Origin of the sequence: Streptomyces sp. OZ13 (assembly GCF_052068155.1) — a bacterium.
Lineage (GTDB): Bacteria > Actinomycetota > Actinomycetes > Streptomycetales > Streptomycetaceae > Streptomyces.
The window spans coordinates 1-57,671 of sequence record NZ_JBQHCZ010000025.1 but is presented as its reverse complement, the minus strand read 5'-3'; the positions used below and the strand labels follow the sequence as shown (position 1 = coordinate 57,671).

The following is a 57,671-nucleotide window of genomic DNA, read 5'->3' as shown; positions in this document are numbered from 1 at the left end:
TCTTCGTGGTTAGCCCGCCGCGGGATCTGCCGACGGCGTGGTCGTCCGGCTCGCCGGCCCGGGCCCCCTTTTTTTACGGGCTCCGGCCGCGTGCTGATGGGTTGGCACGATCGTGGAGTCCACGGAGACGACCCAGTTCAGGTCGTCATCAGCATCGGCCTGGGCGACCAGGGCAGTGAACACCCTGCCCCAGGCGCCGTCGACGGACCACATCCGTAGCCGGTTGTCGACACCTCGCCAGTTGCCGTACTTCTCCGGCAGGTGCACCCACTGTGATCCGGTCTGGAACTTCCATGCAGTCGCATCGATTACGTCTCGGTGGTCCCGCCACCGGCCGCCCCGCTTCGGCATCCGATCTGGGAGTAAGGGTTCGATCCGCGCCCACTGCGCGTCAGTCAACGGCACACCTTGACCAACGATCAGGCGGTCTGGAGGGAGCGGCTACGCGCTGCCGGTGCCATCGGCCTTGCCGGCAGCGGTCCACCAGGCGATCACTCGGGTAGCCATCGCTTCGGGTCGCAGGCCGAGAGGATCGAGTCCGAAATGATCCTCCAGCTCATGTCGTAGGAACTCTCCGATCTCGGTCTGGTTGGCGCCGCCACGCATCCGCTGGAGCAAGGGGGCGAGCATGCAGTCGTACTCGTCCTGCACGTCGTCCGCGACGCCGATCGGATCCCACTCATTGAGCAGATGCCGAAGGTCGTTCTCGACGGATGTGGGCCATGGCTGCATCGCCCAAGAGTGCCACCCGGAAGCGCCCGCCGGCAGTAGGTGTTTTGAACGCTGGCCGTGAGGTGCGTACGGCTGGCGTACAGGGCGCCGTTCTTCAGCGACGTCGGCTGGTTGTCGGGGCTCTTGGGCATGGTCGTTCTCCTGGATCAGCGACGCGTACTGCTGCCGCAGGCGGGTCGGAGGAAAGCATGTTCAGTACGGCGGGGAAGGCGATGCCGATCATGACGATCGCGGCCGGGAGAGCGCCGGGCGCCGGACCTCACGTACGTCCCGTCCTCGCCGATGTGCTCGACGAGGTCGAATGAACCGGCCCACCGGTGAGGCGTACAACCTTTGACGAGCTCCGGATGTCTTCTCGGTGAGTGCAATACGGGCATTACCCTCACCGCACCGTCCAACGGGGGAGGCCGCTCATGATTTCACGCCGTTCCGGCGGGCTCGGCGGCGTTGCCTGGCGCTCCCGGGCACCTGCACCGGTCCGTGCTTCGGCGTCTCGCCGGGGAACCGACCGCGCACTTCAGCCCACCCACCGCACGCACAATCCACCGCGGCTGATCAGGACTCCGTAGGCAGCCTCGGAGACCCAAGGAGGTTCTCCTGTGCGTCACATCAGAAGCGCGGCCCTCACGGCCGCGGCACTCCTCACCCTCGGTGGCGGCGCCGTGTTTGCGGCCCCCGCCGCACAGGCCGCAGTGCCCTTTCCGTCCATCGGCTGGCAGCAGCGCAATGCCGACTACGACGGCAACGGTTTCGACGACGTGCTGATCGGCGCACCGGGCGCCACGGTGAGCGGTGCCACGGGCGCCGGCTACGTCACCGTGCAGTACAGCTCGTCAAGCGGTCTCAGCACCACCAAGAAGAGCGTCCTCCACCAGAACACCTCGGGCGTCCCGGGCGGTGCCGAAGCCGGCGACGGCTTCGGTCGGGCCGTGGCCTCCGGCGACCTGGACAACGACGGCTACGACGACGTCATCGTCGGCATCCCCGGAGAGGACCTGGCCGGGCTGTCCGACGCGGGCGCCGCCACCGTCTTCTGGGGCTCGCCGACCGGGCTGCACGGTGCCGACAGCACCTGGCTGGAGAACTCCGACGAGCTGCGGGTCGGCGCGAACTTCGGCCGGGCGATCGAAGCGGCGCGGTACTTCGCCCCGGACCCGGCGGACCCGAACGCCGATCCGCGTGACTCGATCGCCGTCCTGGAGGACAACGCCCTGCTGTTCTTCACCGCCCCGCCCGGCGCGACGGCGCAGCAGCTGAAGATGTCGGACCGCAGCATGCGGGCGCGGGACTTCTCGCCGCTGGACACCGGCTTCGAGTTTCGCAACCTCAGCCACGGCAACTACAACGAGGACTCCTGGGCCGACCTGGCCATCTCCGGGGTCACCATCGGCGATCGGCCGGGCGTCGGCTCGGTGCACGTGCTGCACGGCGCGCCTGACGTCGGCGGCCTCGGCGACGGCGGCACGTTCCCGGGCGGCCCGGCCATCGTCTCCGGCGACTGGGACGGCACTGGGCAGGACGACCTCGTCATCGGTGAAACGGGCATGGGCTCGCCGCCGGGCGGCGGGATCACCCTCTACGTGGGCCGCGGCGACCTGTCCGGCCTCGAGCCGGAGCCGGTGCAGTACTGGACCCAGGACTCCGACGGCATCCCGGGTGTCGCGGAGGCGGGCGACCAGTGGGGTGCCGAGCTGTCGGCCGGCGACACCGACGGCGACGGACACCCGGACCTCGCCATCGGCGCACCCGGCGAGGACATCGGCAGCGTGTCCGACGCGGGCGCGGTGTGGGTGCTGCGCGGTGATCCGACCGGCTTCACCAACGTCGGGGCGAAGAGCTTCGATCAGCAGCTCGCCGACATCCCCGGCGTGGCGGAGTCCTCGGACCGCTGGGGTGGTCAGGTCCGGCTGATCGACGCCAACAAGGACGGCCTCTTCGGCCTGTTGGCGGCGGCACCGGGCGAGAACACCAATGACGGCTTCGTTTGGGTCGTCCCCGCGTCGTCGTCGGGGCTGGTGGCCAAGGGCACGTGGACCTACGACGGGGCATCCCTCGGGGCACCGGTGGCCAATGCGCAGTTCGGGGCGGCGATCGACGAGTAGCGGAAGCGTCGAGGAGGTCTGAGAATCCACGGGAATCAAAAGCCAGTGCTGTGACCGGCAACGTTCGCCGGGTTGTCCGATCGCCGAAGGCAGTTTGAAAGCCCGGTGCAATTACCGGTCACAGCACTACTCTGCCGACGTGACCGAAACCCAGGAGCCCCGCGCCGTCGTCGCTCTGACGGATGTTGCTGTCCACCGCCGTACTACCGGACAAGAGATCGTCCTCGACGGGATCAACTGGACCGTGCGGCCCGGCGAGCACTGGGCGCTGCTGGGCGCCAACGGAGCTGGCAAGACCACCCTGCTCCGGCTCGTCGGGGCGGTTATGTTCCCCACCGTCGGCACTGTCGAGGTCCTCGGTGATCGACTCGGCAGGGTCGACATGCGCGAGCTACGAGCGCGCGTCGGCCTGGTATCCGCCGCCCAAAAGGTCCCGCTGGACGCCACCGCCCACACCGTCGTGCTCACGGGGGCGACCGGCACGGTGCAGCCACTGTGGCGGGTGTACGACACCGCGACCCGCGAGCGCGCCCACGTCCTGCTCGCCGAGCTTGGGTGCAAGGAGCTCGCCGACCGCCGTTTCGGCGACTGCTCGGGAGGCCAGCGCGCCCGGATCCTCATCTGCCGTGCCCTGATGGCCGATCCGTCGCTGCTCCTGCTCGACGAGCCGTTCAACGCCCTCGACCTCCCGTCCCGCGAGGACCTCGTGGACGCACTGCATCGGCTGGCGGCCGACCGGGCCGGCCTCGCCACCGTCACGGTCACCCACCACTTGGAGGAACTCCCGCCCAGCACCACTCATGCCTTCCTGCTCAAGGAAGGCCGCGAGCTGGCATCCGGCCAGGTCGACGGCGTGCTCACCCCGGACAACATGACGCTCTGCTTCGGACGTCCCATTCATGTAGGCCGCCACGACGGCCGGTGGTACGCACGCTCGGGCCGCTAAGGCTGTGACCTCATAGGCTGGCCGGGCCGGTCAGGTTGCGAGGGTGAAGGGGGCGTCCGCCCCAGCGGAGGCCTTTCTCGCTGCGGATGCGGGCGCGTTCCTTGCGCTGGGCGGCGAGTACGTCCGGATGGCGGGCGTGGGCGTTGCGCCAGCGGAGTACGGCGGTAGGTCGCCGGGAGCCGGTCGGGCTTGCCCCGCTTCGCCCAGCAGGAGCCGGCGGTGGGGCGGATCCCAAGGGGCCGAACTCGTCGAAGGCGAAGACCCGGTCCGGGAAACGCTCCAGCACGTGCTCGATGCGGTCGAGCTTGGACTGCGCGGGCGCCGGAGGAGCCGGCACGCTGGAGGACTGCCGGAAAGTCCATGCGGCCTTCCCGCCAGATGACGGCCTCGCCGTCCAGGACGGTGCCGACGGGCAGCGCCTGCGCAGCCTGGGCGAGTTCGGGCCAATTGGAGGTGACGATGTTGTTGCGGCGTGTCCGCAGGACTACACCGTCGTCCAGACGGAAGAGCAGCATCCTGATTCCGTCCGGCTTCGGCTCGCAGGCGAGGCCCGGTCCGCGCGGCAGGGAGCGGACGATCGACGCGAGCGCGACGGGCAGGGGCGGCCGCAGAGGCTGGGGCGTGTTCACCGCCCGAGCATCACCAACGCTGGCCATCGGGCGGAGGGCCCGTCCCCGGCGCGTTGCTGCTAGTGGCCCGTTCTTTACGTCGTAAAGACCCCCAAGGAGAGCATGATGCAGAAGTTCGACACCCCCGCCCCGGTCTCCGCCGTCCTCGACATCCCCGCCGGGCGGATCCGGTTCATCGCCGCCGACCGCGCCGACACCGTCGTCGAGGTCCTGCCCGCCAACCCCTCCAAGGGTCGCGACGTGAAGGCGGCGGAGCAGACCACGGTCGCCTACGCCGACGGTGTCCTGCGGATCCACACCCCCGAGCCCAAGAACGAGCTCTTCGGCCCCTCCGGATCCTTGGAGGTGACCGTCCAACTGCCCGCCGGCTCCCGCGTGGAGGCCAAGACCGCCGGCGCCGAGCTCCGCGGCGTCGGCCGGCTCGGCGACGTCGCCTTCGAGGGCGCGTACCGCCGGATCAAGATCGATGAGACCGCGAGCATCCGCCTCACCGCAATCGACGGCGACGTCGAGGTCGGCCGGCTGGGCGGCCCCGCGGAGATCAGCACTGCGAGGGGCGACATCCGGATCGCGGAGGCGACGCGCGGCGTGGTCGTACTGAGCACCCAGTCCGGTGACATTTCGGTGACCGCCGCCGCCGGTGTCTCGGCCGCCCTGGACGCCGGCACCTCCTACGGCCGGATCAGCAACGCCCTCAAGAACGACGGCACCGCCGATCTCGACATCCGAGCCACCACCTCCCAGGGCGACATCGTCGCCCGCAGCCTCTGAACGCCCGCAGTCTCTGAAGGAGCACGCATCATGACCAGCTTGGCCATCGCGGCGAACGGGCTGCGCAAGTCCCACGGCGACAAGGTCGTCCTCGACGGTGTCGACCTGACCGTCCCCGAAGGAACGGTCCCGAACTGACCGGCTACGGCATCTACTGGTGCGACGACGCTGGAGAGCGCCTCGCCGACGAATCGGCCTGAACCGGACACATGTACGCAGTCAGCAGTCCGCGTCCGCCGCGGCATCGCAGGCGCTGCCATGGGCGGTGCGGACACGGGCCAGGAGTGAGTGCAGGGTGTCGCGCTCCTGGGAGGTGAGATCGGCGAAGAGCTCGTCCTCGACGTGGCCGATGGCGGCGTCGAGTTTGGTAACGGCGGCCGCGCCCGCGTCGGTGATCTCAACGATGTGACGGCGGCGATCGGCTGGATCCCGGCGCCGTCGTACCAGATCACGGTCCTCCAGCGCGTTGAGGAGAGCGACCAGGACGCTGGGGTCCACACCCAGCCGGGCGCCGAGGTCGCGCTGGCCGAGCTGGCCGCCGTCGAGGTGCATCAGCACGATGGCGTGGCGGGGGGTGACCCCGGAGGCGGTGAGCGCCTCGCGGATGCAGGCCTCGGTGGCACCACCGTGCCGCGCCAGGAGCAGAGAGAGGCGGGACTCCGGGCCGGTGGATGCGGGGGCCTCGTCGCAGCCGGGGAAGCTGGCGGAAGTGCTGGTGGCGGGCGCACTGGCGCCGGATCGTTGGGCCATGGCTCGACCATAGCAAGCCAGGAATGGTCGGTTGCCATTAATCGTTGAAGGACATAGATTATTCGCTGCTACCAATCACTTGCCGCGCTGTATTCCTGGGCCGATCGGCGGCCCCCTCCCCGTTACCGCCCTGGAGTTCTCCGTGTTCATTGCCTATGTCGTCCTCGCTGTCCTGCTGGCTCTGCTGCTGCTCGTGTCTGCCCGTGGCGACATCACCCGCGACCCGAAGATCACGGAGGGACTCAAGGCGGTCGGGGTGCCCGACAGCTGGTTCGTGCCCCTCGGCCTCGTAAAGATCGCGGGCGCGCTGGGGCTGCTCGCCGGCATCGCCTACCGCCCGCTGGGCATTGCGGCGGCGATAGGTGTCGTCCTGTACTTCCTGGGCGCCGTGATCACGCACGTCCGTGCGGGCGACAAGAAGGGCGTCGGCACGCCGGCCGTGATCATGCTCGTTTCCGCAGCACCGCTGGTGCTGGGCCTCGCGACGGTCTGAAGCGCCAAGCGGTCGTTGAACGCAACGAGGTGCACAGCGGGCCCGCCGGGTGATTGCTCCCATCCAGCGGGCCCGTCCATTGGCGCAACATTGTGGCGGATGCTCTTCGAGACCACCGCGCCGAGGAGATCCTGGGCGTCAACATCGAGGAGCTGGATCTCGCTGGGCGCCGGTGAAGGCCAAGGGTGCTCCTCCACGTACGCGTCGCCGCGGCGCCGCTCGCGAGGACTTCGTCCTGGAGACGGTCTACTGGACGCGGGCACCGCCGGCTGCTGCCCCGTCTGCTCAAGGGGCGTACGCGCGGACGGGTGTTCGTCACCCGCCGCAAGCCAGGCCCGGGCAAGGTCCTCGCATCGCGCGACGTCTGCCCGGATATCGGGCTCGCCCGCCTCTCCTACGGGCAGGCCCGGATGCTGCTGGACGCGCACACGGCCCTCGGCAGCGAGCCGGGCATCGGCTGGGATCTGCATGAGTGGCGGCACTCCGGCCTGACCCACCTCGGCGAGGGCGGGGCGAGTCTGCTCATGCTGATGGCGAAGTCTCGGCACAAGAGGGCGGAGAACGTACGGAGGTAATTCCACACCCTCTGCGGAGGCGATCGCGGAGGTCACCGGCATGCTCGCGCCGGGCGATCGGCGCCGCTGAGCACGGGTTGGTTGCCGGGTGGGTCAGCGGTGGGCGGCGCGGTTCATCTCGACGACATCGTCCAGCGTGAAGTCGGCCGGGAGGGCGGCGAAGCGCTCCGCCGGCTGTCCTCCTCACCGCGGCACAAAGCGGCCACCGTCACCTCCTCTGCCCTCGGTAGAACTGCCTCATGAGTTCGAACGAGGACCGGATCGTGCAGGTCGAGCACCACTGCGGAGTCCGGTTTCCCCAGGACTCCGGGACTTCCTGGGGGGGACTACCGGAGTCTGAGGCAGTTCGTTCCTCCCGCTGACGACTTCATGACGGGCGGCCGCCGCACGACCATCACACCGTCGGCATGCGGATGAGCGACGTGCCGAGTGGTCAGCTGTTGAGTTTGGCGGCCTGCATGGCGGTCAGCCGATGGACGTAGAGTGCTGCGGCGGCGGATGCCGGTACAACGAGGACGTGCAGGATGAGGTTGATCCAGGTTTCCGGCAGGAATTCGTACCCGTAGAGGGTGCGCAGGTTCCCGTCATCCGAGAATTCGATCCGCTCCCGGAGCAGAGCCATCCAAGGGGTCCAGAAGAGGGGCCAGGTCAGGAAGGTGGGCAGCCACAGCGCCCACCAAGCGTTCAGCGCATGGGCCGGGGCGGATCCGTAGCCGTGGCCGGGCGGGCTGGAGGCATGCCAGACGTCGTTGGCGATCTGCTTGGGGAGGAAGAGGTTCGCGATGGGGATGAACCAGCCGATCACCGCCATGGAGGGGCGGTACCGCAGGCGGCCCGGCGCGAACTTCTCGGCGGTGACCCGTACGCGGGCGAACCAGATGAGCCAGCACACCAACAGGGCTACGCCCAAAAGGAGCTGGGCGATCCACAGGAGGTGGTAGGCGGGGCTGCCCCAATTATCCACGAAGAACATTTCCTCCCAAAGCTCGCCTGCTTTCGGGAGAGGGTCGTCGTACAGGCGGCCCATGTCGGAGGCAACGACGAGCTGGTGGATGACCGTGAGTACGGAGGTCAGGGCGACGAGGGCGAGGAGCCCGTAGACAGCGGCCCGGCACCCGTCGGCCGGGGTCTCGCGGCCGCGTGCGCGGCGGCGTTCGTCGGCGAGCCGCAGCTTGGGCGCCCCCGCCTGACCGTTGCCGTTGCCGTTGCCATTGGCGTCGCGGGCCGCGGCGTCGCCGGCGGGCACGGTCAGCGGCGCGGTGGACGGTTCGGGCAGGGCGGCCGCGGCCATCGCCTCAGCATCCGCCTGTGCGCCGGGGGCCATCCGAGTGCGAGGGTCCTCCTGATCGAGGAGCTGCACCGCTTCTTGCCCCAGCCGGGCCAGGACCTCCGGCGGCAGCCACGGCACCAGCGAGCGGTACTGCGTCTCTTCCCGGTCCCGCAACTCGGCCAGGGTCGGCCGGTCGGCCGGGTTCTTGGCCAGACAGTCCTTGATCAGCCCCAGCAGCGGCTCCGGCACGCCGACGAGATCCGGCGGCTCGTGCACCACCCGGTACATCAGGGCATGCAACTGGCCCTCGGTAGCGTTGAACGGCAGCCGTCCGGAGGCGGCGAAAGCCAGCACCGTTCCCAGCGAGAAGATGTCGCTCGCCTCGGTCAGTCTCTCGCCCCGGATCTGCTCGGGTGACATGAAGCCGGGTGAGCCGACCACCACTCCGGTGGAGGTCAGGCCCCCTGTGGTGGAGTCCAGGGCGCGGGCGATACCGAAGTCGATCACCTTGAGCCCGTCGATGGTGACCATGACGTTCGACGGCTTCAGGTCGCGATGGACGAGACCTGCGGCGTGGATGTCACCGAGGGCCTGGCACAGGCCGGAAGCCAGACCGCGCACCGAGCGCTCCGGCAAAGGCCCGTGCTGCTCGGCCACCACCTGGTGCAGAGTCGGCCCGGCGACGTACGCGGTGGCGACCCAGGGGAGTTCCGCCTCGGGGTCGGCGTCCAGCACGGCTGCCGTCCACGCCCCGCCGACCTGCCGGGCGAGGTCGGTCTCCTTGGCGAACCGGAGCCGGAAGTCCGGGGTTGCCGCCAGTTCCGTGCGGATCGTCTTCACCGCCACCATCCGGCCACGCGGGGAGCGGGCCAAATAGACCACGCCCATGCCGCCTTCCCCGAGCCTGCCGATGAGCCGGTAGTCCGCGATCCGATCAGGGTCCTGTCCCTGCAGAGGCTGCACCGCTGATGACTCCCTCCCCGTGAACATCACTACGGCGCACCAAGGCTAGCCTTTACTCTTCATAGGAATTGGATGATCGGCTAGCCCGGGGGCACGACCGGCCGGGCGCAGGACGCCGCGTTCCCTGCACGGCGGCAACGCGAAGTCGGTGCAGGGCGGACGTCAGAGGCGGCTGGGCCGGTGATGGTCCCCCGGCACCAGACTGGACGCGGGATCATCACCGGATGGGGTCAGGCTGTGGTGGGACGGCAAACCGTTGCCCGGCGGGTTCCGGCTCGGAGTCAGCCCCGGCATGGTCAAACACGAAGGCACCCAGACCATCCTGTGGGCCGAGGGCGTCCGCGAAGAGCACGGACACGACCTCAACATCGCCCGCTACATCAAGGAGGCAACGTCGCCACCACCAGGGGCACGGGGGAGTAGCCAATGGGCAAGCTCGGCGACAGCCTCGACAAAGCCGTCCAAGGCGCCTTCACCCGCCCCATCCCGAAAACCGCACGCGCGCTGATGCGCTACCCGGTCAAGCAGTTCAAATGCACCAGAGCGGCAGCCGCAGCGCTGGGCATCAGCCGGCGCACGGTGGAACGCTACGTCACGGGACAGTTCAAACGCCACGCAGAGACCTCGCCCAGCGTCTTGAGCGCGAGGTAAAGAAGAGGTGGCAGCCGTCAGATCCGCGCGAAGGCCAAGCAGCAGGCCGCCACCACCGACGGCATCATCATCGACACCGGCGCCCCGATTCGGCTACACCGCCGCGCCCGGCACCACCGACGACGCCCGACTACGCCACCTCACCCAAGCCCTGCCCCCGCAATACGCGGCACGCCTCTTCGAAGCCCAGGACCAAGGCGCCAGCGAGCAGCAGCTCCGCAACATCGCCGCCGAAGGCCTCCAGGAGATCTACTTCAAGGACCACGGCCGCCGCGCCCAGGACCTCCAGGTCGAGTTCACCGACGTCGACTACATCGACTTCGAGCTTTGACGGATTTGGGCACGAGCGACTCTGTGACCCGGCTGTTGAGCTGAAGCACGGTAGGCGTCACAAAGGCAGCCGTATCGTCACCGGGCTCCTCGTGCCGTGTGGAGCGTGTGAGGCACCCTGCGAGGGCGCTTCATGCTCAGTTGACGGCTCTGGCACGGGCGTACAGGCCGGGGGTGATGCCTACGACGCGCTTGAAGTGCCGCGTGAGGTGGGACTGGTCATAGAAACCGGTAGCGGTCGCGACCTCACCCGGTGGCCGTCCGTCGAGTAGCAAACGGCGGGCCACGTCGACGCGGCGTGAGACCACGTACTGGTGCGGGGCGATACCAAAAGCGCCGCTGAAGGCACGTATGAGATGGGTGGGGTGAGCATGGACCATGCGCGCGGCCTCGTCCAGGGGGATGCCTTCAAGCAGTCGCTCGTCGAGGAGGTCACGCAAGCGGTGGGCAACGCCGCGGTCGGGTCGTGCTCTCCCCAAGAGCCTGGGGCGCAGGTGCTCGCGCAGCCGTTCGCTGATCATGGCCAGACGGCTCTCTGCCTCGAACTCGTCGCCCCGGTTCGCGAGGGCCGTATGCAGTTGTCCGATGCGCCTGCGCAGGACGGGGTCGGTGAGGTCCGGGCCGTCCACCGCCGGCCCGATGAAGCTCTCGTCCAGTTGCGTCATGTCGAGGTAGAGCACGCGCTTGCGAAAGCCCTGAGATGTAGCGGGTGAGCCGTTGTGCGGAACCTGCGGCGGGAGCAGGCTCACGGTGTCGCTCGGAGTGGCCCGCTCATGGCGGTCCAGGTCATAGCGGACCGCGCCGTCGTCGACGATCAGTAGGGTCCACACGTCGTGGACGTGCATGGGGTACGCGTGCTCAGCGAAATGGGCGTGGAAGACCTCGACGACACCCGCGACCTGCGGGCGCCAGGCGGAGATCTCCTGCCGGGGCACCATGCAAGGAATGTACAAGACGCAGAAGGCGTGTCCCCCGCAGTCTCGAAGCATGAGAACAAACGACGAGACCAACGAGGAGACCGGGGCGGGGGCCGGGAGCCGGACCGGCCTGGGTGCGGAGAGCGCGCCTGTCCGCTTCGATACGAAGATCGCCGTCGTGTTGCGCGACGACCTTGAGCTGTGGCAGCGACTGAATGTGACCGCGTTCCTGATCAGCGGGCTCGGCACGGCCTCACCCGAGGTGATCGGCGAGCCGTACGCAGATGCCGACGGCACCGCATACCTGCCGATGCTCCGCCAGCCCGTGCTGGTTTTCGAGGGGACGAAGGAAACTCTGACTGCCGCACACGGCCGTGCGCTGTCCCGTTCGCTGCCGAGGGCCGTGTTCACGTCCGATCTGTTCAGCACGGGCAACGACCGGGACAACCGGGCGGCTGTACGGGCCGTGGGCAAGGACCAGCTCGATCTGGTGGGGATCGCTGTATATGGGCCGCGCAACGCGGTGGACAAGGTCCTCAAGGGCACGCGAATGCACCCCTGAGAACACGGCCCCACCGCGGAGACCTTGCGACTGCACTGGCCGATGTCGGTCGGCCCGACGGAACCATCACCGGAGCTGACCGGACCACGAAGACGGTGGAACATTCCCCACGCGGCCACACAGGCAGCAGCGGGGGATCACCGATGGGTGCCATCGAGGGCCGGAGCTCTGCTGGCAGCCGCAGGCGGTGACGACAAGCCTGTGAATCGGGAGTAGGGGACAACAGGACCGCCTCGTTGGTGACAGCTTTCCTGCTTCGTGTGGCGCTCAGCCCGAGGTCGTCCGGCAGCGACGGCGACACCTATCGTGCTTAGGCTCAGCTACCCGACCACATCCGCGAGGAGCGTCTGCAGGATGAGCACGCCGTGGCGTGGCCTGAGCCGGCCTCGGTAATCATGAGCGTCCAGCACAACCGCTGGAGTGGACGGCATACAGGCTCCCATGTCATAGGCAGCCCGTAGCCTCTCGCCATGCTGACAACTCTGATGATCTACGACGGCACCGCACCGGCCGACTCCGACGTCCCGCGTACCGGGGGCGTGCCGCTGGCTCCTGCAGGATTCACCTGGCCCATGTGCGGCTCCTTCTGCGGAGGGCCGCTGCAGTTCTTCGCCCATCTCCCCGTCGAGGACGGCGTCCTGTCGGTATTCGTGTGCCAGAACGACTCCGGCGCATGTGAATCCTGGGACGCAACTTCCGGCGCGAACCGGGTCTACCTGTTTCCCCGGGAGGAACTGCAGCCGGTAGCCGTGCCCGAGACGGGAGTGACGCTACTGCCCGCCACCTCAGCCATCCGCACCCACGTCGTGACGCTCGACCCCGACGAGAACGACGAACTCGCGCCTGACGCATACGACCTTGCCCGCTCGGGATGGAAGCGGGAACCCGAAGAACGATTCGGGAAGCAACGCGAAGTGCTCGGGTCACTCGGAGGCAGCCCCTCCTACCTTGAGGACGACCGACTGCCCGCATGCCCCTCCTGCACCGGCACGACGGAATTCGCGGCACATCTGGAGGAAGGGATCTCCGCAAAGACCGCGATGAACCTCGGCGGCCAGCTGGGCTATGTCTTCGTCTGCCGCGCTTGCCGCGAAGGTGCCTTCCTCACAGACTGAGCACACTCCACCGCAGTCGACGCTCCGTCAGCCTGGCAGCAAGCCGACCCAGCCGGATCACCGACTCAAGAATCACAGTTCCGATGTTCCTCAACTCCCGTGAGCCCCGTGGGTTCAGGGAAACTGAAGCTTGTTCGGCGGGGACTCGCGGGTCGGTCCGTGTGCATCAGCTGGGCGGGTCCGTGGGTTCGGGAACCGTCGGGTGGACTGCGAGGCGGCGGGCTTCGGCCGTGACCTCGGCATCGACCTGTGCTGCCGTTCTGTCGCCGTATTCGAGGACGTCGTATTCGTCGTCGAGTTCGGCGAGCCGCTCAGTCAGGGGCAGCTCATGTCCGTAGCGCCGGTGGATCCGGAAGGTGAACTCCCCAGGTGTCAGCTCGCCAGCGAGCATGCGGCGTGCGAGCGCTCGGGCGGCGGCTTCTTGCCCGGCATCGCTGGCCATCGAATAGAAGGTGGGGCCGAGTTCGTCGAGTGCTGCGTGAAGCAGATCGTGGACGTGGCCCGCTTTCATGATCATCTGCTGCTGCTGTTCACCCGCCATCTGCGCACGTCAGCCCACGGTGGAATCCCGGCCGGCGCCGCCGACCTGCCCGAGCTGGTGGAGGCCGCCGTGCGGGCCGCGCCCGGGCGCGGCGTCGTGACCGAGCGGGATCCCGCCGATGTCCGGGACCGGGTGCGGTTCCCCGTGGCCGAAGACCATTCGGAGGCCCCGGCGTGCCTTCCCGTGGTTACGGATGGTGCACGCGCTGCCCGGCACAACGTGCGACGCAGCGCCGGGTCACGCTCCTGGGGGAGGCCGAAGTCCTCGAACCCGCAAACCTCCACCGCCTGGGCCTCGAGTCCGTCACCCCAGTACGAGGCGTCTCGTGAGGGAATCCAGCTTCAGCCGGCGAGCCCAGGCCGCTGGAACCTGCTCCCTGTGCATGCGGGGATGACCCCGCCCTCGCCGATCGGGCCCGGGATGGTGGTAGGCCCCTTGACCCGCAGGAGCCCCAGCCGCTCGCGGTCGCGCTGGGCGAACTTTGCGACGGCGACCTTACTGCTGCGCTCCAGGGCCTGCCGCAGGAGGGCGTACGGCTTCGTGGCGACGGTCTCGGTCGCCGCGAGGTAAGCGAACCTCGATCGGGCCGGCCTCGCCACGGACCTGGCCCACATATCCTGCTTCGGCCGTCGTCCCCCAAGATCCGCCGGACAGCAGCCCGCCCGTAGTCGTCACCAACTGCCCGCGTTCGAACCTTGACGGCCGTCAGGGGCTGATGATCAGCCCCACCGTCGCCAAGGCGCCGCCCGTGAGGGCCAGGAGCGCCATTCGCTGGGCGTTGCGTACGTAGCCCTGGCGGCGCTTGCGCTCCCTGCGGACCGCGACCTTCGTCCCCAGGTGCACCCGCCTGGTGTTCTGCGGGTCGAAGACCAGGGGGTAGCTCTGTCCGACGACGTGGGCGTGGCCCACGCTCGCACCCGTTTGGTGCCGGCCGGAGCCTTCCGGGGACTGCCACTCGTAGACAGCGCTCGCGTAACCGTTGGTGCCGAACGGCACTAGGCTCACCAGCTCCGCTCGCACCTCGACGCCGGATTCGTACAGTTCCGTCATCTTCTTGAGCTCCGCTCCTTCGCCTTTGATCAGCATCAGGCCGAAGAAGCAGAAGGCCGCGGATGCGAGGACGGCAAGGAGGAGCACGGTCATCACCAGGTTCACAGACGGACGGTACGGCACCACAGGTTCAATTCGAAAGCCCCGCAGACTCTTCACCGGCAGGGACTTCGCCACCTACGATCACGCGCATGTCGATCTCTTCGCCCGTCCCCGTCCTCCTGGCGACAGGGGCATCGAACTCCGCTCCACCGGTGAGGAGCTGCTGCTGCGGCGTCCGGACGCCGAGCTGCGCATACCGTTCGCCGCGATCGCCCGGGTCCACGCCGAACGGCGCGACATCCTCCTGGAGCTGACCGCTCCGGCGGGAGTCGATCCGACGGTGTACCGCGTCAGCGACGTCAGCGCGGCCGCCGCAGGCGTCTTCGCCGACGCGGTGAACGCCGCTCTGCCGGAACAGACCGCGGACGACGAGACAGTCGACGGCTCCACGCTTGTCGTGATCCGGAGCCTGGTCATCGGCGACGAAGGCGAAGACGAAGCGGACGAGAACCTGGTCCAAGTCGGATTGCCCTCCCACGGCATCCGGCTGATGTACACCGGCTGCGCGGCCATCGCAGCCCTGGCCGTCGTCGTCGGTGTGCTGGGCGGGGACTGGAGTCGGGCCATCGCGACGCTGCTGCTCGGGGCGACGGGCGTGGCCTGCTCCTACTTCGTTGTGATGCTGTTCGCGATGGTGTGGCGGGACTGGTACCTGCCCCGCTACGGCATCACTGTGGAGGGGCGGCAGGTGTTCCGGGAGGACGACGGCGACACCGTCCACGCGTTCTCGGCCACCGACGGCGTGACCCGCTACATCCTCGGCCACAACAAGGGGAAGACTGTCCGGATCGCCTACCACCCGAAAAACCCCGCGTACGCCGCCGTCTGCCCTGCGACGGGCGACAGGGTGCTCATGCTCGTCGTTTCAATGGTCGCCGCCGTCATCGCGGGGTTCATGAACTACGGGACGTACCAGCTCGTGCTCCCCGCCTTCACAGGCTGATTCTGGTCCTGCGCGTCGGGTCGTGCCGCAGCGGCACGGACGGTCGAGGCGTCGAGGAGGGAGGAACAACCGGGTGCTGGACATCGAGAAGCACTCCTTACACGCCACGGCCTGCAGCCGCTGGCAGCACAGCGCGGCGACCGAGGTCCGGCGGCGGGAGCGGCCGCGCACGCGGATGACGGGAGTGTCCGCGTCGGCCCCAGGTGCGGGCACGGGGCGGCGTCATTGAGAAGCCGGCTTCGTCCTCGAAGACAATCCAGGCCCCGGATGCCGCCGCGAGCCTTTTACCCGGGGCCACACCTCCTTCTTCCACAGCTCCACCGCGTGCTCGTCCCGCTCGAGGGCTCTGCGGGCAGGTGCTTGCCAGGACCGGCCGTGCCGTTTCAGCAGTCGCCACACCGTGGCCACAGACAGCTTCACCCGCAGACGCCGGCTGATCACCTTCTGAACCCGGGCCAGAGTCCAGCGTTCGTCCTCGAAGCCGTGCGCCGACGGTCCCTTGCCAAGTTCCTCCTCGAGCACGGCGAACTGGGCATCGGTGACGGTCGGGGAGTTCGCCGGGCCCGTCGAGCGCAAGGCCTCCATGCCGCCCTCGCGCCAGGCACGGCGCCAGCGTTCCACCGACCGCACGCACTCGCAGCTCTTTCGTGATCACCCCGGTCTTCCCACCCGCCGCGAACCTCTCGCCGGCCTGAAGCCGGATTCCCTCACGAAGCGCCCGACGCTCAGCGGTCAGGCCCCCACCCTCCGGATACCTCACCTCACCGGCATCCCGCAGGGATCACCAACCGTCACTATCCGACGACAACCCGAATACCTCAGTAAGAAAGCCGGTGTACGACGATCGGGGCGTCGTCATCCATGCCTCTCAGCGTGCGCCTGCCGCGCGTCCAGCGCACCCGTCGGGCGAGGTTCAGCGCGTCGGGGACGTTCGGCCAGTGGGGGTCGGCCGAAGCGCTCGGGCGACATCTTCGAGCGCGCTCGCGGAATGCCTCGCATAGGGCGGTAGTCCATCGACCGGCAAGAGGAGCTCGGCACGGCAGCCCGCCAAAGCAATGCCGCGCAGAGGCTCCCTACGTCATGCCGAAGCCCTCAACAGGCGCCGGGATGTCACGCTCTGCTGTCCTGTCGGTGACTGCGCCACTCAGTGGCCCGACCGGAAGGTTTGGATCCGCTTGCACGGCGCAGTAGATGATTACTCAGCCATACATCCCGGGAGAGGATCATCATGGGCATCATCGCCTGGATACTCATCGGCTTGCTCGCCGGAATGATCGCGAAGCTTCTGATGCCGGGCAAGGACCCCGGCGGCCTCATCATCACCATGCTCATCGGCATCGTCGGCGGCCTTCTCGGAGGCTGGCTCGGCAAGGTCATCTTCGGCGTCGACTCGATCGACGGCTTCTTCGACCTCTCCACGTGGATCGCGGCGATCGTCGGCTCCCTGATCCTGCTCGCCCTCTACCGGCTCTTCACCGGAGGCAGGCGCTCCCATCGGCACGTCTGACGAGCGCTGCCACCCCTACAGACGAAAGGTGAACCCGTACGAGGCAGGTCGCCTCGGCGCGGTCGGTTGGCCCGAAGCATTCGCCGCGCCGGGCGCCTACGCGCTCGGCAGGGAGCTGTTGAGGCCCTCTCAAGGGTCGCCCCATGTTCTGCGAGAGGTCGCCGCGAGGGTGACATCGCGGGTCGCCCTCTGGGAGGGAGGTGGCGGTTCCGCGTAACGTGCGATCGACAGCGGAACCGCCCGGCCGCGTGTCCTGTCAAAGACGGGCCTCTCGCTCGCACGCTACAACGCCGCCGCCCGGCACGCGGGGCCCGGGTCGCGGGACGATTCGGCTGAGTTGAGCCCCGGGCGACCGCCCGCGCGACGGTCATGCAGCAGGGACGAGAGGGAGCCTCCGCATGATCTCCTCGACCAGTAGCGCCGGTTCCGCGGTACGCGATCCTGGCCGGCGCCCCGGCCGGGTGGACAACGTGCCGGTGAGGTGGGGGAGGGGATGGCGTGGGGCTGTTCACACGAAGCGCAGCGCACGGCGACAACGACGAGGGCGGTGCAGGTGAGGGGCGGTGGCTGCAGCAGGCGTCGGGCGACGCCGTGTTCGACGGAGCGGAGTTCGTCGACCGGTTCGCGGTGCTGCGCCGGGAGAGTCCGCGGGGCGGGATCGCCTTGGTGCACGCGATGAACGACGGCAGCGCGGCTGTGAAGACGGCTGTGCGCGCCCTGCGCGAGCGTCACGGGGCACGGCCGGCCGGCCGGTATGCGTGCGTGGTCGCGGCGCAGACCCGGGTCCAGGTGACACAGCCGGAGGTACCTCAGCTCGTGGCCTGCGACCTCGACGGGGCCGGCGAGGTGTACGACACGACCTGGGCCCAATTGGCGGCCGCCCTCGGGCAGCCGGCACCGTACTGGTTCCACGCGCTGCGCGACCGCGACGCGATCGCCGCCCGGCGCCCGGGCGCACCGCCGGCGATGGTGCCCGCGCACGACATCGTCGTCCCGGTCACAGCGCTGACCGAGCTCGCCGCGGACGAGCCGGACGGATCTCCGGCGGCCGAGGTGTGCTGGTACCTCGCCCGCGAAGTCCGCCGCCGCGGCCACGCCGAGACCACCCGCAGCATCGACGAGCTCCGCAAGAACCAGGCGGAGGGCGGGGACGGAACCCACCTCGTCCTCGGCGCGGTGCCGGCCCCGCTGCTGCGCCCCGCCCCCGCAGAGCCGACGGAGATGGTCCGCCGGGCCGGCTGGCTGAGCATCACCGAACGCCGCGACGTCCTCGGGCATCGGGTCGCCGCGTTCGCCGAGCGGTGGGGCGCCGTCGAGGACTGGCACACCGGGGCCATGACCAGCTCGTCGGTGCGGACCAGGTCCAGCGGCTGCCTGCCGGGAAGGGCAGGGTGCCCCCTCAGTCCGGTACGGCCGTCTGAAGGAGGGGAGCGCCGTCCTTCTTCCTTCGTCTTCGATGTGTTCGATCACCGTTGCCACGAGCCGCGCCACAGTGGTGTGAAAAGGCGTCCTCGCCAGGTCATGGCGGCGGGCCGGATGACGCAGTCCCTGCGGAGCGGCTACAGGCGTCGGTGCGGGGATCGGACGGGCTCAGCACCCGCCGACCGAGCGAAGTTCCGTACCGAAGTAGTAGAGCGGGGAACAGTGCCTGACGTGACGAACCATTTGCAGCAGCCTGATGCTGAGCATCAGCGACCCAAAGGTGTGTCCGACTCGACGGTGGAAGCGTTGGGAGCGCTGTCCAAGGCGCTGGAGACGACGGAGCGGGCCCGCGGCGCATTGTACGAGTTCCATCAACTGACGGGCACCGCTGACCTGATTTTGGACGATGCGGTTCGTCTGCTGCGTGAGGCCGGTCATGCGGAGCAGGCGAAGCGGGTGGAGGAGGAGATCCTCGGCCGCAATGTCATCCCCGGCCACTGGACATTTCAGATTATCGAGGCCTACAACAGCACGTACTACCGGCCGTTTCAAACGCTCGAGGAGGACCTCCGTAACCAGCTCGTCGACGGAAAAGATCATTTGTATGAGTCGGAGATGAAGGAAGCCCGCCGCACCAGAAACCACCCCGACCACGTCGCTCGCCTGCAACCGTGATCACACAGGCACTTCCGCCGACGAAAAGCGGGCGGCATCTGAGGCGTGAAGCGCGCCGTCCACTCGATCTCCTCCAGCCGCAGCCACCGCTCCCCGCCGTCCTGATCGGGCAGGCAGAACCGCGCGTCCCCGGCCGCGTCCGCCTCGTACGGGGCGTCCCCGACCGCCCGCAGCAGCGTCCGCAACCTTGGATACGGGGCCTGCGTCGCCCGGCCGCGCACGCCTATCCGCATGAGCGGGCGAGCGCGTGTGCGCATGCCTCGTCGAGCAGGTTCCGCAGTCGTGAGGTCGTGGGTGCGATGGCGGTAGCGAGCAGTGCCGGGCCGCCTGCCAGTGGTGCGAGGACGGCGCACCCGTCCTTGGTGCCTTGCCGAGCAGCACGGGGTCTCGTCGGTGGTCGAGGCGCGGGTCCACGATGAGGAGCTGGCCGACGGCGCGGTGTCCGTTCAGTACGGCCGGGCCGTCCCAGCCGGGTTCTGGTGCCCCGTATGCCGTGTGCTGGTCGAGCAGCGGGCGTCCGGCGCGGTGGACCAGGATCCGGCTGACGAGGTGGCCGGGTTCCTCGTCGGCCCGGCCCAGCAGTTGCTCTTCTCGCAGTGTCAGCCGTGAGGTGGCGGCGAGTTCGACGTTGTACGTCTGGTGCAGGTTGCTGCCGGCGGCGCTGATCAGCGGCTGTGGAAGCCAGCGCAGGCTGGCGTGCTCCCCGACGGTGAGGCGCACAGCGTAGGTGGCCGCGTCGCTGGTGGGGCCGCGGAGGGCGAGTGTGGCGGCGGCTGTGGTGACCTCCAGCTCGGCCCGGTCCTCGGCGGTGATGTCGAGGGTGAGACGGTCGCCGCCGAGGGGTCCGCTCATCGCGCCGATGATCCCCACCGTGGCGGCGTTGCGGTGGGTGCGCAGGCGCCGCAGGTGGAAGGGGCCGTCGCTGCGCAGCTGCGGGAGGGTGGTGACGCGTCCGTTGTGTGCGGCCCGGATCCAGGCCGTGGCAGTTACGCCGTCCGGGTGTCCGGCGGGCTCCGGGGCAGCGGGTGAGGAGATGCCGGGGCCGGAGGTGGTTCGGGTGGCGGCGAGTCGGAGTGAGCGGCTCATGCGGTTGCCCCGGCGCGCCACTGGGTGAGGTGGCCGGTGATCCAGTCGGCGACGTCGCGGATGCCGTCGTCGGTGGTGAGGCTGGTGAAGATGACGGGCAGGTCGCCGCGCTGTCGTTTCGCGTCGATGGCCATGGTGTCCAGGTCGGCGCCGACGTGCGGGGCGAGGTCGGTCTTGTTGATGACGAGGAGGTCGGCAGTGGTGATGCCGGGGCCGCCCTTGCGGGGGATGTCGTCTCCGCCGGCCACGTCGATGACGAAGATCTGCACGTCGACGAGGCCCTTGGAGAAGGTGGCGGTCAGGTTGTCGCCACCGGACTCGATGAGCACGAGGTCGAGCGGGTGGAGGGTTGCCTCGAGGTGTTCGACGGCTTCCAGGTTGGCGGAGATGTCGTCGCGGATCGCGGTGTGCGGGCAGGCACCGGTTTCGACGGCGGTGATGCGCTCGGGCGGCAGGACGGCTTCGCGCCGCAGGTACTCGGCGTCCTCGCGGGTGTAGATGTCGTTGGTGACGACGGCGATGGGCCAGCGGTCGCGCAGGGTGCGGCAGAGCGCGGCGACGGTCGCGGTCTTGCCGGAGCCGACGGGGCCGCCCAGACCGACGCGCAGCGCGCGGCGGCTGCCGTCGGAGCGGAGCGGCTCGGCACTGTGGGTGTGGCGCTGCGACATGGTCCCGGGGTGGTCGAGGTGCACGAAGAACTCCAGGTGGGAAAGGAAGGGAAGGTTTCAGGAGGCGAAGAGCCGGACGGTCCAGGCGGCGTGCTGTTCGCCGGTGATGTCCAGCAGCGGCGAGGACGCCGACGGCAGGACGTCGATGCCCTCGGCCGTGACGCGGTCCGCGGCCTGGGCGGCAGCGGTGGCGACGGCGTCAGTGTCGGAGCCGAGGCGGGCCAGCAGCCCTGAGGCGTCGAGCGGATCGAGGCTCAGCAGGCGCACCGCTGCCGTAGCCGGGCCGCCGACGTTCTCGTACGCCGCGGCGTAGGCGGCGTCCAGTGGGGTGAGCCCGGCGGCCCGGGCTGCCAGGCCCAGCACGATGGGCTGGTGGGCGCCCTGGGGACGTTCGGCGGCCAGCAGTTCCAGGTCTTCTGACGGGAAGGTGGCACGGGCGGCGCGCATCATCTGCCGGCCAAGCCTGCGGGCGACGGCACGCAGTGCGGGGACGGGGGTGCGTGCGTCGGCGGCGTCGTCCAGCAGCAGCGGGTCGATTCCGGCGGCGGCCGCGGCGGCCAGCCCGGCCGTCGTCAGGCCGGTGGTGTGCAGACGTCCGCGGCAGAACGTCTCCAGGCTGTGGGTGTCGTGTACGGCTCCGTGGGCGACGGCGGCTTCGACGCCGCCGGAATGGGCGTGCCCGCCGGCGGGGAAGCGGCCGTCGGCCAGGAGGAGCAGGGCTGCGCGGCTCATGGGTGAGCGGCTGACCTTTCGCAGGGGCGGATGGTGACGCGGTGGCCCGGGCGGGCACACCCGGCCCGCCAGGACCCTCGGGGCGGCCGGGCAGGTGGCCGTTCAGAAGAGGAAGTACCGCTGTGCCAGGGGGACTTCGGTGACGTAGGAGCGCGGTACGGTCGCCCCATTGAGTTCGGTGCGGGCGTCACTCGTCGTCGCACCGCCGATGGTGACCTCGAAGCTGTTGTGGTCGACTTCGAGGCTGTCGGGAACCGTGTCGTTCAGTTTCATGTCGGCCTTCGTGACCTGCCGGGTGCTGGTGATGTCCACGAAGTCCTTGTCGAGGCCGAGACCCGGATTACTGCTGGTGCCGTCTCCGTTGAGGCTGCCGGCCACCCCGGGAGCCACGAAGTTCACCGAGTTCCTCCCTGGGGAGCGGCCGGTGGAGCCCCAGACCGGGCGCGGCAGGTAGGGCTGCGGCGTTGTGATCGACGCGTTGGCGTCGCCGACCTGCGCGTAGGCGAGCTGGCCGCTCTTGAGGAGCATGTGCGGTTTGACGCCGAAGAACTTCGGCTCCCACAGCACCAGGTCGGCGACCTTCCCGGTCTCCACGGAGCCGACGTATTTGGCGATGCCGTGGGTGATCGCCGGGTTCACCGTGTACTTGGCAACGTACCGGCGCGCGCGGAAGTTGTCGTTCGGCTGGAGTTGCTGGTCGTTGAAGGAGTGGTCCGTGTCGTCGGTGATCGTGCGGACCTTCGCGGCTTCGAGGTCCTCCTTCAACGCCCCGTACCGGCACTTCATGACGTGCGCGGTCTGCCAGGTCCGCATGATCATTTCGCCGATGCGGCCCATCGCCTGGGCATCGGAGGACATCATGGAGATGGCGCCCATGTCGTGGAGGAGGTCCTCCGCGGCCATGGTGGACGGCCGGATCCGGGAGTCGGCGAAGGCCATGTCCGCCGGAATCTCCGGGTTGAGGTGATGGCACACGATCATCATGTCGACGTGCTCCTTGACGGTGTTGACCGTCAGGGGACGCGTCGGGTTGGTCGAGGCTGGCAGGACGTTCGGGTCCTTGACCAGCTCGATCATGTCGGGTGCGTGACCGCCGCCGGCGCCCTCGACATGGAAGATGTGGATGGAGCGTGCCTCCTTCGCCGTGAACTTCCCATCTGCGTCCCGGGCGTCGCCCGTGAAGGCTGCGTGCGTGCTCTCCAGGAACCCCGATTCGTTCAGTGAGTCGGCGTGCAGCGCGAGCTGGACACCGCGCTCTTCGCAGACGTCCAGGGCCCGGTCGATCACCGCGGGCGTGGCGCCCCAGTCCTCGTGGACCTTGAAGCCGCAGGCACCGGCGTCCACCTGCGCGTTGAGTTCGTGCTTGTTCATCGTGCTGCCCTTGCCGAGCAGGCCGATGTTGACGGGGAACCCGTCCAGCGCCTCGAAGAGCCGCCTGATGTGCCACGCGCCCGGTGTCACGGTGGTGGCCGTACTGCCCTCGGCCGGCCCCGTGCCGCCGCCGATCAGGGTGGTCACGCCCGAGGCCAGAGCCTCGTGGATCTCCTCGGGGCAGATGAAGTGGACATGGGTGTCCACGCCGCCCGCGGTGAGGATCCGCCCGTTGCCGGAGATGACCTCGGTGCTCGGCCCGACCACGAAACTCTCCGGCGTCACCGGAACCGGCACCGCATTGCCGACCGTCGTACGGTTCGGCATCTCGAACCTGTTGCTCGGGATCGGATCCATCGTCTCGGGGTTGTACGCCTTGCCGATGGCCGCGATCCTGCCGTCGCGGATGCCGATGTCGGCCTTGACCACGCCCCACCAGTCGAGGATCAGCGCGCCGGTGATGACGGTGTCCACCGGCCTGTGGTCGGTGGCGTGGCCTTTGCTGTTCCGCCCGTCCCTGGCGAGGTGCGACATCCCCATCGACTCGCGGATCACCTTGCCGCCGCCGAAGATCATCTCATTGCCGCTGTACGAAGGGCCGCCGCTCCAGTCGGCCTCGATCTCCAACGTGAGGTCCGTGTCGGCGAGCCGGACCCTGTCCCGCGTGGTCGGCCCGTACAGCGCGGTCTAATCCGCCCGCGTCAGCTCATTGCTCGGCTTCGACCGGGCCTTTTCAGGCTTCGCCTGGCCGCGGCCTCGTCCCTGCGGATTGCTCATCGGACGATCCCTTCGCGCAGTCCCTGGATCTTGGTGAGATCGCTGGTGTCGCTGCCGTCCGCCGTGACTTCACCCTGGATCTGCACCAGTTCCACGCAGCACTCGTCGCCCGGTTCGAACCGCACGGACGTGCCCGCGGCGATGTTGAGCCGTCGGCCCCTTGCCGCGTCGCAGTTCCAGAGACTGCGGTTCTGGGGGACGGTCTGACCGGCGGGGACCTCGATGCTGACGACCTTCAGCCCTGGGTTGACCTCGGCGAAGTGATAGTGGGAGCCGACCTGGATGGGACGGTCCGACTCGTTCTTCACCTTGATCTTCGTCTTGCCCGGCCCCGGCAAGGTGGTGGCGTCCGTCTGCAGGCTGACGCCCTGCGGGTCCCCGTCGAGATGTACGTTGAAGCAGATCGCGTCGTACCGGGAGACTGTGTCGTCCTCCTCGTCGCAGCTTGCGGAGGAGTTACCGCTGTCGTCGCAGTCGACCGGGGAGCCTGGCTTGCGGGGTGGCTGGGGGTGCTCGACCTTGCCCGGGTAGACCTCGGGCTCCTCCGTGGCCTCCGGGATGGGGTCGTGGATGGTGACCAGCTTGGTGCCGTCCGGGAAGGTCGCCTCCACCTGGACGTTCTTGATCATCTCCGGGACGCCGTCCATCACGTCGTCACGGGTGAGCACCCGCCGGCCAGAGTCCATGATGTCGCTGACCGTCCTACCGTCGCGTGCCGCCTCGAAGACGTGCACGGTCAAAAGGGCCATCGTCTCGGGGTAGTTCAAAGGCAGCCCCCGGTCGCGGCGCTTGCCGGCCACGTCGGCCGCGACATGGATCAGCAGGCGTTCCTGCTCATGCGGAGTCAAGTGCACGGTGACTCGTCTCTGTTGTTCGGATGGTGCGTGCGGCTGGGCATGCCCAGGTCACGGACAACGCTCCCCGGATGGCGACGGGCGCTCTCCGAGCATCAGCGCAGAAGAACGGCGAGACTGCCAGATAACGGTTGATCTACACCATCTGGTGAATCTATGTGTATGCCGACATACAGCAGGGCAGAGGGCTGATGCCTCGGCAATCGGCTCACACGGCCAAGGTCACGTCAGAACTGCCGACAGGTTCCTGACGATCACGGAAGGGATGGCACAGTGATCTGCCCAACTTGCCCATCGTGCCCGGGAGTTCACCTGGTGAAGGCCACCCCCGCCGCCGATGCCCACGGAGCCGAAACAGCAGGGGAACGTATCGGCGGCTGCCTGTGTGGCCGCATCCGTTTCACCACCCGAGGTCCGGCCGTCTTCCCCCACACCTGTGTCTGCCGCACTGTCAGAAGATCGGCGGCGCACCCGTGATGTGGTGGGTGGGATTCGAGACGGTCACCTGGGCCGATGAGGGCGGCGAGCCAACCTGGTACGAGACCTTCGAAGGCGAGGCGAAACGCGGCTTTTGCCCGACCTGCGGCAGCCGCCTCGCGGCTATCGACAGCGACATCCCAGAGTTGGGATCGAGTGGAGCGCGTCAGCGAAGCCCGCTTTGACTCCCGATAACGTCATCCCGCTTCGCCCGTCGACGGGTCGGGCACGGGCGCTGGTGCTGCTGGCGCTGGGGGTGGTGAAGGTCGCCACGGCCGAGCAGTTGCGGCAGCTGGTGCTGCCGGGGACGGCGGATGTGCAGACGGTCCGCAACGCGTGCAAGGACCTGCGCCATGCCGGGCCGGCGGAGTCGGTCGGCCGGGCGGTTCGCCCGGGCCCGTCGGGCAGGCCGGTGCGGCACGATCTGTGGAACTTGACGACGGCCGGTCTGGCGGCGGCGGCGAGCGAGCTCGGGCGCGAGGTACGAGAGATGGGCGGCACGGCGCGGGATGCGGCGAAGGCCGGTGCCGCGCACGCCCTGGCGGTCACCGACACGATCGACGCGTTCCGCCAGTCGCCGCCGTTGCCGACGAAGCCGGTCGCCGCCGCACCGCCAGGCCGCCAGCGGGTGCTGCCGGTGCGGCCGCAGGGGCTTGGGCATCTGCGGGGCGGGAGACGGAGGTGTCGCTGCCGGTGGCGGGGACGTTCACCGCCCCGGCGAAGGGCTCCTTGCGTTCGGACGCGGTGCTCATCGCGCCGGAGGACGAGATGCCGGTGCTGGTCGTGGAGGTCGACAACCACACCGAGCCGGCCGAGGTCGTCGCCCAGAAGATCGTCGGCGACCGCGCGTTCTTCCGCCGGCAGGTCAAGGACCACCGCGGCCGCGACATCCCGCTGTGGACGACGCTGTGGGACGAATCCGGCCGCGGCGGCTACCCCCCGGTCGCCTTGGTGTTCACCAAGGACGTCGGTCCGGAGGCGCGGATGCGCCGCATGAAGAAGATCAAGGAAGCCTCCCGTGCCTGCTGGGAAGGCCACTGGCACACCGACACCGGCTGGCAGCCGCCCGTCGACGGCGAGCAGCAGGGCGGCTGGTGGGACTACACCGACACCGTCCCCGTCATCGCCACCCACCTTGAGCACCTGCGCGCCAAGGGCCCGCACGGGCCGATCTGGTGGCGCTTCGGCCGCTCCAACTGGCAGCCCCTGACCGACGCACTGACCAACACCCGCACCAAGGCGGAGTACGACGCCCGCGAGGCGGTCGAGTCCCGCGGCTGGCACGACGAGGTGTGGAGCGATCCGCCGGACGCCGAGTTGGCCAACGTCCCGTTCCCGGAGTTCATCAGGAACCAGACGCTTCGACAGATCAGCACCCGCACCCTGCCCCGACGGGCCACCCGCCCGCTACGACCACGGCGGCGGAGAACTCCGCGTTCGCGGTGCGGGACCAGCATCACCGCCCGGCCGGCCTCCTGCTCAGGCACAGGCCGGGCTGAGGCGCGTTCCTCGGCGATCTGCCCCGTCATTCGTTCAAGGACACGTTCGGCGACGGCGAGTTGGTCCCGCTCGGCCCGCACTTCCGTGAGCTGTTCGGCCAGCCGTTCTTCGAGTTCGTCCAGTTCCGCGCGCCGCGCAGGTGTCTCCCGGCGTCTTGGTCGCGGGCTCCTCGGCCGGCCTCGCATCGTAGGCGCACCGCGGCGGCACCACAACGGTGCCGGTGGTCTGCGGCCCAGTGCGGCGGGGTGAGGTTCCCACCTGCGCAACTGCGCGTTGTGGACTTCGGTTTCTCTTGCCGCGCGGCGTCCGGGGCCGCGAAAGTGCAGGCCCAGTACCGCTTTTACCCGCGGTCTTGTATCCCTACCGCAGCCCCGCCGGAACGACGGCCACTCGGCCGCGGTCCGCCGGGCCGTCGCCTCCGGAGGCGCCATGAGGTTTCCCCCTTCCCGAAGACCGGCCGTCGCGTCGGCCGCCGCTCTCGCCGTCGTCCTCGCCACCCTGGCGGCTCCCTCCGCCGCCCATGACACGGCGCCGCCGTCCCGGCCGGCGCCGGCAGCGGCCGATGGACGGTCCGCGCCGCCCGTCACCGTCACGCTGATCACCGGCGACAAGGTGACGGTCACCCCGGGGACCGGCGGAGCCCCGCCCGGGGTGAGCGTGCGGCGGGCGCCGGGGGCCACGGGGTCGGTACGCGTCAGCCACGAGGACGGCGGCGTCCACGTGTATCCCGACGAGGCGGTGCCCTACATCGCCGACGGGCGGCTCGACAAGGAACTGTTCGACGTCACCGGGCTGGTGGCCCAGGGGTACGACGACGCGCACACGGCCTCGTTGCCGCTGATCGTCACGCACGGGAAGGACCCGGAGCCGGCCCCGGCTCTCCCGGGGGCCGAGACCACGCTGAACCTGCCCGTGATCCATGGCAAGGCCGTGCGCGCCCGGCGGTCGAAGGCCGCCGCGTTCTGGTCGGCCCTCACGGACAAGAACAGGGAGAAGCGGGAGCCCGCGTTCGCCGCCGGCGTGGAACGGGTGTGGCTCGACGGGAGGGCGCGGGGGACACTCGCGCGGAGCACCGCGCAGATCGGCGCACCGGCGGCCTGGGCCGGTGGCGGCACCGGGGAGGGCGTGCGGGTCGCCGTCCTGGACACCGGAGTGGACGCCGCCCACCCGGACCTGAAGGACCGTATCGTCGCGGCGAAGAGCTTCGTGCCCGGCGAGGAGGTCACCGACCGCTACGGGCACGGAACGCACACCGCCTCGACCGCCGTCGGGACGGGCGCCGCATCCGGGGGTACGGAGAAGGGGGTCGCGCCCGGGGCCGACCTGCTGGTCGGCAAGGTTCTCAACGACCGCAACGTCGGCCAGGACTCCTGGATCATCAAGGGCATGGAGTGGGCCGCGCGGACCGAGCACGCCAAGGTGATCAGCATGAGCCTCGGCAACTCGGCCCACCGGGGCCAGGACAATCCGCTGAGCCAGGCACTGAACCGGCTGAGCGAGGAGACCGGCGCGCTGTTCGTGGTCGCCGCCGGGAACGACGGGGAGCAGGGCGCGTACACGCTGGGCGCGCCGGGCACCGCCGAGGCGGCGCTCACGGTCGGGTCCGTGGACGGCTCGGACGAGCTCGCCGCCACCTCCAGCCTCGGCCCGCGTCAGGACGACGACGGCCTGAAGCCGGACCTGACCGCCCCCGGGGTGGACGTCCTCGCGGCGCGCTCGCAGTTCACGGAGTACGGCGAGGGCTACTACACGACGCAGAGCGGTACGTCGATGGCGACGCCGCACGTCGCCGGCGCCGCCGTGCTGCTGGCCCAGAAGCACCCGGAGTGGACGGCGCGGCAGCTCAAGGACGCGCTGATGAGCACCACCGTGCCGACGCCCCGGTACACCCCGTACCAGGCGGGCACCGGCCGGCTGAGCGTGCCGAACGCGTACTACGGGGAGGTCTTCGCCACCGGCTCGGTGGACGCGGGGCTCGTCCGGCACGGCGCCGAACGAACGTCGTTGGAGCGGCAGATCACGTACACCAACGCGTCGGACGCCCCGGTCACGCTGGACCTGGCGGTCGAGCCCGGCGACCACTTCTCCCTGGGCGCCGGGCAGATCACCGTGCCCGCGCACGGCACTGCGCGGGTCGCGCTGGTGGCCGATCCGCGCGGGCTCGCGCCGGGGCAGTACAGCGCCCGGGTCACGGCCCGCCACAACGGCACACCGGTGTACACGGCCGCCGGTTTCTCGGTCGAGGCGGAGCGGCACACGCTCGCCGTCGGTCTGAAGGACCGGTCCGGTCGGCCGCTGGACGGTTACGTCTACATCCGGGGCGCCGCCGGGGGCTCGTGGATCCTCCAGGCCATCGACGGCAAGGTCGCGCGACGGCTGCCGCCGGGCTCGTACACCGTCTTCTGCCTCACCGAGGTGGAGGGCGTGAACGGCCCGCACTCGCTCGGGCAGGTGGCGTTCGTGGAGCCCGAGGTCGAGCTGACCGGGGACCGGACCGTGGAGTTCGACGCGTCGCGGGCGCGGCGGATCGAGGTCCGTACTCCCGGGAAGAACACGATCGCGCAGAGCCGGATCGACATCTTCCGGAACTGGACGTCCCCCGAGCCCGTGCCGGACTGGAGCGCCCTGTACGACGTGACGTTCCCGTCACCCGTGTACGACAGCCTGTGGGCGGTGCCGACCGGCGGCAAACCGGAGAAGGGCAGTTTCGCCTTCGGCACCCGGATCCGCGCCGTGCAGCCGCCACTGACCCTGGCGTACGAGGGCCGCAAGGTGGACGACGCGCTCGTCCAGCCCGGCTCTGGGACGCTGCCCGCCGGTACGTCGAAGCTGGACGCCGTGTTCGCCGGCACCGGTACGCCGGAGGAGTACGCCGGTGTATCCGCCGGCGGGAAGGCCGTGGTCGTCCGGGGCAGCGACACCGTGAGCCCCGCGGAGCGGGCCGCGGCGGCCGGTGCGGCGGGTGCGGCAATGCTGCTGGTGGTCCACGAGGGCCGCGGGCGCGCCCTGGACGTGTACGGCGAGGGCACGATCCCGGTCGTCTCGCTGACCCGGGACAACGGTGAGGCGCTGATCGGGAGGATCGCGGACAGGAACGGCGTACGGCTCACCCTCGAGGCCCACCCGTCTCCGGAGTATCTGTACGACCTGGCGGACTACCACTCCGGCGGCGTCCCCGAGGACCCCTCGCCCGGCACCGGCCCAGGCGACCTCGCCCGGCTCGACCTCGAGTTCGCCCCGCCCGCCGGGGCGCGGACCACTGAGCGGCGGCTGGACTACCCGCCGTACATATCGCCCGGAACGGCGGCCCCCTGGCCGGCGGCCGCACCGGTCGCCCCGGGCCCGCGCACCGACTGGGTCTCCGCCGGCGACGGGGTGTCGTGGAAGCAGGAGGGCGTACTGCCGGAGATCGGCACCATGAGGACCGACCAGATCGCCCACGAGCCGGGCAGCGTACGGGAGGACCGCTGGTTCGGTCCCGTGTACCGGCCCCGGCTGCTCGAGAGCAACAGGCTGCACCGCGGTACGGACTGGATGGACGCCGCCATCGATACGCTGGGCGACGGGGGAACGGCCCACGCCGGCCGGTCGGGCGGGGGGACCATCTCGCTCTACCGGGGTGACACGCTGCTGAGGCAGTTCACCGACCACCCCATCCTCATCGCCGGTGAACTGCCGCCGGAGGAGCTGCCGTACCGGCTGGTGATCGACACGCGGGGGCGGACGGACATCACCCCGTACTCGAGCGAGACCCACACGGAGTGGGCCTTCACCTCCGGCTCCCGCGCGGAGCCCGAGGCCGTGCCGCTCGTGCAGCTGGACTACGGGGTGGACCTCGACGCGGAGGGCCGGGCCGGCCGCGGGTCGCTGCTCTCCGTCGCGCCCTCCGTGGTGGGCGGTGCCGCCGAGAGTGCCGTCGGCACGATCGAGATCAGCTACGACGACGGAAGGACCTGGACGCGCGCCGCCGCGAAGGAGAAGAAGGGCGTCTGGCGGACGGGCCTGGACGCTCCCGCCGGGGCGGAGTTCGTGTCCCTGCGGGTGACCGCGGGACAACCCGGCGACGGTGGCGTCACCCAGACGGTGATCCGCGCGTTCGGCCTGAGGTGAATCCCTGGCGCCGCGCTCACGAGGCGCGGCGCCGGGACAGGGGCCGGCACCGCGCTCCTCCGCGCGGCGCCGGCCCTGCGCATCTGCGCAACTGCGCTCATTCCCCCATGTGTTGGCTTGCCCCGTCGCTTCCCCAGGAGCAAGGCTGCTTGCGGCCGCACGTGTCCTGACCAGCAGGTACGGGGACTTGCGGCGGTTATGTCGAAGAGAGAGATCCCGGACGTGAATTCCTCCAGAGAACCCCGCCGCCGTTTCGCCGCCACCGTGGCGATCACGGCCGCCGCGGTCGCGCTGACGGCCCTGCCCGTCTCCGCCGACGACACCTCCACGGGCGCCGCCGGCACGAAAGCGCTCCCGCAGGTCAAGGCGGCGCCCCGACCGGGCGCCGCGATCGTCCCGCTGTCTCCCGGCGAGCGGCGCCAGTTGCTCGACCGGGCCACCGAGAGCGGCCCGCAGACGGCCCGCGCGCTGAAGCTCGGCGCCCGGGAGAAGCTGATCGCCCGCGATGTGATCAAGGACGCCGACGGCTCGGTGCACACCCGTTACGAGCGCACGTACGCGGATCTGCCCGTCCTCGGCGGCGACCTGGTCGTGCACGAGCGCCCCGCCGGCCGCACCGTCACCTACGCCTCGACGGCCGAGCTGACCCTGCCGACGGCCGAGGCGAAGGTGCCGGCCGCCGCCGCGAAGAAGCTCGCGCTGGGCAAGGCCAAGGAGCAGGGCACCGCCAGGGGGAACGCGGACAAGGCGCCCCGTCTGGTCGTGTGGCTGGCGGACGGCGGAGCGAAGCTGGCGTGGGAGACGGTCGTCACCGGCCTCCAGAAGAACGGTTCCCCCAGCGAGCGGCACGTCGTGACCGACGCCGCCGACGAGACCGTGCTGGGCAACGGCGAGAACGTGAAGTCCGCCGACGGCCACGGCATGTACAGCGGGCAGGTCACGATCGGCTCGGTCCGCCAGGACGACGGCACGTACGCGCTGATCGACAACGAGCGCGGCGGACACCGCGTGCTCGACTCCAGCAACAGCTGGAGCGGCGTCCTCATGACGGACGACGACGACGTCTGGGGCGACGGAGACCCGCGGCACCCCCAGACCGCGGCGGTGGACGCCGCGCACGGCATGCAGACGACGTGGGACTTCTACAAGGAGCGCTTCGGCCGCAACGGCATAGCCGACGACGGCCGCGGCGGCTACTCCCGCGTCCACTACCAGGCCCAGCTCGGGGTCCCGCTGGCCAACGCCAACTGGCAGGACAGTTGCTTCTGCATGAGCTACGGCGACGGCCGCGACGGCCTGCACCCCGTGCTCGCCCTGGACATCACCGCGCACGAGATGGCGCACGGCGTCACCTCCGCCACGGCCGCGCTGGGTGACTTCGGCGAGTCGCCGGCCCTCAACGAGGCGATCAGCGACATGATCGCCGCCGCGGTGGAGTTCCACGCGGACAACCCGAAGGACGTGCCGGACTACCACCAGGCCGAGCTGGCCGACCTGCGCGGCAACGGCGGACCGATCCGGTACATGGACCACCCGTCCAAGATCGGCGAGTACTACGGCCACACGCCGATGGACTACTGGTCGCCGGACGCCAAGTGGGCCGAGTCGCACATGGCGGCCGGGATCGGCGACCACTTCTTCTATCTACTGGCCGAGGGCAGCGGCGCGAAGACCATCAACGGTGTCGCGTACGACAGCCCCACATACGACGGCCTGCCGGTGGCGGGCATCGGCCTGCACGACGCCACGGACGTGATCTACCGCGCGCTGACCGTCTACATGACCAGCCGCACCGACTACCAGGGCGCCCGCACCGCGACCCTCCAGGCCGCCGCGGACCTCTACGGCGCGCAGAGCGACGCGTACGAGGCCGTGGCCAACGCCTGGGCGGCCGTCAACGTCGGCAACCGGTACGTCAACCACATCGCCGTCGAGCCGACGCCATTCGAGGCCGTGGCCGTCGGCCAGCCGGTCGACCGCCGGATCACCGCCGTCAGCACCCGTCCCGGCGCGCTCTCCTTCACCGCCAAGGCGCTGCCCAAGGGCCTGACGATCGACGCCGCCACCGGCAGGATCACCGGCACGCCGGAGAAGGCCGGTACCTACGACACCGGGATCGACATCACGAACGCGGCCGGTGACGTCCGGACGCTGGCGTTCACCTGGACCGCGGTGGAGTCCGGCGGACACTACTTCGTCAACCCGACCCTCACCGCGATCCCGAAGAACGGCACTGCCGAGTCCGCCCTGCTCGTACGGGGCCGACCGGGCAACGCCCCGGCCGATCTGAAGGTCACCGTGAGCATCGATCATCAGTTCGGCAACGCCATGCTGCTTGACCTGATCGCCCCCGACGGCACGGTCATCCCCGTCAAGCCCTGGGGCCCGTGGGTGATCGCCCCCGGCCTCAACGAGACGTACACGGTCGACACCTCCGCCGTCGCCGCGACGGGCACCTGGAAGCTGCGGGTCACCGACGGCACGCCCGGCATCTTCACCCTGGAGCCGGGCCGGCTGAACGCGTGGAGCCTCACCTTCTGACCCCGGACCGCGTGACGGCCCGTCAAAGGCGCCGGGCCGTCACGCCCCGTGCTTCAGCCACCCCCGCTCCGCCGCCATCAGCGCGATCTGGAAGCGGGTCCGCGCGCCGAGCGCGGCGCCCACGTAACTGACGTGCTTCTGCACGGTGCGGCGGCTCACCCGCAGCACACGGGCGATCGTCTCGTCCTTCATCCCGGTCGCCATCAGATGCAGGATCTCCCGCGTCCTCAGGTCCGGCCCGGAGAGCGCCGGCTCACCCCCGGGCACCGGCCCCTCGCCCAGGCTCTCCAGCGACACCGGCTCCGCCCGCTCCCACACGTTCTCGAACAGCTCCACCAGGGCCGTCACCAGGGCGGGCGAGTGCACCACCATGGAACCCGACGACGGTTCCTCCTCCCGTACCGGCAGCAGCGCCGCCGACCGGTCGAAGACCGCCAGCTTCACCGGCAGCCGCGCCGCCAGCCGCAGCTCGCCGCCCTGCCGGGTCCCGTACACGGCCGTGGCAAGGGAGCGCACGTCGGTGAAGCCCTCCGTCTCGTACACCGACCGCATGCGCACTTCGGGCGGCAGGCCCAAGTCCTCCGGAGTCACCGTCAGACTCGTGACGTACGGGGGTTTCGAGAAGTGCAGCAGCTCGCCGGTGCTCGCCTTGAGCAGCTGGCCGTAGCGTACGGACACCTCGCCGGCGCTCTGCAGCACCTCCACCAGATGTCCGGCACGCGGCGCGGACACCACCTCGTACACCTCGTGCAGGCGGGCCACCATGCTCTCGGCCCGGTCCAGTTCGGCCCGCCGGCGGGCCAGCAGGGCGCCCAGCGACGAGCGCGGCGGGCCGGCCGCCCAGCGTGGCGGCGCGGCGTCGGTCTTCAGTACGAGGGCGGACGCGGCGAGGTGCCCGAGCACCCGGTCCGCCTCCGCCGGGGACACGCCGAGCGCCGCCGCCACTTCGGTGACGTCCGCCGACGGGACGGTCACCAGGTGCTCCAGCACCTTTCCGGCCATGGGGTCGAGGCCGGTCACCGACCACGGGTCGTCTGTGTTCGCTTGCATACGTCTGGCACTCCTGAGCTCGCGCGACGCGCTGCCCGGTGCAGCGGACGTCGTCGTTCCGCCGGGCCGGGCAGCGCATGCATCAGGTCATTCTCACCTCCCGCATGTTCGTTGCCGGTCACGTCCATATGTCAGGCTCCTGACGTGCCGGTGCAGGCACGTTCGACGCCGACTCCCGGATGCCCTCGAGGACCGTGGTCCCCGCGGTGGTTTCCCCGCTGCGGCCCCTGCCGGCTCATGATCCGGCCCGCCGCTCGACAGACCAATGTTGTCGGCCGACTTGCGCCCGGCAGAGGTCCGCCATTCCTGCTTCGGCCACGTCCTCGCCACCCTCATCGAGCCCTGCGCGGGCCTCGACCTGCCCGACCCGGTCCACCACTGCGAGCCGGTCCGTCAGCTGATCCACGGCACGGCACGACTGTGGGGGTGGACCAACGATGTGTACTCCTTCCCCATGGAGCGGCACCGGCTCAACACCCGGCCCAGACGCTGCCGCTCATCCTGGCCCAGGAGCACGGCCTGCCCCTGCCCGAAGCCTTCGCCGCGGCCTGCCGCCTGTGCGACACGGAGGCGGACACGGCCCACGGCCTTGTCAGGCCGCATCGCTCATCCCCTACCTGATTCCGGGCCCCGACGCCCACGCCTGCGGCAGCCCGGGCAGGGGGCGTTGTCTGAATCGGACGAGCGCATCGCGGCGACGACGGCCATCTACGGCGCTGGTGAGCTTCTGCTTGGGCCGGTGCTGATGATCGGCGGCGCGCTGGAAGAGATGCGCACTATGCCCTCACTGGGCAGATATTGTGCGAAGTGTGATTGAGTCTGGACGGCCGCGGCTCCGTAGGCGCCCCGGGCCGGGAAGACTTGTGAGGCTGTCGCCGGTCATCCTGACCGTCGTCATCGCCAGCCTGGCATACGCCACGCCACGGGAATTGGCCTTCAGCCGCCTCTTGCCCGCGGCGCCGGCCCTCGCCGCCGCCATGTGGCCGGTGCTCCCCACGGTCCTGCTCGGGACGGTCTGCCTCTTTCTGATGATCGGGCTCAGCCTCGTCTTCCCCGATCTGGGGACATGGTGGACGGCTGCGGGGATCATCGCGGTGACCGTGGCTGCCGCGTACGGAAGCCATGTCCGGCTCCAGCGAGAGCGCACCCTCTTCCATGTACGCCTCGTCGCCGACGCGGCGCAGCAGGTGGTGCTGAGCCCTATGCCGCGCCGCTTCGGCAGCATCGAGGTCGAGTCGCTGTATCTCGCTGCCGCCGCGGAGGCCCGCATCGGTGGGGATTTCTACGAGGTGGTCGACACGCCGTACGGCGTGAGGCTGCTCATCGGTGACGTGCGGGGCAAGGGCCTGCCGGCAGTGGGGGCGGCCGCGGCGATCGTCAACGCCTTCCGGGAGGCGGCCTACCACGAGACCGACATGGTCAACGTCGCACGCAGGCTCGACGCCAGCAGCACCCGTTACAACGCCGCCTTTCCCCCCGAGGGGCCGATGGAGCGTTTCGCCACCGCCCTTCTCGTCGAGATCCCGCACGAGGGAGGACGTATCGACGTCCTCAACTGCGGACATCCCCCGCCGCTGCTCCTGAACCGCGGGAAACTCCGTGTCCTCGAGCCGGCCACCCCCTCACCACTGCTCAGCCTCGCGGAGCTGATCGGTGATCAGTACAACGTCGACACCTTCGACTTCGCCCCCGACGACCTGCTGCTTCTCTATACCGACGGGATCACCGAGGCCCGCGCCCGCGACGGCGAGTTCTTCCCGCTGGCAGCTTGGATGCGTCGACAGCCCCCGACGCCGCCCCGCCAACTGCTCACGGCCCTTCACCGCGATCTTCTCCGCTACACCAGGGGAAGCCTTGACGACGACATCGCCGCCCTCGCCGTACGCCTGTGTGAGCCCTGAAACAACACAGGCTCGGAGGGGTCCCACGACCCGGCGGGAGGGATCTTCAGAAAACAGGGTTTCTGAAGCTCGCGTGCGGATGCCCCCCGGAGGGCGACCGGGTGGTTGTCGGGTCAGTCGGAACGCAGGCGTGCGGTCTGTGCGGTGCCGACGTCCGTGGTGCGCCGCAGGTATCGCTCGATCACGGTGAGCTCGTCGTCGGTGAAGTCCTCCAGCGTCTGGTCGAAGGCTTTGCCGGGGGCATCCCAGGCGGCTTCGATCTCGGGGGTGCGGCCACGGGTGAGGGTGACGAGCATCTTGCGCCGGTCACGGGGGTCGGGGCGGCGTTCGGCGAGGCCGGCCTTCTGGAGGCGGTCGACCAGGCGGGTGGCCGATCCGGAGGTCAGTCCTGTCAGCTCCGCGATCTCGCCCAGGGTGCAGGGCTCGGATTCCAGGGCGAGCAGGCTGACGCACTGGAGGTCGGTGGGGTGCAGGCCGAGGTGTTCGGCCATGGCCTGGTTGAACAAGGTGTAGGCGGCGTGGTGGCGCCGGGCCGCCACGGTGACCGCCTCGACCAGCTCCTCACGGGTTCGGTTTGACATGGAATCACCCTCGTGTCTATCTATATCTGCGTCACGCAGATAATGTGCGGTGCAGATAATTTGTAGCACGACCCTTGGGAGAACCCATGACCACCCACACCTCCGAGCATCTGCGTGTCCTCTACGGCCGTTGGAGCGAGATGTGGCGCGGCGACTTCAGCCACGCCAAGGAGATCCTCGACCCCGGCTTCGTCGTCCACCAGGCCCGCCCGGACGGCACCGACTCCGAGGCCACCACCGGCCCCGAGCGCCTGCTGCCCGAGATCGAGCAGACCATGGCCACCTTCGGCGACATCACCATCACCGTCGACCTCGGCCCGATCGTCGACGGCGACCTGATCTCCGCCCGCTGGACCATGCGCGCCACCTACACCGGTGGCATCCCCCAGGCCACCGCCCCCATCGGCACGAAGATCTCCTTCAGCGGCAACGACATCCTGCGCGTCCGCGACGGCCGGTTCGTCGAGTACTGGACCTGCACCGACATCCTCGACGGCCTGTCCCAGCTCGGCGCCATCTCCGGCCCCAACGGTCCTGCTCACCACTGACAGACACGACTCAACGCGCTGGCCGGGGTATCGGTCCTCCCTGTAGCCGCTTGCCTTGGTGTTGAACCAGCACGACGCGGCTGGAACTCCCAGCGGACTGCCGTGAGTTCGTGGGGTCGTACGGTGGGGGAGAGATCGATGATTACCTGTCCGTCCGTATGCCTCCCATCCCCGGCGCGTCCTGTGGAGACCTCCTCAGCAGAGCCGATCCCGCACTCTCCGACCGCTTCTCCCGTCGGGGGTGATCGCTTCCCGGCAGGCGCTCTTCGGTCCCGGAAGCCGTGCCTCCTGCTGACCGGCGGATCGCCGCCCTGCGGCAGGCCGCCCGGGACAAGCACCGGCAGGCCGTCCAACGGGCGGAGGGGGCATCCGAAGGCTGATCAAGGAGGGCGAGGAGATCAACTTCCGGGCCGTCGCCCGAAGGGCGGGTGTCAGCCTGGACTTCCTCTATGCCCACACCGACCTGCGGAGACGCATCGAGACCCTGCACGGCCAGCAACGGACCGCGGACCGGCGTGCCCCTCGGTCGACGACGGCACGGTTATCCATACTCTGACCGAAGCCCTTCGTCGTGAGCGCAACACCCACCGCGAGCGTGCCCAAGAGCCCGAACAGCGACTGGCCGCCGCACACGGCGAGATCCTGCGCTTGCCACGCGTGATGCAGTCGTATGGCCCGGGGGCTGTGAACACTCGCCAGACTGCGGAGCCTACGATCCCGAGCGCAAGCCCAGAACACTGTGCTCCACCACGCCCGCGGGAAGATCGCTCCTTCCTGGCGCCCGGGCAGTCGACTCCACGAGACCGGCCCGGAGGTCGGCGGCGGGCTCTCCAAGGATGATGGCGCTGATGATCAGTTCCATCATCAGACGGTCGTACTCGTCGCCCTTGCTCCGATAGCGCTCCACATCAGCCTCCACCACAGCAGAGGCGATCCTCCTGCCCCCACCAGTCACGGGGGCAAAGGACGCCTCATAGACGCCGTGACCGGTCCAACTCCGGTGCATGAAAAGGACATCGCCTTCGACGAAGACGTTCCACTTCTCATCCATGTCCCGGGCTCGATATCCGCGTTGGATCCGGTCCCAGTCCTCGTCGGTCCAGACACGATCCGGCAACTGAGACACCGGCCGGGGCGCGCTGATCGGATGGAGGCGCCGGAACGACTCTCGGGTGAGCGGGGCATCGGCAGTCATGGCGTGATCCTACGGTTGTACTACTCGAACACGACAGCGACTTACCTCGATCGAGCAACCGCCCTGGGCAAAGGTTGAACCTCTGCCACCTTCAGGACGCATCCGCAGCGTCCTGAACAGCTGTTTTGCACGACGCCCTCACTGGTACCCCAGATAACTCGAGGCCTTCGACTTCGACGCCAACGCCAACATCGATCCCGCCGTGGTCAACACCCTCGCCAGCTGCGAGTGGATCAAGAAGAGCCAGCTGCTCTGCCTGATCGGCGACTCCGGCACCGACAAGTCCCACCCGCTCATCGCCCTGGGTGCAGAAGCCGCGATACAGGGCTATCGCGTCCGCTACACCCTTGCCACCAAACTGGTGAACGAGCTACGGCCGCGTCGACCTGCTCTGAAACGACGCGCTCGGCTACATGGAATTCGACCGCCACGGCGCCGAACTGCTCTCTCCCCACGGACAAACCGACGAGCACACAAGCCGACAGTCACACCATCAACGGCTTCTGTTAGAACCTCAAAGGCATCCAAGCGTCAGCAATCGGGGTCATCCGCGCTACTCCGAAGCCCTTGGGGCCGACAGAGTTCCGCGTCGTCACACCGCGCCAAGTTGGTGGAACTCATGTGTAGCGCGCGGGAACAGGACGAGACGATGTTCGACTGCAGCTCTCCATCAAGAGCAGACGCGAGGAATGCGTGCAGGATGCGGAGAAGTGCTCCCATCGGTCGCCGCGCGCCTCGTTCACCATGACGCTCCACTGGTCCGGCTCAAGGCTTGGCCGAACAAGCCAGTAGAGGCACTCTCCGTTGTCCTTGGTTGCCCAGGGGATGACTCGGGACCCCTCCAGTTCCGCCGGCTTCTTCTCGAATTTCCACAGATCTTCCAGGTCTTCGGCCCGGTGCTCTGCCCGTTCGACGAGGTCGTAGTTCTCGTTGGGCAGCCAAGCTCCAGGAGGTACAGATAGTCGTCCCAGGTACTTCCCTCATAGACGTGGACGAGCTCCTTGCAGTCGGTGGGAGGCTCGACCCCAAGGCTGCGCTCGGCCCGGCCCCGATCTTTCCGGCGGGGCTCGCTCGGCGGTGGGGCGATCTCGAAAAGACGTGCAAGGGCGTTGGTCAGTGGCGGTGCAGCGCCCGGCCGCCTGCGTCAGTTACCCGGAGCCTGGTACAGGCCGCGGCCTGCACGGTGGGCACGGGATGTGGCGACCAGCCGGTCGAGAGTGCTGCGCACCGTGTTGATGGCACCCGCGGACTCGTCGCGGCCCAGGATCTGTGCGACTTCCCGGGCACGCATGGGGGCGGCCGCATGGCGGGCGAGCACGGCGGCGACCTGATCAGTCAGCCCAGCCGCCTCGACCGGAGAGTGGGCCTCACCCTTTGCCTTCTGCGCGGGCGCAGCCTTCGCAGAGGACGCGGTGCTCTTGGTCCGGCGGGTCTTCGCTGCGGTCTTGGCGGGGGCCTTCTTGGATGCAGTCTTCTTCCTCGAAGCGGGTCGCCTCCGGGGTTTGGTTTCGGCAGCGGGCGCCAGAGGCTGTTCGGCCTCTGGCGCCGATGACGGCTCCTCACGGCCAGTGTCGGTGGTCGCTACTGCTGCCACGCTTTCGCGGCCCGAAGGCTTATCGGCGTCAGCAGTCTCGAAGTCCGGTTCGGCCTCGACCTGCGGCATCGGCACGGTGGTTGCGGAAAGAGCCTGCAACGCACTGAGGGCGCTGCGGACTGACTCGAGCCGCTCGGTAACAGCAGCGAGGTCCTTCTCCAGCGACTGTTGGTGGGCTTCCAGCTGCGGCAGTTCCTCCGTCAGCAGTGCGGTGGCAGCTTCGATGGTGAGATTCGCGTTTGCGGGTGTGGGCACGATGAGCTCCAGGGCTTATGACCGGGCAAGGGTGTGCTGCAGCGTAGGCCGATGACATTACGTTCGGCAACAAAGACCAACACCAGTTCCTGGACGGAGGGCACAGAGGCGATCCTGCCGCTTCCGACACCCGGTCCGCCAAGTCCGAATGCGTTCGGCACCTGTGAACCGGTGCGGCACTTGTGAAAGGCGCCTACAGCCACACCACTTCGTCGGTACGCGGATCGCCCGACCATGACACAAGACATCACATCGTGACTCCGGCGCCGGCAGCGATTCAGCGCCCGTCAGAGGTCGCAAACACGTTCCTGAGCCCGCATGGGGGTACAACCCTGCCGGCATTGTGTCGACGCAATGCTGGGAGCCGATCTGATCGGTCCCGAGCCGGTCATGCTCCGCTCGGGCGAGGCGGGAAGCATGACATCACGGCTGGGAATGGAGTAGCGAACGAGCGGCAACATGTTCTGTTCTCGCTCCAGAAGTTTCGAGACGCTGGTACACACCCAGGAGTCACGTCACACATGCCCCCACGCCCCAGTTCGGCAACTTCGAGGGGGTGTTGTTCCGGAGGGCGGCCGACCCTCTCGAAGACGGGCTGGGCGGCGACAACGGCACCGGAGGTGAGAGGAACCCCGGCCGCCGCACGGCTTCAAGGGACTGTCCGGTTGGTCAAGTTCGCAGCCATAGACGCATTGCTGCGGACTGCCGCTCCCATCTATGAGTAGTCGCCCGGTTTCGAGGTCACCCGGCTGACCACGAAGCGGGCTTCGCGCCCGTCCGGCATCCGCAACAGTGGCGACTCGGCCGCCGTCACAGCCACGCCGCATTCTCACCATCTGGGAAACCCGGCGTGCCGTGCCAGTCGGTCCCACCGTCAACAATCGCGGTAGTAGGACCGAAGCCAGCGACTTGCTTCTTCGACCCACGACCGTAGATCTGCTGCGGCTATGAACTCAACGCCGTCAGCGATCACCGTGAGGTCCCCTCGGAAGTCGCCCACGCCTTCAGTGTGCCGCCGCCAAGGGTAAAGGGCTCAAAGCTGGAAGGTAGGCCGCTCCCGCGCTGACGGTGCCCGTCGCGGCTCTGATCACGGGTGGGAGGAGACTCGCGCTGGGACACGACCACCCTCGATGGGAAAAGACGCGTTCAGGCGGTCTCGTTCAGTGCGGCGTCGAGGCGGTCCAGGACGCGCGGCCAGCCCTTGCCCATGCCGTCGTAGGCTTGTCGGCCCATCGGGGAATCGAGGTCGAAGCCCGCGTGGGTGAGGACGAGGCGGGTGCCTTCGCCTTCCGGCTGGAGCGTCCAGGTGATGGTGGTGTCGAGGGTCCCTTCGGCGAATCGGTAGGCCAGCAGGCGCTGGTCGTCCGCCTCGGTGACCTCGCAGGGCTGGCTGCCGAAGCTGCCCATGTCGAGGGTGAAGCGGTGTCCGACGACGGGCTTGATGTCGCCGGCGGCCCACCAGCGTGCATGGAGGTCGGGGTCGGTCAGAGCCTTCCACACCGCCGCCGGGGGGTGGGGCAGGAACTTCTCGTAGGTGATCGTGTTGTTCTCGGTCATCTCTCGTTTTCCTTGTCCAGGAGATCGGCGAGCGCGTCCAGGCGCTGCTGCCAGTAGTGCTCGAACGGGTGCAGCCACTCGCTCACCTCGCTCAGCCGGGCCGGTTCGAGGTGGTAGAAGCGGTGCCGGCCGCGCGGCTCCTCGCGCACCAGCCCGGCGGTGCGGAGCACCGACAGATGCTCGGAGACCGCAGGTCTTCCCAGCTCGAACATCCCGGCCAGCTCGCCGGTGGAGCGAGGTCCTTCACGCAGGTGCTCGAGCAGTCTGCGACGCACCGGGTTGGCCAACACGCCGAACACGTCTGTAGGCATGACCGAACAATACGTCGGAGATTCCCGACGCGTCAACAATCTCCGACTGATCTCGGTGGATCGCGCCCACTGCCCCTGGGTAGTGGCCGCCTGGGAACCGTCCGGCTAGGAAAGGCCCTCATCACCGGTGGCGGGCGGTTGGTGCTGAACCTGTCCGGGACTCTGCGACTCGGCAGGGCTTAACGCACTGCTCTGGGCTCGGCCGCAGCGCGGGCGGAGCCGATACTGGCCTGTGCCGCTGCATCTGCGGCGCGTGGACTCAGGCGGCGGGCGCACAAGGACAAGTGTCTGCAGGTCGACGGCGCCGACACAGCCGTCTCAGAACGACCTCTCTCGAACGCCGAGACAGCGTGCTTCCTGCTACTGGACTGGCAGGTACGCCTTGTGGGTTCTCCGATTCTGCTGAGTTGCCGGGGCGGCTGCGGCTATGGTCCGCGCGGGGAGAACGACATGGGGGTTGCAGCGGTGCGGATGTGGTCGTGGAAAGCGGGCCTGGTCTTCCTCGGTGGCCTGACCGCCGCACTGGCCGTACTGCTGGCGCTGGCTGGAAACGCCGCCACGGCCACGGCTCGATGGCCCGGCCCGCTCGACGCGTTGCGTACCAATCCGTGGCCCTGGGTGATTGGCCTGGGAGCGCTGGCGGTCATCGCGGCCGGAACCGCGGTGTGGATGCAGCTGAGGCCGCCCGCGATCACCGGTGACCCCCCTCCGCCTCCGCGTGCTCAAGTCCCGGACTGGTTCGTCGGCCGGGCCCAGACCCGGGCGGTGGTGAAGGCGGTGTGCCGGGGCAGGTCCTCGGTCGGCATCACGACCTCGCTGTGGGGCGCGGGCGGCTTCGGGAAGACGACGCTCGCGACCGCCGTGTGCGACCGCCGCGCAGTGCGCTCACGGTTCAAGCAACGGATCTATCCGGTCACGATCGGCCGGGATGTCCGCGGCCGCGCTGCCATCGCAGCGAAGGTCGCTGAGGTGACCCGGTTCATCACGGGTGATACCACCGAGTTCGATGACCCCCGGCTCGCCGGTGCGCACCTCGGCCGGCTGCTGGACGCCCGGCCGCGTACCCTGCTCGTCCTCGATGACGTCTGGGAGGAAGAACAACTCGCGCCCTTCCTCATCGGCGGCGGCCCCTGTGTCCGGCTCGTCACCACTCGCAATCCGCACCTCTTGCCCTCGGGCACGCAGCGGATCCATGTCGACGCGATGTCCCCCGACCAGGCCCTCGCGGTCCTGACCCACAACCTCCCTGCAATGCCCGCGGGCTTGGTCGATTCGCTGCTGAGAAAGACTGGCCGATGGGCGCTGCTCCTGCGACTGGCGAACCGGCTGATCGCCGAACTGGTCCACACCGGCGTCGATCCGCAGACAGCCGGCGAACGAGTCCTTGCCCGGATCAGTGCTACCGGGCCGGCCGGGGTGGACCAGCCGGGGGCCGTCTGGGACTTGGACGACCCAGCCCAGCGCAGCCAGGCCGTTCAGGCCACGGTCGAGGCCGCCACCACCCTGCTTCCTCCCGGCGCGACGGACCGGTTCACCGAGCTCGGGATCTTCGCAGAGGACGAACTGGTGCCCCTCTCGGCGATCGCTCTGCTGTGGCGGGCCACCGGCAGCCTGACAGAGGACCAGTCCCGGCTGCTGTGCGCGGACCTGGAGCGTCTGTCGCTGATCACCCTCGCCCGTGAGGGAGGGGGCACAGTCAGCCTGCACGACGTCATCAGGGACTACCTGCGCGGCGACCTCGGCACGGCCGGTCTTCTGCGGCTCAACGGCGTGTTCGTCGACTCTGTCGCCGCAACACTTCCCCCGGCACAGGCCCTGACCTCCAGGACACCGGAGAGCGCGTGGTGGCAGCTGCGCGACGGCTATCTCCTCGACCACCTCATCGACCATCTCATGGGTGCCGGGCGAACGGCACTCGCCGAAACTGCTGCAGGCGACGTGCGCTGGGTGGAAGCCCGTCTGATCCAGCGCGGCCCGTCCGCCGCGACAACCGACCTCACACGCGTCGGAAGCGCCCCCGCCGACGCCCTGGCCCGCAGCCTCGCTCAGATCGCCCACCTCCTCACCCCGACAGACCCGGCCAACGCGCTCACCAGCGTCCTGCACCATCTTTTGGAGAGCCACCCGCTGTGGCGGGACCAAATTGCCGCGCGCCGCAACGATCCCGGCCTGCGACCGTGCCTGACACATGAATGGCCGTCGCCGGACGCCCCCCACGAAGCCCTTCAACGAACCCTCACCGGCCACATGATGGACGTGGCGGCGGTGGCCATCTCCCCTGACGGGACGTGGCTTGCCAGCGCCGGGTACGACAACACCGTCCGTCTGTGGGACCGGGCCACCGGCTCCTGCCTGGCCACCCTGGGCCGCCACAGGAGCGAGGCCACAGCGGTGGCCATCGCCCCCGACGGCACCTGGATCGCTTCCGCCGGCGCCGACGGCGAAGCGCGCCTGTGGGAGCGGGCCACAGGTACGTGCACCACCACCCTCAAGGGCCACAGCAACGGCATTACCGCCGTAGCCGTCAGCCCCGACGGATCCTGGCTGGCAACCGCCGGCCTCGACGAGACCGTGCGCCTGTGGGACCAAGCCGGCGGAACCTGCACCGCCACCCTCGCAGGGCACACGGATGCCGTGCGGTCGGTAGCGATCGCACCGGACGGCTCCTGGCTCGCCAGCGCCGCCGACGACGGGAAGGTGTGGCTGTGGGACCCCGCCACAGCCACCTGCACAGCCACCCTCACCGGCCACCAGAGCGAGGTCACAACCGTGGCCATCGCTCCGGACGGAACATGGCTCGCCACCGCCGGCCACGACAACACCGTCCGTCTGTGGGACCGGGCCACCGCCACCTGCACGGCCACCCTCACCGACCACACCGACTGGGTACACACCGTGGCGATCGCTCCCGACGGGTCATGGATGGCCACCGCCAGCCGCGACAAGTCGGTGCGCTTGTGGGACACGGCCACCGCCAGCTGCAACACCATTCTCACCGGCCACCGCCACGTGCGATCCGTGGCGATCGCTCCCGACGGCACATGGCTCGCCACCGCCAGCCGCGACAGAACCCTGCGCATCTGGGACCGGACAACCGGGTCCCTCATGTCGAGCGGATCCTCGTACGCAGTGCGCGCGGCAGCCATCTCACCCGACGGCTCGTGGCTCGCCTCCGTCGGTGAGGACTTCAAAGTCCGCCTCTGGGACCGGGCCACCGCCACTTGTACGGCCACCCTTGCCGAGTCATGCATCGGAGACGGCACACTGGCGATCGCTCCGGACGGAACATGGCTCGCCACCGCCGACCTCCGCAACAAGGTGCACCTGTGGGACCGGGCCGGCGGCACCCGCACGGCCACCCTCAGCGGACACACCGCCGAGATCACTTCCGTGGTCATCGCCCCGGACGGTTCCTGGCTGGCGTCCGGGGGCCACGACGACACGGTGAGGTTGTGGGACCGGGCGAGCGGCACCTGCACCGCAACGCTCCGCGGCCGCACCGGCGAGATCTTCTCGCTCGCCATCGCCCCGGACGGAACCTGGCTGGCTGCCGGGTACTACGACGGCACCATCAGGTTGTGGGACCGGGCCACCGGCACCTGCACGGCCACCCTCGACGCCCACAACGACGCAGTCCAGTCCGTCGCCATCGCCCCGGACGGAACCTGGCTCGCCACCGCCGGCTACCTCGGCGATGTCAAGGTGTGGAACCCGGCGACCGGCAGCTGCACGGCCACCCTCACCGGCCACACCCACGCAGTGTCCGTGGCCATCGCGCCGGACGGCGACTGGCTGGCCACGGCCAGCCGGGACCGAACGGTCAGAATCTACGCCGCCGGCAGCCACTGCCTGGTCGCCGTCGCCCGCACCGAAGAGCCCTTGCACTCATGTGCCTGGGGACCGAATCACGAACTGGCCGTAGCAGGACAGGGCGGCCTCTACCTCTACGCACTGCTCACCTGAACTCTCTGTCGGTACGCCTGTCCGACTGCGTCCTCACGCAACGTGAGGTGCGCCACGGCTGGCACCTGCATGGCCCCCTGTCCACACGCCCGCCGCAGCAAATGTTCCTACTGCTCGGTTCTGACGCAGATCTTGGGGCGTCAGGGAGCGTGCTGCCGAGGCGAAGCGGTCCGCGCGCGGGGCCTGCGGTACGGGCTGTCCCAGCTGGATGCCCTGCACCATGCCCGGTTCGGGGACGCGGTGCGGGAATTGACGCGCCGTGACGGCTGATCATGCCCAGCATCGGCGCCTCCCCATGGCACGGCCACCGGCCGCGCCTGTTGACCGGATTCAACGGCAGTAGGCCGCCCTCCCCGGCTGCGGACCATGTCGAGCCGGACCTCCCCGCAGGGGCGGACACGGGACCAGAACAGCGCCTGGTGTTCGTCAACACCCTCATGCTCCAGGCCGCCCTCGCCGAGGACGAGTGGGCCAGCCTGCTCACCGGCGCCGCCCGGCGTGGCATGTCTCCTCAGAGGTCGGGTGGACCGGTGGTGCCCGCGGGCCAGGGGACAGCACGAGTACTGGTGCTCCATCTCACCCGCGATCGTCACCGCACCTATCCGGACCCTGACCAGGACAGACACCGCCTGGCAGCCTGAACTCCACCGCTCAGAAGGGCTCCGACAGAAAAGTGGTGACAGCCGCGGCGAACTGATCCGGAGCATCGTGATGCCGCGATCACCCGCCACCGCGGCGCCAACGCCTCTGCGAGCGACGCGAACGCCGACGCTTCGTTGTAGTGACCGTGCAGGGCCACAAGCGGTCTCCCCGGACCACCGAAGTCCAGATACGACAGCTTCCGCCCACCCACCATGAAGAACTCACGCATGACGCGGATCTTAGGGGTCGGCACCGACACCCCAGAGCTGAACAGAGGCCCACGCACAGCCCGTCCACTTCAGGGGAGAGCCCCTCATCGACCAACACGGCACCGACACCGTCCTCACAGCCGTCGACCGACTTGGGCCAGAAGACACCGCTGAAGTCACCATCTCCACCGCCCACCGCGCCAAAGGCCGCGAATGGAGCACGGTGAGAATCGCCGACGACTTCACCGCACCCAAGGACACCGACCAGCGAGACAACGCCGGCCTACGCGTCCCAGGGCCCATCGACGAAGCAGAAGCGCGCCTGGCCTACATAGCCGTCACCAGCCCGCACCTGCCTGGACCTCGGAGGCCTCTCCTGGATCAACGACCACCCCGCCGGGATCTCGGCGTTGCAGTACCAGCCTGCACAGCCCGTCACCCCCACCGCATGCGCAACTTCCTCCGTTCAGGCCCTGGCTGGACGGAGGAATGCTGTGCCGAGGGTTACTTCGACGGCACGGGCGGTCGTACCGACTCGAGAACCTGATCCGGTTCCGTCGTTGACCAGGCACCTCCCTATTGACGGTTGGCGAGGTGCTGCTGGAGGTCGAGGTGTCGGAACTGGTACACGGCTCCCACACGCCGGAGCACGCTATGCCGCTCATGGGCGTCAGCCAGGAAGCCCATGAGATCGCGAGGGGCCCTCCCACGTACCGCGAAGTACCAGCATGCAACGGCGAGAGCCGGCGAAGCGGTCTGGCGGAAGGCGATGGCGATCCCCACGTAGAGTCCGAACAAAGGGAAGCCCAGCAGGACCCACGCCGTACCCTCGAGTGCGTCCCACCCTGTCCTGACCAGCCCCACCGTGGCCAATCCGATGGTGGTGACCACGCACACCAGCGCAGAGCCGATAATGATCTTGCGCGCGGTGCTGCGGTCCCGCTCCAGGATGGATACCGGATCCATGGCGGTGACGATGTCGGCGGACCGGGTCGCCCTCCAGCCGAACACCAGAAAGACCACGACGGCCACGAGCGGCAGTGACAGGAAGGCGGTGCCCCAGTCTTCCAAATAGCCCACGAAGCAGCATCCGGCCACGAGCCCGGCTGCGGAAAGCCATGGCACATGGATCCTCGCTGCCGGCTCGGATCTGGGCACCAGGACAGTGCAGAAGAGCACAAGGGCGTAACTTCCGATGATCGTCCCTGTAGCGACGGCCCCCCACCAGGGGAGCGGTGAAGCAGCCATCCAGCTGATGAGGACCACGACTGTGATCCATACCGGGAGGCCGACCACCAGGGCAGAGACGACGCGAGGTGTTGCTCGATGCAACTTCCACCATTCGACATCGGTAGTGTGATTCAGGTTGTCCTTGAGGTGACAAGCCAAGAACTGTAGGGCCGCCTGTGCATCGTTCGACGTCCAGCGGCACGGATGGCCGCGGTGGCGGCGGTACGCGGCGGGAAGAAAGCCGGCGAGCAAGTGGTCCTCAATCTCGGCGCGAGTACGTGGTCTGCCCGCAACACTGTCGGCGAGCAGCTCGGCAGGGTCAGGGAGGCCGGAAAGTGGATCACCAGGCCGGGGGTTGTAGATGGTTTTCGCCAGCGAGGCCATCAGCGGGGTGCTCAGTGCTTGGGCGATGGGCTGTGCTGTGTCAGCCAACAGGTCTGTGACGGGACGCCAGCGACCCGTGAGGAAACCTTCTTCATCGGTCCCTTCGCGCAGAAAGCGCTCCACGATGCCGGCGTCGAGATTCTGTAGTTCGATGCCGGCTGCTCTCTCCAGCGGCACAGGCAGTGCCCCCAAGGCACCCGGCTCCTGCGACAACGCATTCCGGTAGTCCTGGGTGCGGCAGGAGAGAACGATCCCCTGACCTTCGACCATCGCCTCGTTGATCTTCATCAGCGCTTGCATCCGGAACCCATGCGGGATCTCGTCGAAGCCGTCGAGGAGCGGAAGGATCAGCCGTCTGTCGAGCAGAGCTCTGCCGCGACTGACCGAACTGTCCGGCGCCGGGGCGGGGAGGCCCATGAACTCGTAGTCGATTGCCAGCCTACGGTCCATCCACGCGAACAAGTCGCTCTCCTCGACCGGATTCCAGGACGCCAAAGAGAAGAGAACCGGGACGCGTGCCCCTTCGCCTGCCGGGCGCTCCACAAGGAGATCCAACAGCAACTGCACGAGCAACACAGTCTTCCCCGCGCCCTCTTGCCCCAGTATGACCAAGCGGTCCGTGGGAACGCGCCGGGAGAACACATCCTTGATTTCGCTGCCCTCTCCCGCCAAGTCAGCGGGACTTGTGGCCCACGCGCTGGTGTCGACCGAGCCTGCACGGGGCCATCGCTCGGCAGCCTCTCTGATCTTCGACCACTGCTCGGTCAGACCCTCGGGAGCCTGCTTCCACGACACGGTCAAGGAACCAGGCTCGTACAGGCGGCGAACCTTGCCCTCGCCTTCCCACTGAGCCCGGACCTTCAGCGCCAGATCGTCAGCGAGGTCGGTCAGTCGCACACTGTCCGCGTGATCACGGCGGTCCGCCTGATACGAGGCCCACGCCACTGCCAGCGCGATCAACCCCACAACCAGAGCAAGTAGCCCCACACCGAAGCTCAGCACTCCGGCGAATCCCCCGGGGTCGAGGCCTGGAGTCCGCGCTGCCTTCACAGTCCACGCGACTCCGGCAGCCCCGGTAAGGGTGAGCAGCACCCCGCCCCATGCCCAGAGTGCTCGCCCGTGACGCCCACCACTGCTTTTCATGACGGGGTGTTCCCCCTCGGAGGCGCATAGCACTCCTGCGCCAGAGCAGACTGGGCCCCGAAAGACGGATCCCAGCCGCCCAGCCGCTCCAAGACGCCGACCGGTGAGGCAAGTTCACCGTGGGCACGACGATGGATGCGCCTATTCCCACGGCCCTGACAGCGCCCGCAGAGCAGCCGGAACGAGCCCCATGATCTCGTTCGTGGATAGCCTGCAGTTCGGGGTCGTGGAAGCATGCGGGCATGGCTGTCTCCGACCTGGAACGGGGAAGAGAGCATGCCGAAAGGTCCCGGCGGCTCGACAACGGGGCCTTCGGGGGACTCGGCTGTGCCGCCCGGAACGACGAAGGGGCGGCCGACGGCCGCCCCCTGGAAACGGAGCAGGCACGCAGCCCCCTCAACAGCGGCCAGTTAGCCGGAATTCAGATCGCATAGGGCCGGATCGCCGCTGTCCGTCGGCTACTGCCGCGGATCCCGCGCCGTCGCTCACCGCAGGGGGAGAGCGTGGTACTCCGGTTCGGGTGGGCCGAAGGCCAGCCCGTTCTCGTCGAGCGCGTTGTGGACCGTGACGCGGCCCTGCGCGAGGACCATGCTCACCGCGACCATGCCGCGTGCCATGTCCTGTCCGCGCCACTCCAGCAGTTCGACCGCCGAGACTGCCTCACCCGACCCGGTAACCAGGTCGTTGCGCCAGCGCAGCGTGAAGTCCGCCCAGCGGAAAGGGTTGGTGTCAGGGGTGACCGTGTTCCATGTGAGGGAGAGGTCGTCGAACTTCTGGTGCTGGATCTCCAGCTGCTCGCCTCGAAGTCGAGCAGGACCGGCGCGTCGGCGAACCACTCGTCGTCGTGGACGTCCCAGAGCAGCCAGGCGTGCGTCAGTGTGCGCCCGGTGAGACGGGCCAGGCGCTCGCCGTGCGCAGCAGCGGCATCGCGGCCCGGCCGCCATACGGGCCGGTAGTCCCGGATGCCGAAGTAGTCGTCGCCCACGAGCGGACGCCCCTTGCTGTGCGGTCGAACGGTAGAGGCCGCCGCCCCCGGCACGGGGGAGTGGCCGTCTCACCATACTGTCCGACGGCCCGCCCCCGACATCGGCAGCTGGACCACCCGCCGGCTCACCCGCTGGACCACGGGGACCTCAGTCATCACTGCCACGTGACGTGTCAGTGGCTCGTCCGGGGTCAGGATGACGTATCGGGCACAGCGCGGCTGGACCGAGCGGGATGAAAGGCGTCACCCCCAGTCTGGATACTGATGGCATGGAATTTGCCGTCTTCATGACCTTGCCCGGACTGGTCATCCTCCTGACAGTCGTGGCCTTCGCAGATCAACTGCTTCTCCGTGCCGGACGGGCCGGACTGCTGCCCTGGCGGAACAGCGTCCGGCAGGGTCAGATATCGGCGACCGGGTTCGAGCAGCTCCACGCGGGCTTTTCACCCGGGAAGCAGAACGAACTCAAGGAGCGGCAGTCCGCACTGGTGATGAGGGATGACGAGGAAGACGGGGCGCCACCGAACCGAACAGCGGTGGACCTGGAGGCAGGGACTGCGGTCGTCCGGATCGTGCAGGCCGGTCAGTAACAGGCCCTCAGCACAGTCAGACCTTGAGGAACAAGCCAAGAGGTTGCGCTCGAACCATCCCCGCACTGGGAGCGACGCCGCACGCTGTCTTCAGGGCCGGACGTCAGGCGGTCCGGTCGGGTGGAGTGGACCGCCCGCGACCGGCCAGTGCCTGCCGTGCCTCCTTGAGCAGGCGAGCGGCGGTGGAGCGACCGACTCCCATCGCTTCGGCGATCTCGGCCGTGCTGAAATCGTGTTCGCCCGCCAGAGTGAGGGCCTCTCGCGCTTGGAGCGGCAGGTCCCTGAGAGCGGCGAGGTAGTCGAGTTGCTGCTCCGACAAGGCCATCGCGTCCTCGTCGGTGGGTGTGTCCCACCCCATGGCTCCCAGAGAGTCGAGCGAAAGCTGCCTGCGTTCAGCCTCGCTCTGATGGGCGCGCAGCCGTCGTCGCGCCATGCCGAGGAGAAGGCGTGGCCGGCTTGTGGCAGGAACACCTGCGCGCGCCTTTCCCTGCTTCCGTGGTTGGGCGAGCGCCCAGGGCGCTGTGCTGCTATCACCTGACAGCCCGCCGTCTTGGCAGGGGTCACAGGCGGACGACGACGAGGGCGATGTCGTCCCGGCTGCCGCCGGTGACGCCCAGGTGGGCCAGCAACGCATCGGCGAGTTGTTCAACGGGGAGGGTGCTGTACTGAGCGAGGGCGTCGGTCAGCCGGGTCAGACCGGCGTCGATGTCCTCACCGCGGCGTTCGATGAGACCGTCGGTGTAGAGCGCAAGCGTGTCCCTTGGGCTGTAGGACAGGCCGGCCTGGGGGCGGGGGGACATGATCTGGTCGGGCGCCCAGCGGCGGTTCCGTGGCCTGGTCCAGCAACTGCCGGCCGCCGTTTGGATGGAGCAGTACCGGCGGTGGACGGCCGGCGTTGCTAGCTGATCAGCCGGCTGCGCGGGTCGATGAGCACCTTGACCACGGTGGTGGCCAGCGCACCGTCGACCGCCCGGGCATACAGACCCAGTACCTCCAAGGCCTGCGCGGGGCTCGGAACGGCACGGATGGCTGCGCTCAGGGCGCTGCGCAGCATGCCCATGACGGCGGCGGCCTGCAGGCCGTGGCCCACGACGTCCCCGATGGTGATGGAGTAGCGGTCGGGCGGCAGATCGACCACGTCGTACCAGTCGCCGCACACGTTGAGTGAGCCGCTGGCGGGCAGGCAGCGCACGGCGATGTCCTGGTGCCTGTCCAAGTCGGGCGCGCGGAGCATGACGTCCTGAAGGGTGACGGCGATTTCCCGCTCGCGGGCATGCGCCTGGCGAAGTTGCTCGTTCAGCCGTTCCAGATCGTGCGACCGCGCGTATACCTGGGCCGCGATCCCTGGACCCTGCTTGCTCAGCGGTGGGGTGAGCTCACGGATGACGGGGGAGCCCATGAACTCGGTGACATCGTCGGCCCGCACGATGATCCACTTCACGGCGCCGTCAGGCCCCAGGACGGGGCTCGACAACCCGCACCACCATCGCTCCTCGACCTCTCCCGGCCGACCGACGACGGGAACGTCGAATCGGTGCGGCGCCACCACATCGGGCTCGCGGGAGTCGAGCACATGCTGGAGTGAGGAACCGAAATCACGCGCCGCATCGGGCGGAGCAGACATGTCCGGGAATGCCTCCAGAACTGACCGCCCGGCCAGTTCTTCGCGGGTGCTGCCGGTGATCCTGAGGTAGGCCCGGTTCGCGTAGTGGACCACCAGGTCGGCGTCCAGCGCCAGAAGCGGGTTCGGCGCGGCGTCGAACAGCTCCTCGAAATCGATCTCCGCTGTCGTCACGCGCGTGCCTACCGATCTCTACGAGCGCGACCGCCTTCATCTCCAAACTACGAGGTACCCGCCACGTGCGCCCGCCGGACGACTGCCGGTCCGATCCACAGAGCACTGGCCTGGCTCCCCGACGGCTCTTCGCCTGGTGTTTGGATCAAGCCGCACGACCGTGTTGTGTACCTGCTTGCCTTGGTCTGCGCTTTAACGTGGCCTGATGACGCGGCAAGATCCAGAAGGGGACCCTTCAGTCCCCTCGCGTGGCGTTGGCCTTCGTGCACGTGCCAAACGGTGGTGGCGACGTCAGTCGGCCGGCGTCAAGGGCCTGCTCTTCACCGTAGTCGGCGGGATCATCGTGTTCGCCGTGACCGAATGGCTGGGGCCAGGTGTGGTTCACCTTGCTCAACGCATCTTCGGCGAGGACGAACACGGGCTCAGTATCGACGCCGACGAACCATTCGAAGATGCCGAAGCCGGATGGGTCTTCGAAGGAAAAGCATACGTCGATCTCAAGCCGTCGCCTGAGAAACTCGACCGCGCGGAGTTGGACTCATGGGCCGAGAAGAACGGAGGTACACCGGTTTCGCAACGTCTCGATTTCATCCTGCATGGAAAGTCCGACAAGACAGTGACCGTGAAGCAATTCGAGCCCGTAGTGGACTGCGGCCCCAGCGTCGAAGGGGTATACGTCCGCGATGATGCGTATGTGAGCTTGCTTCCCAGGACGTCGGCAGTGCTTCAGGCTGACGCCGACCCCCCAAAGATCACCTTTAAGAACGAAAAGGGTGATCTAGTCGAATCTCCCAAATATGCGGTGACGCAATCCGACCCAGAGCCTGTCACTCTCCTGATCACAACCACCTCGAGTCGATGCGAGTGGAGTCTGGTTGTGCACTGGAGCGTGGGCGCGGGCAAGGACCACAAGACGAGGATCCCCAAGGAAGGTCAGTACGTCGTAACAGGCTTCAACAGGGCTACCGAGCACAGGAAAGTGGACGGCACCGTGCTCCACGACTAGGTGAGCGGTATGTCCTCGCAGGAACTGCTGGCTTTCGTCTCCCTCGCGGGCCTCGCTCATGTGTGCCGCACGGCGGCCTGCAGCGCGGCACCCATTCCTGCAGTCAAAACAGGGCTGTGTGACGGTGTCATTTCTTCGGGTCGGCGCCGTACGTCACGATCCGGGACTCCGAGCGCCATGCCCGTGATGCAGCCCTTGTCCCACACCCCGCATTCGTCGCTGTCCGGGCCCCCGGCAGCGCGTCTGCGCACTCCCGCTGCCCCACGGAGGCGTCAGGCTTTCGCAGGAGTGCTCGCCTTCGCCCCCGGCGGGCGCAGCATGAAGACGTCGATCGGGTCCTGGGCTTCCACGACGAATCCGTGGCGCTCGTAGAGTCGACGGGCAGCACTGCCCTGCAAGACGTTCAAGCCCACGGTCATGCCCTGCGCGTCCGTTCGCTCCAGTACCGTGCGCAACACAGCGGATCCGAGCCCTCGGCCCTGACAGCGCGGAGCCAGGTAGAAGTGCTCCAGCCACTGCCTGCCTTCGGCGGGCCGGACCGTGACGCATCCTGCGAGTTCACGGTCGATCACGATGATCGACGTGTGCTGCGGGGAGAAGGAGTCCCGCAGCCGCTGCCGTACCCGGTGCTCGTCGTAGCGCCCAAGGCGTTCCAAGTCCGCACGCATGACCGTGGCCCGCAACTCCGCGATCACCTCGATGTCCGCTGCCACCGCAGAACGCAGCCCCCAGCCCGCGGCGTGCGCCGACGTTGTCCGTGCAGGCACTGCCATGTCCGATCGCGTACCGCTCCCCATCACCCCAGCATCCATGGCCGGAGTATCTCAGTCCGCCTGCCCTGCCCAGGCGCACGGGCATCTCAACCCGACTACCCAACGCCACCCCGACCTCAATCGCGGACCGGGTCGTCAGGCGCACGAGTGGTTGCAGCGAACCTCGCTGCTCCGGCATCCACATGCCTCATGTGCCTAATCGCCGGCAAAAGCTGTCCTGGATAGCCCCCGTTCTCCGGGCTGAGCCCGCGTCAGTTCGGCGTGCCGATCACCGCGTTCCGGCGTGAGGGGCAGATCCGGTGCGCAGGGGCCGGCCGTGGAGCCTGCCGCTGGAGGACCGAGTGCTGCTGGTCGCCGCGTACTGGCGTACGAACCTGACACTGCGCCAACTGGCGCCGCTGTTCGGGGTGTCCAAGTCCGCGGTCGACCGCATCATCGACCACCTTGGACCCGCGCTCGCCCTCCAGCAGCGCAAGCGGTTCCGCAGGGACACCGTGCTGATCGTGGACGGCACCCTGGTCCCCACCCGCGACCATCAGGTCGCCGAGCAGTCGAAGAACTACCGATACTCCACCAACCACCAGGTCGTCATCGACGCCGACACCCGGCTGATCGTCACGGTCGGCCGCCCGCTGCCCGGCAATCGCAATGACTGCAAGGCGTGGGAGCTGTCCGGCGCCAAGGACGCCGTCGGCCGCACCACGGTCATCGCGGACGGCGGCTACCGCGGCACCGGCCCGGTCATTCCGCACCGTCGCGAACCCGGCCAGGCCGAATTGCCGACCTTGAAAGAGGAACACAACGCCTCCCACCGCAAAGTCCGCGCCCGCGTCGAGCACGTCTTCGCCCGCATGAAGACCTGGAAGATCCTCCGCGACTGCCGTCTCAAAGGCGACGGTGTCCATCACGCCATGCTCGGCATCGCCCGCCTGCACAACCTCGCACTTGCCGGGTGACGCAGGAACAAGCAGGTCACCCAGCCGCCAAAGATCATTTACGGGACAGCCCTTACAGATCATCTCATTTGGCCGAGTAGGCTGCTGCTGTGGCGGGGATCGTTGAGCGGCTGGTGCCTGACGAGCTGTGGGAGTTGTTCCAGCGGGTGGTCCCGGAGGCGCCGTCGCGGCCACAGGGTGGCGGTCGGCGTCGCCACGGCGACCGGGAGGTGCTGGCGTCGATCGTGTTCGTGGCGACCTCGGGCTGCACGTGGCAGCAGTTGCCCGCGGCTTCGTTCGGCCCGTCCGGTGCGACGGCCCATCGCCGGTTCGCCGAGTGGACGAAGGCCCGGGTGTGGGCCAAGCTCCATCGCCTGGTCCTCGACGAGCTCGGCTCCCGCGGCGACCTGGACTGGTCGCGGTGCGCGATCGACTCGGTGAACATGCGGGCCCTGAAAAGGGGGACCTGATGGGTCCGAATCCTGTTGACCGGGGCAAGTTCGGCCGAAGATCCATCTGATCACCGAGCGGACCGGTCTGCCCCTGTCCGTCGGCATCTCCGGCGCCAACGTCCACGACAGTCAGGCCCTGATCCCGCTCGTGAAGGGCATACCTCCGATCCGGTCCCGCCGCGGCCCTCGTCGGCGAAGGCCGGGCAAGCTCCAGGCCGACAAGGGCTACGACTATCCTCCCCTGAGGAAATGGCTTTCGCAGCGAGGCATCCAGCACCGCATCGCCCGGAAGGGTGTCGAAACCTCACAGCGGCTGGGCCGACACCGCTGGACGATCGAACGGACGATGGCCGGGCTTGCCGGCTGTCGCCGACTCCACCGGCGCTACGAACGCAAGGCCGAGCACTTCCTTGCCTTTACCAGCCTCGCGTGCACCCTTATCTGTTTCCGCAGACTTGCCACATGAATGACTGGTCGTGAGCACAGCGAGCGTGCCGAATATGCGATGGCTCGTGATGACGGGGCCGTGACACAGTAACCGGATGTCCAATGACATCGCCTATCCGGTTTTCCGCACCTCCGATCCTGTACTCGCCCTCCGTATCGCGCGCCGTCTCATGGAGTTCGGTCGCTGCGAGTACTCCAAGGTCTCAGGGTTCGCGGAGCTTTCCTCCGTCGCCGCGGTGCGGCGGATGGCGAAGGCCATGACCGAGGGGCAGTTCTGCGGGGCGTCCACGTGGGAGGAAGTGGAGGGGGTGCCGCTCGAGGACCTGCCAGCCCTGGTCGCCGGTGTCCCTACGAGCGGCCTGCCGACCGAGGCGGCCGCCTTCGAGGGGCGGCTGCCGGTGGAGTGGGAGGCGTGGAACCTTCCGATCGGCAGTATCGAGGACGGTCTCACTGCGGCGATCGGTGCGAATGTAGGCTGGATCAACTGGCACTGGCTGCGGTGGCCGGACGCGCCCGAGGTGGGATTCCGTGGCGAGGACAAGCACGCTGAAGTGAGCATTCTCCTCAACGCCCATACGCGCGAACTTGACGTGCCTACCGACGACCACACCGTCTTCGTTCACGTCCGTGACGCCAACCCGAGCAGAGAACCATACGCCCACTGGATCGCCGCGCAGGTGGGACTCACCCTCATCGGACTGGGGCAATGCTCCTGACGGCGGCCCGTCAGCCCTCGGCCGCGCAGCTGACCGAGCAGCCGTCGTAACGACGGCACTCTGCTGGAGCCCTGCCTCCCCACTGGGACGACACCGATGGCCATCGCCTTCACCAGCGTGGTCTGCACTCCGATCTGCTACCGCAGGCTCACCAATTGAGATGACTTCTTACTGATCGTTTCAGAATGAAGTTCGTTGTGGGGCTTGGCAGTTGGGTGTTGTGTCGGCAGGATCTGTTGGGTGTCTG

General features: G+C 68.7%; 43 protein-coding genes and 13 pseudogenes. 28 read left to right on the top strand and 28 right to left on the bottom strand.

Annotated elements, in window-relative coordinates; genetic code table 11:
• Window positions 1–9: 9 nt before the first annotated feature.
• Together ACTMTU_RS34530 and ACTMTU_RS34525 are read right to left on the bottom strand one after the other, a co-directional pair.
• Entirely contained in the window at window positions 10–405 is a 396-nt protein-coding gene (locus ACTMTU_RS34530; protein WP_441267371.1) for an IS5 family transposase, read from the bottom strand.
• A 36-nt stretch (window positions 406–441) separates the two neighbouring features.
• Window positions 442–732 carry a hypothetical protein gene (locus ACTMTU_RS34525; protein WP_441267370.1) on the bottom strand — a complete coding sequence of 97 codons (291 nt, stop codon included), beginning with the start codon at window positions 730–732 and terminating at the stop codon, window positions 442–444.
• A gap of 599 nt (window positions 733–1,331) precedes the next feature.
• Between ACTMTU_RS34525 and ACTMTU_RS34520 the strand changes: the two genes are divergently transcribed.
• Both ACTMTU_RS34520 and ACTMTU_RS34515 read left to right on the top strand, forming a co-directional pair.
• Window positions 1,332–2,834 carry an FG-GAP repeat protein gene (locus ACTMTU_RS34520; protein ID WP_441267369.1) on the top strand — a complete coding sequence of 501 codons (1,503 nt, stop codon included), beginning with the start codon at window positions 1,332–1,334 and terminating at the stop codon, window positions 2,832–2,834.
• A 139-nt stretch (window positions 2,835–2,973) separates the two neighbouring features.
• Complete coding sequence (locus ACTMTU_RS34515) at window positions 2,974–3,780, top strand: ABC transporter ATP-binding protein (RefSeq protein WP_441267368.1); 807 nt, start codon at window positions 2,974–2,976, stop codon at window positions 3,778–3,780.
• Window positions 3,781–3,790: 10 nt separating this feature from the next.
• Here ACTMTU_RS34515 and ACTMTU_RS34510 read toward each other — a convergent pair.
• Window positions 3,791–4,138, bottom strand: a pseudogene (locus ACTMTU_RS34510) (IS630 family transposase); the annotation flags it as partial.
• Window positions 4,139–4,172: 34 nt separating this feature from the next.
• Window positions 4,173–4,295, bottom strand: a pseudogene (locus ACTMTU_RS34505) (ATP-dependent DNA ligase); the annotation flags it as partial.
• Between the two features lie 219 nt (window positions 4,296–4,514).
• On the opposite strand from ACTMTU_RS34505, the gene ACTMTU_RS34500 reads away from it, so the two are divergent.
• Entirely contained in the window at window positions 4,515–5,180 is a 666-nt protein-coding gene (locus ACTMTU_RS34500; RefSeq protein WP_441267390.1) for a DUF4097 family beta strand repeat-containing protein, read from the top strand.
• Window positions 5,181–5,210: 30 nt separating this feature from the next.
• Window positions 5,211–5,309: pseudogene (locus ACTMTU_RS34495) on the top strand (ABC transporter); the annotation flags it as partial.
• Window positions 5,310–5,399: 90 nt separating this feature from the next.
• Here the strand turns inward: ACTMTU_RS34495 and ACTMTU_RS34490 are convergent.
• Window positions 5,400–5,930, bottom strand: coding sequence for a MarR family winged helix-turn-helix transcriptional regulator (locus ACTMTU_RS34490; RefSeq protein WP_441267367.1), 531 nt, complete (start codon window positions 5,928–5,930; stop codon window positions 5,400–5,402).
• A 142-nt stretch (window positions 5,931–6,072) separates the two neighbouring features.
• Between ACTMTU_RS34490 and ACTMTU_RS34485 the strand changes: the two genes are divergently transcribed.
• Together ACTMTU_RS34485 and ACTMTU_RS34480 are read left to right on the top strand one after the other, a co-directional pair.
• Window positions 6,073–6,423, top strand: a complete 351-nt coding sequence (locus ACTMTU_RS34485) for a DoxX family protein (protein WP_441267366.1) — start codon at window positions 6,073–6,075, stop codon at window positions 6,421–6,423.
• An 87-nt stretch (window positions 6,424–6,510) separates the two neighbouring features.
• Window positions 6,511–7,068 (top strand): annotated as a pseudogene (locus ACTMTU_RS34480) (site-specific integrase); the annotation flags it as partial.
• 363 nt (window positions 7,069–7,431) lie between these two features.
• Here ACTMTU_RS34480 and ACTMTU_RS34475 read toward each other — a convergent pair.
• On the bottom strand, window positions 7,432–9,231 hold the full coding sequence (locus ACTMTU_RS34475) for a protein kinase domain-containing protein (protein ID WP_441267365.1): 1,800 nt from the start codon (window positions 9,229–9,231) through the stop codon (window positions 7,432–7,434).
• A 426-nt stretch (window positions 9,232–9,657) separates the two neighbouring features.
• On the opposite strand from ACTMTU_RS34475, the pseudogene tpg reads away from it, so the two are divergent.
• Window positions 9,658–10,213 (top strand): annotated as a pseudogene (tpg, locus tag ACTMTU_RS34470) (telomere-protecting terminal protein Tpg).
• Window positions 10,214–10,349: 136 nt separating this feature from the next.
• On the opposite strand, the gene ACTMTU_RS34465 reads toward tpg, so the two are convergent.
• Complete coding sequence (locus tag ACTMTU_RS34465) at window positions 10,350–11,150, bottom strand: helix-turn-helix domain-containing protein (RefSeq protein ID WP_441267364.1); 801 nt, start codon at window positions 11,148–11,150, stop codon at window positions 10,350–10,352.
• 49 nt (window positions 11,151–11,199) lie between these two features.
• Between ACTMTU_RS34465 and ACTMTU_RS34460 the strand changes: the two genes are divergently transcribed.
• Entirely contained in the window at window positions 11,200–11,691 is a 492-nt protein-coding gene (locus tag ACTMTU_RS34460) for a DUF2000 family protein (protein ID WP_441267363.1), read from the top strand.
• A gap of 470 nt (window positions 11,692–12,161) precedes the next feature.
• A complete protein-coding gene (locus tag ACTMTU_RS34455; protein WP_441267362.1) occupies window positions 12,162–12,806 on the top strand; it encodes a hypothetical protein in 645 nt (214 codons plus the stop codon).
• A 166-nt stretch (window positions 12,807–12,972) separates the two neighbouring features.
• Here the strand turns inward: ACTMTU_RS34455 and ACTMTU_RS34450 are convergent, their stop codons facing one another.
• The 3 genes and pseudogenes from ACTMTU_RS34450 to ACTMTU_RS34440 form a co-directional block, all read right to left on the bottom strand.
• A complete protein-coding gene (locus ACTMTU_RS34450; RefSeq protein ID WP_441267361.1) occupies window positions 12,973–13,347 on the bottom strand; it encodes a hypothetical protein in 375 nt (124 codons plus the stop codon).
• Between the two features lie 434 nt (window positions 13,348–13,781).
• Window positions 13,782–13,916, bottom strand: a pseudogene (locus ACTMTU_RS34445) (Ku protein); the annotation flags it as partial.
• 136 nt (window positions 13,917–14,052) lie between these two features.
• Entirely contained in the window at window positions 14,053–14,433 is a 381-nt protein-coding gene (locus tag ACTMTU_RS34440; protein WP_441267360.1) for a hypothetical protein, read from the bottom strand.
• Here ACTMTU_RS34440 and ACTMTU_RS34435 point away from each other — a divergent pair.
• Window positions 14,423–15,442, top strand: coding sequence for a hypothetical protein (locus ACTMTU_RS34435; RefSeq protein WP_441267359.1), 1,020 nt, complete (start codon window positions 14,423–14,425; stop codon window positions 15,440–15,442). The genes ACTMTU_RS34440 and ACTMTU_RS34435 overlap by 11 nt on opposite strands.
• 117 nt (window positions 15,443–15,559) lie before the next feature.
• On the opposite strand, the pseudogene ACTMTU_RS34430 reads toward ACTMTU_RS34435, so the two are convergent.
• Window positions 15,560–16,202: pseudogene (locus ACTMTU_RS34430) on the bottom strand (IS630 family transposase); the annotation flags it as partial.
• A gap of 468 nt (window positions 16,203–16,670) precedes the next feature.
• On the opposite strand from ACTMTU_RS34430, the gene ACTMTU_RS34425 reads away from it, so the two are divergent.
• A complete protein-coding gene (locus ACTMTU_RS34425) occupies window positions 16,671–16,949 on the top strand; it encodes a GlsB/YeaQ/YmgE family stress response membrane protein (RefSeq protein ID WP_441267358.1) in 279 nt (92 codons plus the stop codon).
• Window positions 16,950–18,602: 1,653 nt separating this feature from the next.
• Window positions 18,603–19,046, top strand: a complete 444-nt coding sequence (locus ACTMTU_RS34420; protein ID WP_441267389.1) for a hypothetical protein — start codon at window positions 18,603–18,605, stop codon at window positions 19,044–19,046.
• On the opposite strand, the gene ACTMTU_RS34415 is transcribed toward ACTMTU_RS34420, so the two are convergent.
• The 6 genes and pseudogenes from ACTMTU_RS34415 to ACTMTU_RS34390 all read right to left on the bottom strand — a co-directional run.
• Window positions 19,047–20,132, bottom strand: a complete 1,086-nt coding sequence (locus tag ACTMTU_RS34415) for an urease accessory protein UreD (RefSeq protein ID WP_441267357.1) — start codon at window positions 20,130–20,132, stop codon at window positions 19,047–19,049. It abuts the gene before it with no gap.
• A complete protein-coding gene (gene ureG / locus ACTMTU_RS34410; RefSeq protein WP_441267356.1) occupies window positions 20,129–20,824 on the bottom strand; it encodes an urease accessory protein UreG in 696 nt (231 codons plus the stop codon). Before ureG ends, ACTMTU_RS34415 begins: the two co-directional genes overlap by 4 nt.
• Before the next feature lie 33 nt (window positions 20,825–20,857).
• Complete coding sequence (locus ACTMTU_RS34405; RefSeq protein WP_441267355.1) at window positions 20,858–21,532, bottom strand: urease accessory protein UreF; 675 nt, start codon at window positions 21,530–21,532, stop codon at window positions 20,858–20,860.
• Between the two features lie 102 nt (window positions 21,533–21,634).
• Window positions 21,635–23,584: an urease subunit alpha gene (locus ACTMTU_RS34400; protein WP_441267388.1), complete on the bottom strand. Its 1,950-nt coding sequence runs from the start codon at window positions 23,582–23,584 to the stop codon at window positions 21,635–21,637.
• A 92-nt stretch (window positions 23,585–23,676) separates the two neighbouring features.
• On the bottom strand, window positions 23,677–24,018 hold the full coding sequence (locus ACTMTU_RS34395; protein WP_441267387.1) for an urease subunit beta: 342 nt from the start codon (window positions 24,016–24,018) through the stop codon (window positions 23,677–23,679).
• A gap of 219 nt (window positions 24,019–24,237) precedes the next feature.
• Window positions 24,238–24,534, bottom strand: a pseudogene (locus ACTMTU_RS34390) (urease subunit gamma); the annotation flags it as partial.
• Window positions 24,535–25,692: 1,158 nt separating this feature from the next.
• Between ACTMTU_RS34390 and ACTMTU_RS34385 the strand changes: the two are divergent.
• The 3 genes from ACTMTU_RS34385 to ACTMTU_RS34375 all read left to right on the top strand — a co-directional run bounded on the left by ACTMTU_RS34385 (window position 25,693) and on the right by ACTMTU_RS34375 (window position 33,162).
• A complete protein-coding gene (locus ACTMTU_RS34385) occupies window positions 25,693–26,760 on the top strand; it encodes a hypothetical protein (RefSeq protein ID WP_441267354.1) in 1,068 nt (355 codons plus the stop codon).
• 180 nt (window positions 26,761–26,940) lie between these two features.
• On the top strand, window positions 26,941–30,621 hold the full coding sequence (locus ACTMTU_RS34380) for a S8 family serine peptidase (protein ID WP_441267353.1): 3,681 nt from the start codon (window positions 26,941–26,943) through the stop codon (window positions 30,619–30,621).
• Window positions 30,622–30,843: 222 nt separating this feature from the next.
• A complete protein-coding gene (locus ACTMTU_RS34375; RefSeq protein WP_441267352.1) occupies window positions 30,844–33,162 on the top strand; it encodes a M4 family metallopeptidase in 2,319 nt (772 codons plus the stop codon).
• A 39-nt stretch (window positions 33,163–33,201) separates the two neighbouring features.
• On the opposite strand, the gene ACTMTU_RS34370 is transcribed toward ACTMTU_RS34375, so the two are convergent.
• Window positions 33,202–34,212, bottom strand: a complete 1,011-nt coding sequence (locus ACTMTU_RS34370; RefSeq protein ID WP_441267351.1) for a helix-turn-helix transcriptional regulator — start codon at window positions 34,210–34,212, stop codon at window positions 33,202–33,204.
• A 265-nt stretch (window positions 34,213–34,477) separates the two neighbouring features.
• On the opposite strand from ACTMTU_RS34370, the gene ACTMTU_RS34365 reads away from it, so the two are divergent.
• Together ACTMTU_RS34365 and ACTMTU_RS34360 are read left to right on the top strand one after the other, a co-directional pair.
• On the top strand, window positions 34,478–35,029 hold the full coding sequence (locus ACTMTU_RS34365) for a terpene synthase family protein (RefSeq protein WP_441267350.1): 552 nt from the start codon (window positions 34,478–34,480) through the stop codon (window positions 35,027–35,029).
• Window positions 35,030–35,075: 46 nt separating this feature from the next.
• Window positions 35,076–36,113: a PP2C family protein-serine/threonine phosphatase gene (locus ACTMTU_RS34360; protein WP_441267349.1), complete on the top strand. Its 1,038-nt coding sequence runs from the start codon at window positions 35,076–35,078 to the stop codon at window positions 36,111–36,113.
• A gap of 113 nt (window positions 36,114–36,226) precedes the next feature.
• Here the strand turns inward: ACTMTU_RS34360 and ACTMTU_RS34355 are convergent, their stop codons facing one another.
• Window positions 36,227–36,694 carry a MarR family winged helix-turn-helix transcriptional regulator gene (locus ACTMTU_RS34355; RefSeq protein ID WP_441267348.1) on the bottom strand — a complete coding sequence of 156 codons (468 nt, stop codon included), beginning with the start codon at window positions 36,692–36,694 and terminating at the stop codon, window positions 36,227–36,229.
• 86 nt (window positions 36,695–36,780) lie between these two features.
• Here ACTMTU_RS34355 and ACTMTU_RS34350 point away from each other — a divergent pair, with 86 nt between their 5' ends.
• Both ACTMTU_RS34350 and ACTMTU_RS34345 read left to right on the top strand, forming a co-directional pair.
• Window positions 36,781–37,242 (top strand): ester cyclase, encoded by a 462-nt coding sequence (locus tag ACTMTU_RS34350; protein WP_441267347.1) that lies wholly within the window; start codon window positions 36,781–36,783, stop codon window positions 37,240–37,242.
• Window positions 37,243–37,609: 367 nt separating this feature from the next.
• On the top strand, window positions 37,610–37,798 hold the full coding sequence (locus tag ACTMTU_RS34345; RefSeq protein WP_441267386.1) for a DUF6262 family protein: 189 nt from the start codon (window positions 37,610–37,612) through the stop codon (window positions 37,796–37,798).
• 153 nt (window positions 37,799–37,951) lie between these two features.
• Here the strand turns inward: ACTMTU_RS34345 and ACTMTU_RS34340 are convergent, their stop codons facing one another.
• Window positions 37,952–38,437, bottom strand: a complete 486-nt coding sequence (locus tag ACTMTU_RS34340; protein WP_441267346.1) for a hypothetical protein — start codon at window positions 38,435–38,437, stop codon at window positions 37,952–37,954.
• Between the two features lie 157 nt (window positions 38,438–38,594).
• Here ACTMTU_RS34340 and ACTMTU_RS34335 point away from each other — a divergent pair.
• Window positions 38,595–38,829 (top strand): annotated as a pseudogene (locus tag ACTMTU_RS34335) (ATP-binding protein); the annotation flags it as partial.
• A gap of 752 nt (window positions 38,830–39,581) precedes the next feature.
• Here ACTMTU_RS34335 and ACTMTU_RS34330 read toward each other — a convergent pair.
• The 3 genes from ACTMTU_RS34330 to ACTMTU_RS34320 form a co-directional block, all read right to left on the bottom strand.
• Window positions 39,582–40,286 (bottom strand): hypothetical protein, encoded by a 705-nt coding sequence (locus ACTMTU_RS34330; RefSeq protein WP_441267345.1) that lies wholly within the window; start codon window positions 40,284–40,286, stop codon window positions 39,582–39,584.
• A gap of 1,146 nt (window positions 40,287–41,432) precedes the next feature.
• Complete coding sequence (locus ACTMTU_RS34325; protein WP_441267344.1) at window positions 41,433–41,843, bottom strand: SRPBCC family protein; 411 nt, start codon at window positions 41,841–41,843, stop codon at window positions 41,433–41,435.
• Entirely contained in the window at window positions 41,840–42,154 is a 315-nt protein-coding gene (locus ACTMTU_RS34320; RefSeq protein ID WP_441267343.1) for an ArsR/SmtB family transcription factor, read from the bottom strand. The genes ACTMTU_RS34325 and ACTMTU_RS34320 overlap by 4 nt, the downstream gene beginning before the upstream one ends.
• A 450-nt stretch (window positions 42,155–42,604) precedes the next feature.
• Between ACTMTU_RS34320 and ACTMTU_RS34315 the strand changes: the two genes are divergently transcribed.
• The 3 genes and pseudogenes from ACTMTU_RS34315 to ACTMTU_RS34305 form a co-directional block, all read left to right on the top strand.
• Window positions 42,605–46,117, top strand: coding sequence for an NB-ARC domain-containing protein (locus tag ACTMTU_RS34315; RefSeq protein ID WP_441267342.1), 3,513 nt, complete (start codon window positions 42,605–42,607; stop codon window positions 46,115–46,117).
• A gap of 272 nt (window positions 46,118–46,389) precedes the next feature.
• Window positions 46,390–46,758 carry a hypothetical protein gene (locus ACTMTU_RS34310; protein ID WP_441267341.1) on the top strand — a complete coding sequence of 123 codons (369 nt, stop codon included), beginning with the start codon at window positions 46,390–46,392 and terminating at the stop codon, window positions 46,756–46,758.
• Window positions 46,759–47,071: 313 nt separating this feature from the next.
• Window positions 47,072–47,369, top strand: a pseudogene (locus tag ACTMTU_RS34305) (3'-5' exonuclease); the annotation flags it as partial.
• Window positions 47,370–47,544: 175 nt separating this feature from the next.
• On the opposite strand, the gene ACTMTU_RS34300 reads toward ACTMTU_RS34305, so the two are convergent.
• Together ACTMTU_RS34300 and ACTMTU_RS34295 are read right to left on the bottom strand one after the other, a co-directional pair.
• Window positions 47,545–49,584: an NACHT domain-containing protein gene (locus tag ACTMTU_RS34300; RefSeq protein ID WP_441267340.1), complete on the bottom strand. Its 2,040-nt coding sequence runs from the start codon at window positions 49,582–49,584 to the stop codon at window positions 47,545–47,547.
• A 626-nt stretch (window positions 49,585–50,210) separates the two neighbouring features.
• Complete coding sequence (locus ACTMTU_RS34295; RefSeq protein WP_441267339.1) at window positions 50,211–50,561, bottom strand: hypothetical protein; 351 nt, start codon at window positions 50,559–50,561, stop codon at window positions 50,211–50,213.
• A gap of 418 nt (window positions 50,562–50,979) precedes the next feature.
• On the opposite strand from ACTMTU_RS34295, the gene ACTMTU_RS34290 reads away from it, so the two are divergent.
• Complete coding sequence (locus ACTMTU_RS34290; RefSeq protein WP_441267338.1) at window positions 50,980–51,300, top strand: DUF6191 domain-containing protein; 321 nt, start codon at window positions 50,980–50,982, stop codon at window positions 51,298–51,300.
• A gap of 103 nt (window positions 51,301–51,403) precedes the next feature.
• Here ACTMTU_RS34290 and ACTMTU_RS34285 read toward each other — a convergent pair whose 3' ends face one another.
• A complete protein-coding gene (locus ACTMTU_RS34285; protein WP_441267337.1) occupies window positions 51,404–51,733 on the bottom strand; it encodes an RNA polymerase sigma factor in 330 nt (109 codons plus the stop codon).
• Window positions 51,734–51,860: 127 nt separating this feature from the next.
• Window positions 51,861–53,095 (bottom strand): annotated as a pseudogene (locus ACTMTU_RS34280) (PP2C family protein-serine/threonine phosphatase).
• Window positions 53,096–53,447: 352 nt separating this feature from the next.
• Here ACTMTU_RS34280 and ACTMTU_RS34275 point away from each other — a divergent pair.
• Window positions 53,448–54,101 (top strand): hypothetical protein, encoded by a 654-nt coding sequence (locus tag ACTMTU_RS34275; RefSeq protein ID WP_441267336.1) that lies wholly within the window; start codon window positions 53,448–53,450, stop codon window positions 54,099–54,101.
• A 272-nt stretch (window positions 54,102–54,373) separates the two neighbouring features.
• Here ACTMTU_RS34275 and ACTMTU_RS34270 read toward each other — a convergent pair whose 3' ends face one another.
• Entirely contained in the window at window positions 54,374–54,874 is a 501-nt protein-coding gene (locus tag ACTMTU_RS34270) for a GNAT family N-acetyltransferase (RefSeq protein ID WP_441267335.1), read from the bottom strand.
• A 240-nt stretch (window positions 54,875–55,114) separates the two neighbouring features.
• Here ACTMTU_RS34270 and ACTMTU_RS34265 point away from each other — a divergent pair.
• The 3 genes and pseudogenes from ACTMTU_RS34265 (at window position 55,115) to ACTMTU_RS34255 (ending at window position 57,424) form a co-directional block, all read left to right on the top strand.
• A pseudogene (locus ACTMTU_RS34265) lies at window positions 55,115–55,830 on the top strand (transposase).
• A gap of 98 nt (window positions 55,831–55,928) precedes the next feature.
• Window positions 55,929–56,727 (top strand): annotated as a pseudogene (locus ACTMTU_RS34260) (IS5 family transposase).
• A 76-nt stretch (window positions 56,728–56,803) separates the two neighbouring features.
• Complete coding sequence (locus ACTMTU_RS34255; RefSeq protein ID WP_441267334.1) at window positions 56,804–57,424, top strand: hypothetical protein; 621 nt, start codon at window positions 56,804–56,806, stop codon at window positions 57,422–57,424.
• Window positions 57,425–57,671 lie beyond the last annotated feature (247 nt).

Bases quoted from the DNA above. Each gene is read 5' to 3' on its own strand.
- ACTMTU_RS34525 (WP_441267370.1), bottom strand. From the start codon at position 732: ATGCAGCCATGGCCCACATCCGTCGAGAACGACCTTCGGCATCTGCTC.
- ACTMTU_RS34500 (WP_441267390.1), top strand. From the start codon at position 4,515: ATGCAGAAGTTCGACACCCCCGCCCCGGTCTCCGCCGTCCTCGACATC.
- ACTMTU_RS34490 (WP_441267367.1), bottom strand. From the start codon at position 5,930: ATGGCCCAACGATCCGGCGCCAGTGCGCCCGCCACCAGCACTTCCGCC.
- ACTMTU_RS34465 (WP_441267364.1), bottom strand. From the start codon at position 11,150: ATGGTGCCCCGGCAGGAGATCTCCGCCTGGCGCCCGCAGGTCGCGGGT.
- ACTMTU_RS34460 (WP_441267363.1), top strand. From the start codon at position 11,200: ATGAGAACAAACGACGAGACCAACGAGGAGACCGGGGCGGGGGCCGGG.
- ACTMTU_RS34455 (WP_441267362.1), top strand. From the start codon at position 12,162: ATGCTGACAACTCTGATGATCTACGACGGCACCGCACCGGCCGACTCC.
- ACTMTU_RS34450 (WP_441267361.1), bottom strand. From the start codon at position 13,347: ATGGCGGGTGAACAGCAGCAGCAGATGATCATGAAAGCGGGCCACGTC.
- ACTMTU_RS34440 (WP_441267360.1), bottom strand. From the start codon at position 14,433: ATGCTGATCAAAGGCGAAGGAGCGGAGCTCAAGAAGATGACGGAACTG.
- ACTMTU_RS34425 (WP_441267358.1), top strand. From the start codon at position 16,671: ATGGGCATCATCGCCTGGATACTCATCGGCTTGCTCGCCGGAATGATC.
- ACTMTU_RS34415 (WP_441267357.1), bottom strand. From the start codon at position 20,132: ATGAGCCGCTCACTCCGACTCGCCGCCACCCGAACCACCTCCGGCCCC.
- ACTMTU_RS34405 (WP_441267355.1), bottom strand. From the start codon at position 21,532: ATGAGCCGCGCAGCCCTGCTCCTCCTGGCCGACGGCCGCTTCCCCGCC.
- ACTMTU_RS34380 (WP_441267353.1), top strand. From the start codon at position 26,941: ATGAGGTTTCCCCCTTCCCGAAGACCGGCCGTCGCGTCGGCCGCCGCT.
- ACTMTU_RS34370 (WP_441267351.1), bottom strand. From the start codon at position 34,212: ATGCAAGCGAACACAGACGACCCGTGGTCGGTGACCGGCCTCGACCCC.
- ACTMTU_RS34365 (WP_441267350.1), top strand. From the start codon at position 34,478: ATGTTGTCGGCCGACTTGCGCCCGGCAGAGGTCCGCCATTCCTGCTTC.
- ACTMTU_RS34355 (WP_441267348.1), bottom strand. From the start codon at position 36,694: ATGTCAAACCGAACCCGTGAGGAGCTGGTCGAGGCGGTCACCGTGGCG.
- ACTMTU_RS34350 (WP_441267347.1), top strand. From the start codon at position 36,781: ATGACCACCCACACCTCCGAGCATCTGCGTGTCCTCTACGGCCGTTGG.
- ACTMTU_RS34340 (WP_441267346.1), bottom strand. From the start codon at position 38,437: ATGACTGCCGATGCCCCGCTCACCCGAGAGTCGTTCCGGCGCCTCCAT.
- ACTMTU_RS34325 (WP_441267344.1), bottom strand. From the start codon at position 41,843: ATGACCGAGAACAACACGATCACCTACGAGAAGTTCCTGCCCCACCCC.
- ACTMTU_RS34320 (WP_441267343.1), bottom strand. From the start codon at position 42,154: ATGCCTACAGACGTGTTCGGCGTGTTGGCCAACCCGGTGCGTCGCAGA.
- ACTMTU_RS34315 (WP_441267342.1), top strand. From the start codon at position 42,605: ATGGGGGTTGCAGCGGTGCGGATGTGGTCGTGGAAAGCGGGCCTGGTC.
- ACTMTU_RS34310 (WP_441267341.1), top strand. From the start codon at position 46,390: ATGCCCAGCATCGGCGCCTCCCCATGGCACGGCCACCGGCCGCGCCTG.
- ACTMTU_RS34290 (WP_441267338.1), top strand. From the start codon at position 50,980: ATGGAATTTGCCGTCTTCATGACCTTGCCCGGACTGGTCATCCTCCTG.
- ACTMTU_RS34285 (WP_441267337.1), bottom strand. From the start codon at position 51,733: ATGGCGCGACGACGGCTGCGCGCCCATCAGAGCGAGGCTGAACGCAGG.
- ACTMTU_RS34270 (WP_441267335.1), bottom strand. From the start codon at position 54,874: ATGGCAGTGCCTGCACGGACAACGTCGGCGCACGCCGCGGGCTGGGGG.
- ACTMTU_RS34255 (WP_441267334.1), top strand. From the start codon at position 56,804: ATGTCCAATGACATCGCCTATCCGGTTTTCCGCACCTCCGATCCTGTA.